The organism is Halorubrum vacuolatum, assembly GCF_900188065.1.
Taxonomy (GTDB): Archaea; Halobacteriota; Halobacteria; order Halobacteriales; family Haloferacaceae; genus Halorubrum; species Halorubrum vacuolatum.
The window spans coordinates 1-41366 of sequence record NZ_FZNQ01000020.1 but is presented as its reverse complement, the minus strand read 5'-3'; the positions used below and the strand labels follow the sequence as shown (position 1 = coordinate 41366).

At 61.8% G+C, this 41366-nt stretch carries 39 protein-coding genes; 26 read left to right on the top strand and 13 right to left on the bottom strand.

The window, feature by feature from the left end; translation table 11 throughout:
- From CHB65_RS14050 to CHB65_RS14040, 3 genes are all read left to right on the top strand, one after another.
- The coding region (locus CHB65_RS14050) for a sensor histidine kinase (RefSeq protein WP_143420431.1) at nt 1-413 on the top strand (413 nt) is incomplete at its 5' end.
- Between the two features lie 293 nt (nt 414-706).
- Nucleotides 707-1390, top strand: coding sequence for a nucleotidyltransferase domain-containing protein (locus tag CHB65_RS14045; RefSeq protein ID WP_089385684.1), 684 nt, complete (start codon nt 707-709; stop codon nt 1388-1390).
- Between the two features lie 3 nt (nt 1391-1393).
- Nucleotides 1394-1888: a hypothetical protein gene (locus CHB65_RS14040; protein ID WP_089385683.1), complete on the top strand. Its 495-nt coding sequence runs from the start codon at nt 1394-1396 to the stop codon at nt 1886-1888.
- 886 nt (nt 1889-2774) lie between these two features.
- Here CHB65_RS14040 and CHB65_RS14025 read toward each other — a convergent pair.
- On the bottom strand, nt 2775-4277 hold the full coding sequence (locus CHB65_RS14025) for a J domain-containing protein (RefSeq protein ID WP_089385681.1): 1503 nt from the start codon (nt 4275-4277) through the stop codon (nt 2775-2777).
- Nucleotides 4278-4629: 352 nt separating this feature from the next.
- Nucleotides 4630-5994: a serine--tRNA ligase gene (gene serS / locus CHB65_RS14020; protein WP_089385680.1), complete on the bottom strand. Its 1365-nt coding sequence runs from the start codon at nt 5992-5994 to the stop codon at nt 4630-4632.
- 132 nt (nt 5995-6126) lie between these two features.
- Here serS and CHB65_RS14015 point away from each other — a divergent pair, with 132 nt between their 5' ends.
- Nucleotides 6127-7452 (top strand): dihydroorotase, encoded by a 1326-nt coding sequence (locus CHB65_RS14015; RefSeq protein ID WP_089385679.1) that lies wholly within the window; start codon nt 6127-6129, stop codon nt 7450-7452.
- Nucleotides 7453-7638: 186 nt separating this feature from the next.
- Here the strand turns inward: CHB65_RS14015 and CHB65_RS14010 are convergent, their stop codons facing one another.
- A complete protein-coding gene (locus CHB65_RS14010; protein ID WP_089385678.1) occupies nt 7639-7917 on the bottom strand; it encodes an amphi-Trp domain-containing protein in 279 nt (92 codons plus the stop codon).
- A 171-nt stretch (nt 7918-8088) separates the two neighbouring features.
- Between CHB65_RS14010 and CHB65_RS14005 the strand changes: the two genes are divergently transcribed.
- The 3 genes from CHB65_RS14005 to CHB65_RS13995 all read left to right on the top strand — a co-directional run bounded on the left by CHB65_RS14005 (nt 8089) and on the right by CHB65_RS13995 (nt 10924).
- A complete protein-coding gene (locus CHB65_RS14005) occupies nt 8089-8364 on the top strand; it encodes a helix-turn-helix transcriptional regulator (RefSeq protein ID WP_089385677.1) in 276 nt (91 codons plus the stop codon).
- 192 nt (nt 8365-8556) lie between these two features.
- On the top strand, nt 8557-9897 hold the full coding sequence (locus CHB65_RS14000; protein WP_089385676.1) for an aminotransferase class III-fold pyridoxal phosphate-dependent enzyme: 1341 nt from the start codon (nt 8557-8559) through the stop codon (nt 9895-9897).
- Nucleotides 9898-9970: 73 nt separating this feature from the next.
- On the top strand, nt 9971-10924 hold the full coding sequence (locus CHB65_RS13995; protein ID WP_089385675.1) for an HhH-GPD family protein: 954 nt from the start codon (nt 9971-9973) through the stop codon (nt 10922-10924).
- A 43-nt stretch (nt 10925-10967) separates the two neighbouring features.
- Here CHB65_RS13995 and CHB65_RS13990 read toward each other — a convergent pair whose 3' ends face one another.
- The 4 genes from CHB65_RS13990 to CHB65_RS13975 all read right to left on the bottom strand — a co-directional run bounded on the left by CHB65_RS13990 (nt 10968) and on the right by CHB65_RS13975 (nt 13352).
- On the bottom strand, nt 10968-11813 hold the full coding sequence (locus CHB65_RS13990; RefSeq protein WP_089385674.1) for a translation initiation factor eIF-2B: 846 nt from the start codon (nt 11811-11813) through the stop codon (nt 10968-10970).
- Nucleotides 11814-11955: 142 nt separating this feature from the next.
- The gene (locus tag CHB65_RS13985) at nt 11956-12573 is read right to left on the bottom strand and encodes a DUF655 domain-containing protein (RefSeq protein ID WP_089385673.1); all 618 of its coding nucleotides are present in this window, start codon (nt 12571-12573) and stop codon (nt 11956-11958) included.
- Nucleotides 12574-12702: 129 nt separating this feature from the next.
- Nucleotides 12703-13059: an RNA polymerase Rpb4 family protein gene (locus CHB65_RS13980; RefSeq protein ID WP_089385672.1), complete on the bottom strand. Its 357-nt coding sequence runs from the start codon at nt 13057-13059 to the stop codon at nt 12703-12705.
- Nucleotides 13059-13352, bottom strand: coding sequence for a 50S ribosomal protein L21e (locus tag CHB65_RS13975; protein WP_089385671.1), 294 nt, complete (start codon nt 13350-13352; stop codon nt 13059-13061). The genes CHB65_RS13980 and CHB65_RS13975 overlap by 1 nt, the downstream gene beginning before the upstream one ends.
- Nucleotides 13353-13529: 177 nt before the next feature.
- Between CHB65_RS13975 and CHB65_RS13970 the strand changes: the two genes are divergently transcribed.
- A complete protein-coding gene (locus CHB65_RS13970; RefSeq protein ID WP_089385670.1) occupies nt 13530-14087 on the top strand; it encodes a hypothetical protein in 558 nt (185 codons plus the stop codon).
- A gap of 60 nt (nt 14088-14147) precedes the next feature.
- A complete protein-coding gene (mptA, locus tag CHB65_RS13965; RefSeq protein ID WP_089385669.1) occupies nt 14148-15074 on the top strand; it encodes a GTP cyclohydrolase MptA in 927 nt (308 codons plus the stop codon).
- A gap of 17 nt (nt 15075-15091) precedes the next feature.
- Here mptA and tgtA read toward each other — a convergent pair whose 3' ends face one another.
- On the bottom strand, nt 15092-16573 hold the full coding sequence (gene tgtA, locus CHB65_RS13960; RefSeq protein ID WP_089385668.1) for a tRNA guanosine(15) transglycosylase TgtA: 1482 nt from the start codon (nt 16571-16573) through the stop codon (nt 15092-15094).
- 108 nt (nt 16574-16681) lie between these two features.
- Between tgtA and CHB65_RS13955 the strand changes: the two genes are divergently transcribed.
- The 6 genes from CHB65_RS13955 to CHB65_RS13930 all read left to right on the top strand — a co-directional run bounded on the left by CHB65_RS13955 (nt 16682) and on the right by CHB65_RS13930 (nt 22093).
- Complete coding sequence (locus CHB65_RS13955) at nt 16682-17821, top strand: hypothetical protein (RefSeq protein WP_089385667.1); 1140 nt, start codon at nt 16682-16684, stop codon at nt 17819-17821.
- A gap of 139 nt (nt 17822-17960) precedes the next feature.
- Nucleotides 17961-19019, top strand: coding sequence for a beta-ribofuranosylaminobenzene 5'-phosphate synthase family protein (locus CHB65_RS13950; RefSeq protein ID WP_089385666.1), 1059 nt, complete (start codon nt 17961-17963; stop codon nt 19017-19019).
- Between the two features lie 18 nt (nt 19020-19037).
- A complete protein-coding gene (locus tag CHB65_RS13945; RefSeq protein WP_089385665.1) occupies nt 19038-19874 on the top strand; it encodes an RAD55 family ATPase in 837 nt (278 codons plus the stop codon).
- A 176-nt stretch (nt 19875-20050) separates the two neighbouring features.
- A complete protein-coding gene (locus CHB65_RS13940) occupies nt 20051-21097 on the top strand; it encodes a hypothetical protein (RefSeq protein WP_089385664.1) in 1047 nt (348 codons plus the stop codon).
- Nucleotides 21094-21714, top strand: a complete 621-nt coding sequence (locus tag CHB65_RS13935) for a hypothetical protein (protein ID WP_089385663.1) — start codon at nt 21094-21096, stop codon at nt 21712-21714. Before CHB65_RS13940 ends, CHB65_RS13935 begins: the two co-directional genes overlap by 4 nt.
- A 49-nt stretch (nt 21715-21763) precedes the next feature.
- The gene (locus CHB65_RS13930; RefSeq protein WP_089385662.1) at nt 21764-22093 is read left to right on the top strand and encodes a transcription factor S; all 330 of its coding nucleotides are present in this window, start codon (nt 21764-21766) and stop codon (nt 22091-22093) included.
- 53 nt (nt 22094-22146) lie between these two features.
- On the opposite strand, the gene CHB65_RS13925 is transcribed toward CHB65_RS13930, so the two are convergent.
- On the bottom strand, nt 22147-23148 hold the full coding sequence (locus CHB65_RS13925) for a D-2-hydroxyacid dehydrogenase (RefSeq protein ID WP_089385661.1): 1002 nt from the start codon (nt 23146-23148) through the stop codon (nt 22147-22149).
- A gap of 123 nt (nt 23149-23271) precedes the next feature.
- Between CHB65_RS13925 and CHB65_RS13920 the strand changes: the two genes are divergently transcribed.
- The 3 genes from CHB65_RS13920 to CHB65_RS13910 all read left to right on the top strand — a co-directional run bounded on the left by CHB65_RS13920 (nt 23272) and on the right by CHB65_RS13910 (nt 26518).
- On the top strand, nt 23272-24564 hold the full coding sequence (locus tag CHB65_RS13920) for an amidohydrolase (protein ID WP_089385688.1): 1293 nt from the start codon (nt 23272-23274) through the stop codon (nt 24562-24564).
- Nucleotides 24565-24669: 105 nt separating this feature from the next.
- Nucleotides 24670-25917: a hypothetical protein gene (locus CHB65_RS13915; protein ID WP_089385660.1), complete on the top strand. Its 1248-nt coding sequence runs from the start codon at nt 24670-24672 to the stop codon at nt 25915-25917.
- Between the two features lie 91 nt (nt 25918-26008).
- The gene (locus CHB65_RS13910) at nt 26009-26518 is read left to right on the top strand and encodes a macro domain-containing protein (protein WP_089385659.1); all 510 of its coding nucleotides are present in this window, start codon (nt 26009-26011) and stop codon (nt 26516-26518) included.
- A gap of 75 nt (nt 26519-26593) precedes the next feature.
- On the opposite strand, the gene CHB65_RS13905 is transcribed toward CHB65_RS13910, so the two are convergent.
- Nucleotides 26594-27385, bottom strand: a complete 792-nt coding sequence (locus CHB65_RS13905; protein ID WP_245809989.1) for an IclR family transcriptional regulator — start codon at nt 27383-27385, stop codon at nt 26594-26596.
- A 248-nt stretch (nt 27386-27633) separates the two neighbouring features.
- Between CHB65_RS13905 and CHB65_RS13900 the strand changes: the two genes are divergently transcribed.
- The 6 genes from CHB65_RS13900 to CHB65_RS13875 are packed head-to-tail and all read left to right on the top strand — an operon-like array spanning nt 27634 to nt 34011.
- Nucleotides 27634-28989, top strand: a complete 1356-nt coding sequence (locus CHB65_RS13900) for an ABC transporter substrate-binding protein (RefSeq protein WP_245809988.1) — start codon at nt 27634-27636, stop codon at nt 28987-28989.
- A 13-nt stretch (nt 28990-29002) separates the two neighbouring features.
- Entirely contained in the window at nt 29003-30013 is a 1011-nt protein-coding gene (locus tag CHB65_RS13895; protein WP_089385658.1) for a carbohydrate ABC transporter permease, read from the top strand.
- Nucleotides 30013-30849, top strand: coding sequence for a carbohydrate ABC transporter permease (locus CHB65_RS13890; protein WP_089385657.1), 837 nt, complete (start codon nt 30013-30015; stop codon nt 30847-30849). The genes CHB65_RS13895 and CHB65_RS13890 overlap by 1 nt, the downstream gene beginning before the upstream one ends.
- A gap of 4 nt (nt 30850-30853) precedes the next feature.
- On the top strand, nt 30854-31972 hold the full coding sequence (locus CHB65_RS13885) for an ABC transporter ATP-binding protein (RefSeq protein ID WP_089385656.1): 1119 nt from the start codon (nt 30854-30856) through the stop codon (nt 31970-31972).
- Nucleotides 31969-33120: a galactonate dehydratase gene (gene dgoD, locus CHB65_RS13880; RefSeq protein WP_089385655.1), complete on the top strand. Its 1152-nt coding sequence runs from the start codon at nt 31969-31971 to the stop codon at nt 33118-33120. Before CHB65_RS13885 ends, dgoD begins: the two co-directional genes overlap by 4 nt.
- 45 nt (nt 33121-33165) lie before the next feature.
- A complete protein-coding gene (locus CHB65_RS13875; protein ID WP_089385654.1) occupies nt 33166-34011 on the top strand; it encodes an SDR family NAD(P)-dependent oxidoreductase in 846 nt (281 codons plus the stop codon).
- 20 nt (nt 34012-34031) lie between these two features.
- On the opposite strand, the gene CHB65_RS13870 is transcribed toward CHB65_RS13875, so the two are convergent.
- Complete coding sequence (locus CHB65_RS13870) at nt 34032-36056, bottom strand: beta-galactosidase (protein ID WP_089385653.1); 2025 nt, start codon at nt 36054-36056, stop codon at nt 34032-34034.
- A 74-nt stretch (nt 36057-36130) separates the two neighbouring features.
- On the opposite strand from CHB65_RS13870, the gene CHB65_RS13865 reads away from it, so the two are divergent.
- Nucleotides 36131-38134 carry a glycoside hydrolase family 36 protein gene (locus tag CHB65_RS13865; RefSeq protein WP_089385652.1) on the top strand — a complete coding sequence of 668 codons (2004 nt, stop codon included), beginning with the start codon at nt 36131-36133 and terminating at the stop codon, nt 38132-38134.
- Nucleotides 38135-38448: 314 nt separating this feature from the next.
- Here CHB65_RS13865 and CHB65_RS13860 read toward each other — a convergent pair whose 3' ends face one another.
- Nucleotides 38449-39306 carry a Cdc6/Cdc18 family protein gene (locus CHB65_RS13860; RefSeq protein WP_245809987.1) on the bottom strand — a complete coding sequence of 286 codons (858 nt, stop codon included), beginning with the start codon at nt 39304-39306 and terminating at the stop codon, nt 38449-38451.
- Between the two features lie 125 nt (nt 39307-39431).
- On the opposite strand from CHB65_RS13860, the gene CHB65_RS13855 reads away from it, so the two are divergent.
- Nucleotides 39432-40457: a Cdc6/Cdc18 family protein gene (locus CHB65_RS13855; protein ID WP_089385650.1), complete on the top strand. Its 1026-nt coding sequence runs from the start codon at nt 39432-39434 to the stop codon at nt 40455-40457.
- Nucleotides 40458-40751: 294 nt separating this feature from the next.
- Here the strand turns inward: CHB65_RS13855 and CHB65_RS17510 are convergent.
- Nucleotides 40752-41366 (bottom strand): hypothetical protein (locus CHB65_RS17510; RefSeq protein WP_179213672.1); only part of this gene is annotated, 615 nt, incomplete at its 5' end.

Genomic DNA, 41366 nt, shown 5'->3' with positions numbered 1-41366 from the left:
GCGAAGATGTCTCGCTGAGCGAGGTAGTGGAGTCATCTTGGTCAAACGTCAGTACAAAAGACGCGACACTTGTCTCTGAGACAGACCGAACGCTCCGGGCTAATCGAAGTCAGTTACAACAGGTGCTTGAGAATCTATTCAGAAACGCGGTCGAAAACGCTGGTGAAGACGTGACTGTGATCGTTGGAGACCAGAATGACGGGTTTTTCATCGAAGATGATGGCCCCGGGATACCACCGGAGAAGCGTACTAAAGCCTTGGAACCGGGATATTCGACGCGGGAGGAAAGTACTGGATTTGGATTAGCCATCGTGGCTGAGATTGTCGATACCCATGGATGGGCTATTCGAGTAGCAGATGGCAGGACAGACGGGGCCCGATTTGAATTCACGGGTGTCGATCTCGCCGATTGAAAGATTCGCGCGTTGTATTCAGCATCGACCTCGTATCAGCTTTGAAGGATTTCAACAGAGCCAGAAATCCGAAATCTGGGGGGGGGGGTGTGATTGCTCTCGATCGCCTCGGTAAACAGTGATCAGAGTGGTTATGGAATTGGCCGAGTCCGACTATTAGAGCCTTTTACGCAAGAAGTGAAGGATATCTAGTTACTCCCAGAAAGCCTGAATGAATGGCCAGACTGCTGGAAGTAGGCGAACGATGTTGGCGAGCATAACACTTTTGCACATCCTGCAATAGTTTGTCTATTATGCAAGAACAGACGCGGGTTCTTCTCGACTTCCCCTTTCCGGAAGAACGGGTCTTTCGGTACCAGGCGATGCAAGATATCCTCCATCATTTGGTGAATAATCCGTTCGAGGAGTTCACGCAGAAAGAATTAGCGACGATCACTGACTCCGACGTGTCATCCGTCTCGCGCTCTGTCGAACTCCTCGAACGGATGGGTGTCCTCGATATCGTGAGTGGGAAACCAGCACAGATCAGGATCGATCAAGACCACATCATCGGGGCTGACCCACTGTTCAGCATCCCACAGCGGGAGTTTCGAAAGCCGATACAGGCCTTCCTTGATGAACTTGCCAGCGATGCCGAAGCCTTTGATGACGTGGACGAACTTGTAGGCATCATCCTCTTCGGGAGCGTTGCGCGTGGAAACGCCGATCGGAGCAGTGACATTGATCTCCTCGTCATCATCAAGGGAGGCCTTACGTACGGACGTCGTCTCGCAACTCAGCTGGCCAGGGACATGGAGGAGCGAACGTTTCGGGGTGAACGGTACCAGTTCGAGGTGCTCGTCGAAACGATCGAGTCTGCTGCATCTCACGGGGAACAGCTACAGGACATTTTCGATGAGGGAATCGTTTTGGAACGAACCGATGCACTCGCGGACGTTCGAGAGGCGGTGTATGAATCAGCACGAGGGGGCGAGTGAGCAATGCCGATCACGCTTGACGATATTGAGCCGGAACTTTCCGATGCCGAAGCGGCGTTCCGCCACGGTGGTCAAAACTCGGAGAGAGGGCTTGACGTCTCTGACGCGGGACTCGTTCAACTTCGTAAGGCCTGTCGGTCGCTTTCGGGGGCAGAGAAACTGCTGACTGATGGCTACTACACGCTGACGATCGAAGCAGCATTCACCTCCATTGAAAAGACGTTCCTGTTTTGGCTACTCTACGAGGGGCATCAGGATCCCGCGAACCCTCCACAGTCACATACGACTGCAATCAATCGCAGTTCCGAAGTCGGGTTCATCAGTGAGGAAGTTGCGTCCCGGCTTGACGATCTCTGGACGGAAAACCGCGCACAGACGTATTATCAGGACGCTATCGCTACTCGGGAGCGAGCGGAGACGATGGCGGCACTTTCAACTCGGATCCACCGGCAAATCGTCCATTTGGTTGGTCTGTCTCACGAGTGCATCTGCGGATAACGAATCCGACTTTGAGTGCACTTTCCGTTTTTGCATTGTTTGACAGTCGAACCGGAGCCTACAAAGTATATCAGAACTATGTCACGGTTCTCGAACCGAGATATATTCGCTGAGACTATATTTCGTCCAAATACATGTGTAATAATACCGGATAGGCCGATTTCGAGATCACTTATAAATGTGGCTGGAAACTAGATTAATATGGGTATTATTACGGTGAAAATAACTGGGTTGACTTAAAGAAATCCGAAATCGGGGGGAGGGTGTGATTGCCCTCGATTGCCTCGATGAACAGTGATCCGGGTGTTTATAAAATCGGCCGAGATCGGCTCACTGAACCGTATTGTCCTCCAGGGCAATGATCTGGGCCCCTTTTAGCTCTCCAGCCCGTAGATATGCTCACATGGCCGAATTCCGGCACCTCAGAACACGGGAGAAAACACCTATAAAAACGTTACTCCCGAGGCAGGGGCTGCTCTCTCGAGGCAATGACCGGGGTTCAAATCCCCGCCGGAGCATCCCAATCCCTCGCCTTCTGTTGATTTTCGACCGTCGCTAACCCGAGGTAAACACCTGTTCGAGGGCAATCAAACTCAACACGGCTAACCGTTCACGCACCGTCGTCGAGGACAGCTGGATTGACAACGCGTCTACGATCTCGCTCGTCCGCGCAGGACCCTCATCCGCTAGATACCACAGTATCTCGATGTCTCGTGACAGCAGCACCTGCTGATCCGCTTCTGAGCGTTGCACAGGGGCGTTCTTCCTGTAGTTCTGTGATCTCTGGCAAGATTATCAGTAGATCCACCGCGAAATAGAACTCGCTTCAGACACCGTGAACGGAGGACGCTCCGTGAGATGTCGATTCCGAGCGGGTGATGGTGACTCACCCCCGTGTACTCACCCGTCGGACAACTCGCTCACTAATTGCGTAGATCACAAATACAACCGGCGGCCACACACATGTCAACAGGACGAGGGCAGCACCGACCGTCGTTGTCGGGGGAGTGCCCCACAGTGCCCATAGAGCGTTTCCGCTCAACACCCACGTCGTCACTAAGATGTACGGAGCCGCCGCAACCAGTTCCCACCCGATCACGCGTGCCCCACCGCATTGGCCGTCCCGAAGTAAGTCCGAGAATCCGAGCAGGAAGAATGCGAGAGATCCAAGGAGGGCGTAAAAAAGCACGATCGCTAATCCGAAATTCACCGCCCATCCCGGCGTAAAGCCTGTTACTGGGCCGACCGATACCCACGGGGCGATAACGCTGGCAGGTTCGTTCTCGATGGCCCAGAACGGGATCCAAAACCGGTATGGTGAAAATTCAATCACAAACGCGGTCAGCGACGATAACGCGCCAGCGGTTACGGCGATCAGTGGACGCCCAGCGAGCGAAAAGACTGCCCAAGCGATAACGATCCCGCCAATCAAGAGTGGTCCGCCGACGACAATCCCTGCGAACCGGCTAAACGCCAGTCCACCGTTCAAGTTCCCTTGAACGACGGCGGCAAGCAGAATGATCGGTCCAATTCCGGTTATCAGCGCATATATTAGCGCATCAGCTGGATCAATCGCTGGAGCACTCCGGGTGGGTGCGCGTCGAATCGTTAAGACATCACGAACGATGAGCAGCCCAAATCCGGCGACAACTCCGATGATAACTGAGACTTGGGCTGAGAGTACGCCGAGGTGTCCCAGACCACTGGAGAGCACCAATGACAGGATGAGACCAGCGAATATCCGGGGATATCCCGTGTCGGTCTCACCTGTTGGCGCTGACGGGTAATGCCGATACCCACCTGTCCCCGTAGTGCTTGTGTTCGACCGCGTGTTCGTCCTCTCAGTCGACCGCGTGTTCGTCCTCTCAGCGTCTGAATAATCAGATTCGGTGGTGTATGCTCGGTCGCCGGTGTCTGTTTGTGACCGCTTTGATGTCGATCCCGAACTTGTCGAGGTCGATCCGGCATCCTGACCCCATGTATCGTAGCCCCTGTTGGTTGTCCGCTGTTGGCTTGTCTTACCAGTTTCAGCCCCAGACTGCGACTGGCTTGACCGTTCAGACGCTGTCCGATCGTCGGTCGATGACTCTTCATGTGAAGACGTCTTCTCTTTGTTCTCCTCACCGTCGTCCGATTCTACGTGATCCCAACCGCTGGGATTGACTGCGCGAACGTATGCATCGTGCCCTAATCGGTTATACCGACTCCGACTCGAGGCTGAGATCAGTGTCTCATAGGCCGATTTGAGCTTCTTGAATTCATCTTCCGATCCGCCCTGATCGGGGTGGTACGTCTTCACCAACTGTCGATACTGAGCTTGAATTTCCTCGGCAGAAGCGTCTGTCCCGACTTCGAGAAATGCATAAAACGGCGGTGCATCGTCACTCATGCTTGTGTTCCTCCCAGTGGAATGACAGCGTCTCTTTGTACACGTCCCTATGTCTGTGTTCTAATAATTCTGCGTACGTTACGCCGTGTGCATCTGCTACTGCCACGGTGAATGGCTATGTGCCGAGAGACATACGACAATTGCACTCTGGGCACGTCCAGCGACAAGTAGTGGAACTCGAGGACATTCGTGCCCGGAGATCCGGCATATAGCCTCGATCCCCATATCGGGACAGGAACTACGTGGGTCGACAAGATTTGTGCGCAGTTCACGCGAAAGCCTCGGGTCTTGAATCAGGGGCGGAACATCGTCGGTTCGCGGAACCGGATATTCCCTGGTTTCGGGCGTCGAGCTAGCCCAGTTTCGACTCGCCGACGGCGTCGTGTCCCTCGATACGCTCGGTGCCACCCATGTAGGGACGGAGCACCTCGGGAACGGTGATCGTCCCGTCGTCGTTCTGATAGTACTCCATGATCGCGACGACGACGCGCGGGATCGCGAGCCCGGATCCGTTGAGCGTGTGGAGGTATTCGGCCGACTCGTGATGCTCCTCGCGGTAGCGGATGCCGGCCCGTCGCGCCTGAAAGTCCTCGAAGTTCGAGACCGAGGAGACCTCCAGCCAGCGACCGCCCTCCTCGGGGCCGTCGGCCATGTCGTCGGCTGGCGCCCACACCTCGAGGTCGTACTTCTTCGATTGCGTGAAGCCGAGGTCCCCGGTACACATCTCCAGCACGCGGTAGGGCAGCTCCAAGCGTCGAAGCACCTCCTCGGCCTCGTCGACGAGCCCCTCGAAGCGCTCGTAGCTGTTTTCGGGCCGGACGAAGTTCACCATCTCTACTTTGTTAAACTGGTGCACCCGGACGATCCCGCGGGTCTCGGTGCCGTGTTCGCCCGCCTCCTGGCGGAAGTTCGGCGAATAGGCCTGGTATTTAAGGGGAAGATCCTCGCCGAGCAGGATCTCGTCGCGGTGGAGGTTCGTGACGGGAACCTCCGCGGTCGGAAGCAACCAGAGGTCGTCGTCGTCGTACGGCTCGTCGTTCGCCCCTTCGAGCCGATAGGCGTCCTCGGTGAACTTCGGGAACTGTCCGGTGCCCCGCATCGACGCGGAGTTCACCGGCAGCGGCGGAAAGACGTCGTGATAGCCCTGCTCACGGTGGATGTCGAGCATGAACTGGATGAGCGCGTGCTCGAGGCGCGCGCCGTCGCCCTTCGTGAAATAAAAGCCGCCGCCGGCGACCTTCGCGCCGCGCTCGAAATCGAGGATCTCCAGCTCCTCGCCGAGGTCGTAGTGCGGGACGAGATCCGCGGGAAGTTCGCGAAGGTCATCGAATCCCTCCCTGCGAACCTCGACGTTCTCGGACTCGTCCGCCCCGATCGGGACGGACTCGTGGGGGATCCCGGGGAGTTCGAGGAGGGAGGCCTCAAGCGTCGCCTCCAGTTCGTCTGCACGCTCCTCGACCGCTCCGAGCTCCGTTTTCAGCTCCTTGGAGCGCTCGATCGCCGCCTGCGCCTTCGCCTCCTCGCCGTCGGCTTTGAGCTGGCCGATCCGCGAGGAGACCTCGTTGCGTTCGTGACGCAGGTCGTCGCCGCGGCGTTTGAGCTCCCGCCACTCCTCGTCGACGTCGAGTATCCGGTCGAGATCCACGTCGACGCCCTTGTTCGCGAGCGCCTCGCGGACGGTATCGGGGTTCTCACGGACGAACTGTCGGGACAGCATTCGTCCGTGCTTCCAGCGGCGGCTAAAAAACCGTATCGGAGCCTCGGTGTGTTCCCAACAGCTGTTACACCAGCCCGTCACCGTTCCATCCCGAATCACCACGATTTATCCGACGCGCCGCGAGGGGTGACCATGCTCATCACCGGCGCGGAGTTGGCGGATGGACGCGTGCGCGATGTACGGATCCGGGACGGAACGATCGAGACGGTGGCGTCCGGGCTCGACCCGGTCGCCAAGGAACGCGTCATCGATGCACGCGGCCGACACCTCCTTCCGGGCGGTATCGACGTCCACGTCCACTTCCGTGAACCGGGCGGGAGCCACAAGGAGACCTGGGAGTCGGGCTCGCAAAGCGCCGCGGCCGGTGGCGTCACGACCGTCGTCGATCAACCGAACACCGCGCCACCGACGGTCGACGGCGACGCCTTCGATGAGAAGGCCGAACTGGCGGCCGACGCGTCGATCGTCGAGTATGGGATCAACGGCGGCGTGTCGCCGGAGTGGGACCCCGAGAGCCTCTTTGCACGACCCCTGTTCGCGCTCGGTGAGGTGTTTTTGGCCGACTCGACCGGCGAGATGGGGATCGAACTCGACCGGTTCGAATCGGCGCTCGCGGTGGCCGCCGAACACGACGTGCCGGTCACCGTCCACGCCGAGGACGCGACGCGCTTCGATCCGGACGCGCTCGATGGGGCCTCGAACGGTGCCGGCGTCACCGCGAGCGCGGAGCCCTGGTCGGCGTATCGGACCGCGGAGGCGGAGATCGCCGCCGTCGAACGAGCGCTCGAGGCCGCCGACCGCGCAGGCGCACAGGTACACATCGCACACACGTCGACGCCGGAGGCGGTGGACCTCGTCGCCGACACGGATGCGACCTGTGAGGTAACGCCGCATCACCTCTTCTTCTCCCGAGAGAACGCGGAGCGGCTCGGTACGTTCGGTCGAATGAACCCGCCGCTTCGCTCCGAGGAACGGCGGTCGGCGCTGTTCGAGCGGCTCCGTGACGGCGCCATCGATATCGTCGCAACCGATCACGCACCGCATACGGCGGCGGAGAAACGACAGGGGCTGCTCGATGCCCCGAGCGGTGTGCCGGGCGTCGAGACGTGCTATCCGCTGCTGCTCGAATCGGTCCGTACCGGAAACCTGGCGCTGGAGACGGTTCGAAACGCGGTCGCCACCACGCCCGCCGAGGTCTTCGGACTGGAGAGAAAGGGACGGATCGAGCCGGGTACGGACGCCGATCTCGTCCTCGTGGACCTCACCGATCCACGCGAGATCGAGGCCGCGGCGCTGCACAGCGCCTGTGGGTGGACGCCGTTCGAGGGGTGGCAGGGGGTCTTCCCCGAAGTGACGATCCTCCGCGGAAGCGTCGTGTACGAACGGGATCCGGTCACGGGTGCGGCATCCTTCGGCGATGTCGCGGGTGGAAACGTGCGCGCGAACGGACCCCGTTAGGTTTAAGCCGTGCCGTGTGGTACTGACATATGACGCTTCGTCTGGAGGGCCGAAGCGTCAGCGGGGACCAATTCGGATGCAGGCCTGACGCGGCTTTTTTCCGTGTCGGGCGTGCGTCCTTTTCGATGATAGACCGTCCAGCTGCCGCCTCGTTCTAACGTCCGTCTTAGTCCACCGAGCGATCGCTCACTCCACCGAGAGCGATCCGTCGTGGCCACCGCCTTCGACGTCGTCCCACTCGATCTCGAACTCGACGCTCAATTCGTCCGGACCCGAGCCGGTCTCCCGCTCGGCTTTGACCTCGAACGTCGGACGGGCCGGGATATCGAGGGTGATCGACTCCTCGCCGGCCGACAGCGTGACCGGTTCGCCGGCATCCAGTTTGTCCGCCACCGATCGCAACAGCGCGGCTATGGTCGCTCGGTCCTCCGTGCGCTCCGTTTCGAACAACACCTCTTCTGGCATACACGTCATACGCGTGTCGAACGAATAAAGCCGCTGTTTTCGAGGGAACATTCTTGAACTGACAGTACCGGCTTCACGACGCCGACCGGACGAGCGGTCCGAAAACGACGTTTGTCGATAGCTCGGAACGATATATTTATTCCTTTTCGACAAGAACCGCGAAACAGCATCATGTATGATCTTACCGGCTTTCAACGCGATCTCCTCTACGTGATCGCGGGATTGGACGAACCGCACGGCCTCGCGATCAAAGAGGAACTCGAGGACTACTACGAAAAGGAGATCCACCACGGTCGGCTCTACCCGAACCTCGATACGCTCGTCGAGAAGGGGCTCGTCGAGAAGGGTCAGCGGGACCGACGAACCAACTACTACACCCTGACCCGTCGAGGCAGTCGGGAGATCGACGCCAGAACTGACTGGGAGGCCGCCTACGTCGAACACTGATTTACCGCCACCGGTGGCGCGGTCGCTCCCGATCCTCAGGCGGAGCAGCCGTTCGCCCCCTCCCGCGGATCGTCGATCCGTGCAAACTATCGAGGGGAACGTTCGTCGACGGATAGCAGTGAATCTTGGAGAAAAATCCAATTGTTGCGGCTCACGCTCGTATTTATCTCGCCACGTTCGTTACACGCGGGCATGGATCGCGACACAGCCCGTCCGGAGGTGACCGAGTTCCCCGGTCCGCGCGCCCGAAGATGGGTGGACCACCACCACGACTCCGCGGCGCCGAGCACGTACGTCTATGATTTCGTCTGGGATCGGACGGCACCGGCCGAAGGTCCGTTCTGTACCGACGTGGACGGTAACGTGTTATTGGACTTCACGAGCCACGTCGCGGCCGCGCCGCTCGGGTACAACAACCCGCTTATCATGGAGCCGCTCGCGGAGTTCGACCTCGTCGATCCGCTCAAGATCGCGGGCCAAGACTTCTACGTCGCCGGCGACGGGCTCCCGGGCGAGACGCTCCCCGGCCCGGCCGGGCTGATGGACCGGCTCACGGATCTCACCGCCCACTACGACATGGACATGGTGTTTCTGTCGAATTCGGGCGCGGAAGCGATCGAGAACGCGATCAAGATCGCCTACGACGACGCCGACGGCGGCAAGTACGCGATCACCTTCGACGGGGCGTTTCACGGTCGGACCCTCGGCGCGCTCTCGCTCAATCGCTCGAAGGAGGTCTACCGTCGGCGGTTCCCCGAGATCAGCTCCGTCCACGATGCGCCGTTCTGTGCGGACCGGACCTGTGATCCGAGCACCTGTTCGTGTGGCTTCTTCGTCGACGGCGTCTCTCGACTTCGACGGAAACTCGACCCGGAGCGCGGCCACATCAACTCCGAGGAGGTCGCCTATCTGATATTGGAGCCGATCCAAGGTGAGGGCGGCTATCGGTTCCCGAGCGACGCGTTCATGGACGAGATCGCGACGCTGACGGACGAACACGACATCACGCTCATCGCCGACGAGATCCAGACCGGGCTCGGCCGGACGGGCGAAATGTGGGGCGCGGACAACTACGCCATCGAACCCGACGTGATCACGAGCGCGAAGGGACTCCGCGTCGGCGCGACGATCTCCCGTTCGGACGTTTTCCCGGAGGAAAAGAGCCGGATCTCCTCGACATGGGGTGCCGGCGACATCATCGCCTCGTTGCAGGGGGCGCTCACCATCGACGCCATCGAGGAGGCGGACTTGCTGGAGAACGCGGTCGTCCGGGGTCGACAGTTCAAAGAGACGATTGGCGATGCCGACCTCGATGGCGTCACCGACATCCGCGGCAAGGGGTTGATGCTCGCGCTCCAGTTCGAGACGAAAGCGCTCCGTGATGACGTCATGGCCGCCGCCTTCGACCGCGGGCTGTTGACGCTCTCGTGCGGATACGACGTCCTCCGCATCCTCCCGCCGCTCGACGTCACCGAACGCGAGATCGAACTCGGCTGTGAGCTGTTGACGGCCGCGATCGAGGACGCGAACTGAACGCGCCACCCTTCAGTTCCACCCCCCACCCGGAAGCGCCATTCCTAAGCGACGTGCTCCCAGAGGGTTGAATATGACCGAGCCGGACCCGACGACGTCGATCGCGGCGGGCGACGCGCCGGCACTCCCCGCGAATCCGGATTCTCTCGATGCCGTCCGTGCGGCGCTCATCGACTGGTACGAGGCGGATCACCGCGACTTCCCGTGGCGGCGAACCGAGGACCCCTACGAGATCCTGGTGAGCGAGGTGATGAGCCAGCAGACCCAACTCGATCGGGTCGTCCCCGCATGGGAGGCGTTCCTCGAACGCTGGCCGACGGCGGCGGATCTCGCCGCGGCCGACCGAAGCGACGTCGTCGCGTTCTGGTCGAGCCATTCGCTCGGCTACAACAACCGGGCGAAATATCTCCACGAGGCGGCCACACAGGTCGAAACGGAATTCGACGGGGCATTTCCGACCGACCCCGAGGGGCTTCAGGAGCTGATGGGCGTCGGCCCATACACCGCGAACGCGGTCGCGTCGTTCGCGTTCAACGCCGGCGACGCCGTCGTCGATACGAACGTGAAACGCGTGCTGTATCGCGCATTTGGGGTCCCGGACGACGACGAGGCGTTCGAGCGTGTCGCCTCGCTCGTCATGCCCGACGGAGAATCCCGCGTCTGGAACAACGCGATCATGGAGCTCGGCGGCGTCGCCTGCGGGACACGGCCGCGGTGTGACGAGGCGGGCTGTCCGTGGCGCGAGTGGTGTCACGCGTACGAGACTGGCGATTTCACCGCCCCGGACGTACCGACCCAACCGAGCTTCGAGGGCAGTCGGCGGCAGTTCCGCGGGCGGATCGTGCGGACGCTCGGGGAGTACGATGAGTTGAGCCTCGACGAACTCGGGCCCCGGGTACGGGTCGACTATTCGCCGGACGGCCAGCACGGCCGGGAGTGGCTTCGGGACCTGCTGACCGACCTCGACGACGACGGGTTGGTAGCGGTGGAAAAACGGGATGACAGAACCTTCGCCCGGCTCCGGTAGCACGGGAACGTCGCAGCGGTCACCTTCGCGGCCGACGCCCGACCTACAGCTCCTCGACGCCGTTGTCGGTGATCACCACGTCGATCATGCCGACGGGCGTCGCGTCGTAGGACGGGTTCTCGATGGTAACGTTCTCGACGGGCTCGCGCATCACCTCGACGGCGTCACGGAACTCGTTCTCGAAGCGGAACTCCTCGATCCGCTTCGCGCCGGAGCCGACGGCGGTCACCGGGATCCCCAGCTCGCGAGCGGTCACGACGAGCGGGAAGGTCCCGACGCGGTTGTAGTAGGTACCGCCGGTGATACAGGTGATCCCAAGGAGGACGCGGTCACAGTCGCGTAACGCGTAGCCCATCGCGCCGTCGACGACCATATGGGCGTCGACGCGGTCCATCGCGGCGAGCGCCCGGGCGGTCTTTCGACCGAGCGTTCGCGGCCGTGCCTCGGTGACGTAGACGGTCAGGTGCTTGCCGCTCATCGCGGCGGTTTCGATGGACTCCAACACGGTCGTCGAGTAGTCGTGTACGAGCAGGGTTTCGCCGTCGGCGATGCGCTCGGCCGCGTTGGACGCCGCCGCCGCCTTCGACGTCTCGACGTCCTCGACGACCCGCTCGATGGTGTCTGTAAGCCGTTGTTTGGCACCCTCGACCGTCGTCGCCTCGCCGACGACCGAGCGTTCGACCTCACGGATCGCGTTGTGTAGGGCGGCGTGGGAGGGGTTCGACCGGCGCAACACGCCGGCGTTGTGTTCGAGGTCCCGTTCGAACTCGTCGACGGTGATGTAGTCGCGGTCGAGCAACTCCGCGAGCGACCGCGTGGCCTTGATAGCCACGACCGACGTGCTGTGTGTCTGCATCGCACGGATCTCGGCGACGGTCTCATCGATCATACCTGTCCTCCGTCGGGACCGCTCAAATGGGTTCCGGGCGGCCCTCACGGTGCCGGGATGCGACGGGAGCCATCGGTGGTCCACACCACTGTCCACCAACCCTCATGTGTCGGGGGCCGCCCCGTAGACGGCGACCGGACCGTCACTCCCTTCGACGCGCGAAGATCCGGTATTTAAGCTCGTCCTCGCGGATCTCCGCAAGGATCCGCTCGATGAGCACCTCGCGCGGACGATGCAGTCCGGACACCCGGTCGGTTACGTCCTCGAAGCTCTCGAACGGGCCACGTTTACGGGCATCGAGGACCTTGTTACGCAGCGTCTCGCCGATCCCCGGGAGGAGGTCGAGCTGATGTAATCGGAGGGTCAACGGACCCGCCTCGTTGAAGAAATCGACGAAGCGACGCTCGTCCTCCGCAACGATCGCCTCGACGGCGTACTCGATCTCCGCCGCCGCGTTCCGTGTGAGATCGTCGACGTCGACGTCGCGATACCGGGTGACCGATCCGTCATCCAGCGGGAAGCGGTCGCCCACCGAGACCTCGGTGAGTTCGCTCAGTGCGATCTCGAACGGGCGAAACGACTCGACGCCGATCCCGTATGCGACCGGCGACTTCTGATACCCCGGGCGCCCGTCGTCGGGACGGCCGTTCGGCAGTACGTCGAGCACCACGACGTACGGGCCGGAGGGCCCGGCCCCCTCGGCGTCGCCCGGATCAGCGTTCGACGCGTCCGTCTCCGTGTCGGGGTCGGGGTCGCTCATGTCATCCGTTAGGCACGCGAGAACTTAAAAGGCCCCAACGGGTTTTCACGCGATGCCGGACGTGAGCGATGTCGGTCCCCGGAGACATCCGTCTCGGCGGGTCGGGGGATCGAAACGAAAAACGGGCCCTCAGGAGTACTTCGCGACGATGTCGAGCACGGCGTCGAGTTCGTCGCCGTCGAGCGAGTAGCGCTCCTGTGCGAAGACCGACCGAAGCTCCGTGCGGTCGGCCGGCAGAAGGTCCGCGATCTTGATCGCCGTGGGAACGTCGATCCGTTCGAGTTCCGCGAGCTCCTCGACCAGTTCGCGGGACTCCTCGGCATCGAGGTGGGCGAATCGGTTGACGTGCTCGATGGCGCGCGCCAGCTCGTATCGCAGGTCGCGCTCCTCGTCGGCCGCGCGCTCGGCTTCGATCTCGGCGAGGATGTCCTTCGCTTCCGCGGTGGTGACGTACTCCTCGTCGACCTTCTCTTTAAATATCGTCATCAGTTCGTCTGTGCGCGCATGTGGGCCGCACGGACGATCAGGGTCTTGGTCTTCCCGCCGTCCGTGATCTCGACTTTAAACGCCGCGCCCTGCTTGCCGACGACCGTACCGGTCCGTCCATCGAAGCGAGGGTGGAACCGACCTTTCTGCACGCTCGGGTCGATCTTGAGGTGGACCTGTGTCCCCTCATCGAACTCCTGGATCGCTCGCTGTGGCGGCGAAATGCCGCGATCTCTCGGTTTGTTCGATAGCTTGTTTCGGGTCGCCTTCTGAGGGCCATTGGAACTCGGCATATTCGTGTGCCACCTTTCCGCTGCCGCATTGATAAATGGTGCGTTACGGGTTCGAGGGCGTACACGGGTGTCACACCGCCCACACCGCGGTGTTCGGCGGGAGTGTACTCCGGCGCGACGCGGCGATGGCCGGAAACCAGCAAAGCGGCTATCCGTCCCGCCCGCGAATGGCCCGATATGGATCGACTGCTCCCGCTCGCCGGCAGCTTCCTCGTCGCCGTCTGTGTCTTCGCGTGGCTCGCCGGGCCGGTGTTGGAGACGCGCTTCGGTGCAGAGGCGCTGTTGACCATGTACGCGGCCGTCGCCGTCGGGGCCGGCGCGGTGACGTATGCGGTGTTTCGCCGGGTCGATGCCCGTCTATCGGGACAAACGGGATCGGACGGTGTGGACGCAACGGAAACATCGCATGAGTCGGCCACCGACGGGACGGCGCCGTCCGTGACGACGAGCGACGCCGAGTCGACGACCGACGATAACGCTTCGACACCCGGCTCCGGAGGTTCGGCCGACGACGGCACCGCCGCTGGCCGATCCGGCGGTCGAGCCGACGACGGACAACCCGCGGCAGATGGAGCCAGTTCCACGTCCGACACGACGGCCGATACCGGCGCTTCCGGTCGCCGCGTCGGATCCCTCGACGAACTCGAGTCGCTTGCCATCGACGCCGAAGTGGAACGGCTCAAGCGGGCTCATGGGAGCCCGTCGGATGCGGCCCGGCGGGACCAGTCGGAGTGAGTGTCACCGCATGTCATCCGTATCGAAAGCCCTAATCACGCGCTTCCCCTTGAGTAATCAATGAGTCATCAGCTGCCGGACGTGCAGGCGTCAGCCCCTGACGTCGCCGTCGGACTCTCCCAAGTCGGTGTGACCGGCGTCGAAAAACTCGTGAAGTTGGCCCGTGCGGACAAACGCCCGATCGTCTTGATGGCCGAATTCGAGGTGTTCGTCGACCTGCCGGGCGGCCGCAAGGGGATCGACATGTCGCGGAACCTCGCGACGGTCGATGAGATCTTGGAGGACATCACCCGCGAGGAGGCCTATCGCGTCGAGGACGTCTGTGGCGACGCCGCCGAACGGCTGCTCGCGAAACACGACTACACGACCACGGCGGAGGTCTCGATGACCGCCGATCTCGTCACCCGCGAACGCACGCCCGCGTCGGGCATCGAAACCCAAAGCACCGCAACGATCATCGCCAGCGCGACGGCGACGGAGCGGGGAACGCGCGAGGAGATCGGCGCGGAGGTCACGGGGATGACCGTCTGTCCCTGCTCGCAGGGGATGAGCGAGTCACGTGCCCGCGACAAGCTGCATGAACTCGGCGTCGATGCGGAGACGACCGAGGCGTTCCTCGATGCCGTCCCGCAGCCGGGTCACTCCCAGCGCGGTCACGCCACCCTCACGATCACGACCGACGGCCACCCGGACGTGGACCTCGGCGACGTGATCGACATCGCCCGCGACTCGATGAGCGCGCGGATTTATAATATGGCGAAACGCCCCGACGAGGACCACATGACCTACGAGGCGCATGCGGACGCGAAGTTCGTCGAGGACTGTGTGCGGGCGCTCGCGGAGGGCACCGTCGAGGAGTTCGATCACCTCCCCGACAACGCCGTGATCCGCATGAAACAGTCGAACGACGAATCGATCCACCAGCACAACGCCCACGCCGAACGTGAGGTTACGATGGGCGACCTCCGTGACGAATTGAACGTCTGAACGAGACGCCTGATCGACTAGCGACCCAATTCCTGCAGATTCTCGGCGACGACGGCATCGGGCAACCGCGCGAGCGCCGATCGATCCCAGCCGTCGTGACCGACGGTCACCTCGGCGTGGGGGTGCTCCTCGATCAGCCGGCGCACGCCCGCCGCCGCGGCCTCCTGGGCGGCACGATCCGTTCGCTCCGGGACCTCCGCCGTGAGCGGATAGGTTTCAGAGAGCGCCCGCGGGAACGGCCCGAACGGGGGTTTTAAGCGCCACACCTCGTCGTATTCGTGCGTCGAGGGCGGCTTCGACTCCGTGAGAAGGAGCCGGTCGGGGACGGCGAGCCGGGCGAGTCGCTCGTGGTGACGCCTAACCTCGGGGCGGCGGGCGGACTCGTGTGAGGTATAAAAGAAGGCGTCCTTCGAGACCGGGTCGCTCGCTTCGAGCTGGTCGGCGTGATCGAGTAAGGCCCGATAGCCGTCGAGCATCGCGGGATGACCACGGGCGCGCCGATCGACGAGTTCGAGGAGATTCCCGTCACGGATCGCCGCTTTGATCCGACGGATCTCGGCGACGGTGACGTGGAGGTTGTGCTCGGCGAGCAATCGCTCGCGCTCGCGGTCGTCCTCGGCACGGACGTCCTCTGGAGTGTGTTCGAGACAGATCGGACACGAACAGGGGAAGTAGTCCATCGCCTCCAGATGCTCGGTCCCAGAAACGGTAAGGTAGCGCCCATCACGGGCCATGAGGGCGTACGCGGCGGAGTCGAAAAGGTCACAGCCCGCCGCGACCGCGAGCGCGAGCATCATCGGATGGCCGGCCCCGAAGAGGTGGACCGGACAGTCCGGGTCGAGCCCGCGTTTCGCCGCCATCACCGCCTCGATGGCGTCGGCGTAGCGGTAGCCGTTTAAAAGCGGGACCATCGCGCCGACCGGAAAGACGTCGAGGTCGGTCCCGGCGGCGTGTCGGCCCGCCGCCTCACGGAGGTCGGGATACGTCGACCCCTGCACCGGCGCATTTATGAGCATCTCGCCGGTGTCGGCATGCTCGGCGTCGGCGAGCGCCTCGCGGGTGACCGCCAGCTCGCGTTCGGCGCGCTCGCGGGGGACGTCCGGCGGCGTGGGCACGTCCACGGGCGTGGCGACGTCGCTGCCGATCCGCCGCTGAAAGTCGATGATCTCCGCCGTGGTGACGTCGATGTCGCCGTACTCGGCGAGCTGAAAGGAACCGGAGTCAGTCATGATCGCGCCGTCGAAACCGAGAAACTCGTGCAGCCCGACATCGAGCACCCGGTCGCGGATGCGGTCGGTTTGGGTGATGATGTAGGCGTTCGTGATGAGCATCTCGACGCCGAACTCCTCACGAAGCCGCGCGGGCTCGATGGTGACGACGTTCGGGTTGACGACCGGCAACAATGCGGGCGTCTCCACCGTCACACCCGCCCGGGGGACCTGTAGCCGTCCGATCCGGCCGGCGGCGTCGTGGTCCCGGATCTCGAAGTGGTCGCGCATGTTCGCGAGTGTGGCGAGGCGGGCGGTAAGGGTTCCGTTCCGCTCGTGTGACCCGTCATCGCAGTGATCACAGCGAAGTATATATGACCAGCAGGCATCATGACGACAATGGACCGACGTGCGTATTTGGGAGTGGTCGCGGCTGGCGTCCTCGCCGGCTGTGGCGACATCGACCCTCCCGCGGAGGATACAGATGACGGTGCGGACCCAGCCGACGACGAGGATACACCGCCCGAGGAGCCGGCCGACGACGAGGCCACACCGGACGATGAGGAGGAGCCGGCCGATGACGAAGCCGAACACGACGACGCCGACGAGCCGGAGCTTACGGAGGACGAGCGGGTCGCCCTCGAACGGCTCGAGGAGGGCGATAGCTTGCTCGGAGAAGCGTTGGAACTGTACGCCGAGAGCGGGAACGCCGACTCCTTCCTCGACGTTCGCGCGTCGGCGACGCGGTTCCGCTGGGTGCCGATCGCGCGGAGCGTCCGTGAGGCGAACGACCGGTTTGATCGAGCGGCGGAACCGGCAAACAGCGACCAACGCGCACGGATCGACGACCTACGCGACGTCGGCGAATTCATTCGGGAGAGCGCCCGAACGCAGGCCAAAGTGGGCCCGGCGTTCGAGGCGTTTCGCGAGGTGCTCATCGCCCATCAGGGCGACTCGATAAGCACGGTCACGTGGAACCGCTTTCAGGACCGGGTCGAGGCCGCGGACGAACGGATGGAGTCGCTCTCGTCGGTGAGCGATCCGGAGGTGGCAGACGCCTCCGAACAACTGACCGTCGAGGAGTACGCCGGGAAGGTCGATCAGCTCGCTGCCGAGCGCGATGCGCTGGTCGCGGTCGCGGATGAGCGTCGTCCATTCACCGAGGGCCATCGGGCATGGATCGACGCCGAGCGGGCCTATCGATCGCGTTCGTGGTCGCGGGCGGCTCGGGAGTTCGAACGCGCAACCGATCGGTTTGAATCGGTCGCAGAACGACTTGAGCGGGATCCGGTCGACCACGAACCGTTCGACCGTGTGTATCAAACCTTCCGTACCATCGCCGGCACCCTCGCGGATGCGGCGATCGAGTACGAGGCGAGCGCCCGCGCATACGAGCAGTGGGCCCGTGGCCGAAACCGAGCTGAGAACCGTGAGGAGGGTGACGAACGTCGGCGCGCCGGTCGGCGGATACTCCGCGATGAGGACGTGGTCACGGATATCCCCAGCGTCCGGCGGTTGGAAAACTACGAGGGGCCGTGATCGACGGGGCGATCGCGTCGCTCGGGGCGCTCAGACAGCTTTGGTCTCGGCTCGGTATGTCGACAGCGGTCGGACTGTCCGGCAAGCACGGCCGTCGACACGGTGGTTTTACCCGCCGCGCACGTAGCTGATCCAACCGATGGTCCGTGTCAGCGCCGGCGCCCGGCTGCACTTCGGGTTTTGCAACCTCAGCCTCTCACACGAGCGGCTCTACGGGGCGCTTGGGATCACGCTTGCCGAGCCGCGGGTGTCCGTCGAGGCAGCTCCATCCGGGGCGATAACCGTCGAGGTGGCCGACGACGCCGTCGATGGCGCGGCTGGCGGATCGATGGACGCGCTCGTCGCGGATGTGCGGACATATGCCGAGCGGGCCACGTCGCTGCTCGAGGTCGAGGGCGCGGCGCTCACGGTCGAGTCCGCACTCCCGCGGCATACCGGCTTGGGGAGCGGGACGCAGGTCGCGCTGACGACGCTCGCCGCTATTTCGCACGCACACGCGCGGGACCCGGAGGTTCGCAGGCGCGCACCGGCGCTCGGCCGAGGCGGTCGGTCGGGGGTTGGGGTCGCCGCCTTCGAGGGAGGGGGATTCATCCTGGATGCCGGCCATCCGACGACGCGATTCACGACGGAGCGGCCGGCCGATGGCAGCTGGTCGGTACCCGCGGTCGCGGTTCGGCACCCGATCCCCGACGGCTGGCGGTTCCTCATCGTCCGTCCGGACGCGAAGCCGGGACGAAACGGTGCCATCGAGGACGCCGCCATGCGCGACGCCGTCGAGCGGGCCTCCCCGGAGCTCGCCGATCGGATCTCTGGGATCGTGACGCGTCGCGTGCTGCCCGCGGTCGCGGAGGGCCGTGCGGAGACCTTCGGCGCCGCGGTTGCGGAGATCGGTCGACTCAACGGGGCGTGGTATGCCGACGAGCAGGGTGGCGTCTATCGCCCCCCCGTCGGGGACGTCGTTGCCGCCTTGGAGTCGTCGCCGGCGGTCTTCGGTGCCGGGCAGTCCTCGTGGGGGCCGACGGTCTACGGCGTCACCGACGTCGATCACGCGGATGCAGCACGCGAGGCGGGGGCGGCGGCGTTGTCGGCGGCGGGAGTCGACGGCGAGGTGACGGTGGTAGGTGGCGCCAACGAGGGTGCACGGGTGCAGGACCCGGATCGGAAAACACGCGTTCCGAGCAACAACACTAAGCGATGAGCCCTCGGGATACGTAGTATGTCGAGTGTACCGTTCGGGATCGCACGGCTGGATTCGATCATCGGCGGCGGTTCGCCGCCGGGCAGCGTCGTGCTTCTCGCCGGCGAATCGGGCGCCGGTGCCCGCGAGTTCCTTTACACGAGTGCGGCGATGAGTGCGTTGGCACGAACTGATACGGATCTGTTCGACCTCTACTACGGCGAGGTCGCCGACGGAGCGCGGGTGTCCTCCGAGGTGCATTACCTCTCGTTTACCGCGGATCCGGGCGACATCATTCGCGAGATGCGTTACACCATGGCCGAAGAGATCGTCGAGAGCGCCGCCGACGGGATCACGTTCCGGGACCTCTCCCCGGAGTTCTTCCAGCTCAGCCCGCTTCCACGTGAGTGGTATGAAGACCAGACGACCTCGCTCGCCGAACTCGGTCAGCGCGACCGTCCAGACGACGTGCTGACCGCGCTCGGCGAATACCTCACCGCCCACGCGACAGAGAGCCTGATCTGCATCGATTCGGTGACCGACCTCGTCTCCTCCGTCTCCGATGATCTGGCATGGAGCGACATCACGATGGTCATGCGCGGATTGAAGAAGGCAGCGTATCACTGGGGCGGGCTCATTCTCGTGTTGGTCAACGAGGACGCGTTAACGGACAGGGAGTTCGGCACGCTGATGGACGCCGCGAGCGGGACGTTTCGGTTCACCTGGGAAAGCGGCGGATCACAACGGGCCCGGACGATGGTCGTGCGGGAGTTCCGCGGCGTGCTCGCACGGATCGAAGAGGAAGACATCGTCCGCTTCGAGACGGAGATCCACGACGGTGGATTCGACATCAGCGACGTCAGAAAGATCCGGTGAGGTGGCGACGTGGAGGCATTGTTCACTGGCATCGTCGCCCGGAACGGTCGGCCGAACCCGTCCGCGACACGGACGACATCGTCGTTCCCGTCGTGGCGCTATCGATCGAGAGAACTACGCGGGAGGATACTTAAGTGAGCCGCTCGAACGGAAGGCAGAATGGTTGGTGAGTCGGGATGAGCGATATCGACGCATTCGACGAGGTGATCGACGAAGCCGCGGCGGCCGCCGGCATCGAGCGAACCGAGGTGCTCATGCGTGCGCTCATCGCCATCGCGGAGGCCGAGGGCGTCGACGTGCCGTCGATGGAGGAACTCGAAACGATAGAGGACCGTCTCGTCGAACTCGAGACCGCGGCTGACGGCTCGACGGATGGTGAGGAACTGACCGACGACCGGACGGACCTGCATGCGGACATCTCCGAGCTCCACGAGGATGTCGCCGATCTCTCCGCGCAGGTGTCGGAGCTCGCCGAGGACCTCGACGAACTGTCCGATGATCTGTCGGAGGTACGGAACGATACCGAAGAGAAGATCGAGGACGTACGGACACGTCTCGTGCGGATCTACCGCGAGGCGGAGCAGAAGGCCCCCGCGGACCACGACCATCCTGAACTCGCGTCGACGGTGGAGACGCTTCGCGAAACCGTCGCGGAACTGGAAGACCGGACGACGGACGGCAGCCCAGCGGACGCGTTCGACGCCGGCGAGGACAACGCCACATCGGACGCGGTAGGGGAGCTGCGTGGGACGGTCGCCGACCTCGCCGACCGGATCGAATCGATGGAGTCGACGGTCGAAGGTGGTGAAGTCGATACCGACGTCTCCGAAAAGCTCTCCAGGATCGCGAACGCGGTCGTGAGCGTCCAACGACGGCTTCGGGTCGTCGAGCGGCGAACCACGGATGCCGAGACGCTGACGCGCCTGACGGCGCTCGCGAACACCCACGGGATCCGGAAGGCGGCGTGTACACACTGTGAGGAGACGGTGCGATTGACGTTGCTCACGGCGCCACGCTGCCCACACTGTGACCGGGAGTTCAGCGACCTGACGCCCAAATCGGGCTTTTTCGGCACGTCTCGGCTGATCGCTGGCGACCCACCCGCGTTGGAGGGGGAGGTGGCCGGCTCGGGGGATGCGGCCGGTTCGAGGGGATCCGGTACCGACGACACCGGGAGCGTACCGACGGAGGGCCCTGGGGGAACCCGGGATGATCGCCGATGAGCGGGGACGACCGGAAGTCGGACGAGGATCCGTTCGCCGCGCTTGAGGCGAACGGTGACGATCAGTCCGCGGACGACGATCCGTTTACCGCCTTGGAGACGGACGATGACGGCGATCAACCCGCGGACGAGGATCCGTTCGCCGCGCTCGAGGACGATGTGGACGGTCCTCCCGCGGACGATCCGCCTGCAGATGAGGATCCGTTCGCGGCCATACAGGAGGGGGATACGTCATCGCCGACGGGATCGGCTGGGGACCATGCGGTCGGTACCGACGAGGATCCGTTCGCCGCGCTGACCGAGGGGGACGGCGTCGACATCGATGACCCCTTCGAGCGGATGGAGGTGGACGAGCTACACGACGACGAGGTCTGGGAGGCGCTGGCGGCGGATGAGGAGTATGACACGGTCGGGCCGGGAGCGATGACCGACGGGGTCGATCACGTCGTGAACAAACGGCTCTACTGTCAGCGCTGCCCACATCTCTCGGAACCACCCGAAACGGCGTGTACCCACGAGGACGGCGAGATACTCGAGGTGCTCGAGGGCAACGAGTTCCGGGTTCGAAACTGCCCGATGGTCGGCGAGGACGGGCCACAGTTCGATACGCACTCGTGAACCCGCCCGGGATGGGGGTCTTTTGTGGTGCGGGCACGTAGGCAGCGATATGCAGTTCTGTGAGGAGTGCGGCACGATGATGGTCTCGCGGGACGACGCCATGGTCTGTCGCAACGAGGACTGTGGCGCGAGAACGGATCGTGACGCGGAGTTGGCGGCGCGCTTCGAGTCCACCGAGGAACAGACGGACGCCGAGGTGATCGAGACCGAGGAAGGCGCGAACTTCGAGGGAAAACCGACCGCGACCGACGTTCACTGCGATCGCTGTGGACACGAGGAGGCATGGTATACGATCAAACAGACCGCCTCGGCGGACGAGCCGCCGACGCGCTTTTTTAAATGCAAGGAGTGTGGAAGACGGTGGCGCGGATATAATTAAGGGATACAAGCCGGCAAAAAGCGGAACCCCCGCCGTTCACTGTGGGCAGGATTTCATTCGGGCGCCGCCACGAGGTTTCTGAGTTCGCCGTCGCCGTCCAACGCGGCGACGTTGTCGGCGACGATGTCCGCGAGACGGTCCCAGTGTTTCGGCGTGTGTCCGCCGGTGTGCGGGGTGATGAGGCAGTTCTCCAGATCCCACAGCGGGTGATCGGCGGGCAGCGGCTCGGGGTCGGTCACATCGAGCGCGGCGCCGCGAAGCCCGCTCGATCGAAGCGCGGAGACGAGCGCGTCGGTGTCGACGATGCCGCCGCGGGCGGCGTTGACGAGGACGGCGTGCGGCGGCAGCGTCGCCAACTCGGCCTCGCCGATCAGCCCACGGGTGAGGTCGTTCAAGGGGCACGCGATGACGACGTAGTCGCTGCGTGCGAGCGCATCGTGGATCGCGTCCGTCTCGAACCCGATCACCTCGTCGGCTGGCCCGCCCTTCGAGGGGGTGTATCTGACCCCGATGGTGTCGACCTCGAAGCCCGCCAGCCGTTGGAGGATCTCCTGGCCGATCGATCCGAGACCGATCACGGTGACGGTGCTGCCGGTGAACTCGAACGACTGAAAGTGGCGCCACTCGGCGTTCGATTTGCGGCGCCATCCCTCATGCAGTCGCCGGGCGAAGACGAGCATGTTGGCGATCGACTGCTCGGCGATACCGGGTGCGTGGATCCCGCCCGCGTTCGTCACGGCGACACCGTGGTCGACGAGCCGCTCGACCGGAACGTGGTCGGTACCCGCGAAGGTGCAGGCGAACAGCTCCAACCGATCCGCATCCGCGATCAGATCCGCCTCGACGGTGATCCCGGTCACGACGCGGGCGTTCGGGACGAGTTCCCGCTCCTCGCGTGGGGTTCGTGCGAGGACGACCGTCCGGTCGGGCAGCCGCTCGCGAAGCGTCTCCGCGTACGACGCCATCGAAAGCCCTTCCGTCCCCTCACGGAGGACGACGATGTCGGGATGGTCGGCTGCTGTGCGATCGTCGTCGACGGACTCATGCTCGCTCATGCTGGGGTCTTCCGCGGTGAAGCGGTGATGTCCGCCCTTCGTCGGTCGGTTACTTACCCTTTTTTGTATTCAAAATACACGATGATCGTGTACGTTAAGCCCGTGCATGTGTCACGCATGGACATGACGGAATCCGGTTCGGACCGGCTTGTCGAACTGCGCCGTGGGTTTCACCGTCACCCGGAGCCCGGCTGGCGGGAGTTCTACACGACCCACCGCCTCGTCGAGGAGATCGAACGGATCGGCGTCGACGAGTTGGCGGTCGGTCGTGAGGCGTACGATCCCGGGGATCGGATGGCCGTTCTCGACGACGACGCCTCCGAGCCGTGGCTAACGCGTGCCCGTGAGCGTGGGGCCCGCGAGGACCTCCTCGAATCGATGGCTGGCGGCAGCACGGGATGTGTGGCGGTGCTGGACCGCGGTGCAGGTCCCTCAATCGGCCTTCGGGTCGATATCGACGGGCTGTTCATCGAGGAGTCGGACGCATCGACTCACCAGCCGGCGCGTGAGGGGTTCCGCTCGGAGGTCGAGGGGACGATGCACGCCTGCGGCCACGACGTGCATATGACGTGGGGGCTTGCCGTCCTCGAACGCGTGAAAGCGAGCGACTTCAGCGGGCGGCTAACCGTCTTTTTTCAGCCGGCCGAGGAGATCAGCGGCGGCGGGTTTCCGATGGCGAAGAGCCGTTTCATCGAGGATATTGAGTATCTCTTTGCGGCACACGTCGGGCTCGATCACCCCACCGGTCGAGTCGTCGCCGGCATCGAGCGCGCCTTGGCGATGTGTCACGTCGACGCGACGTTCGAAGGGATCTCCGCACACGCCGGAAAAGCCCCACACGAGGGCGAAAACGCCATGCAGGCGCTCGGAACCGCCATCTCGAACGCATACGGGATCCCGCGACACGGCGAGGGGATGACCCGCGTCAACCTCGGTTACTGTGAGGCCGGTTCCGCGAGCAACGTCATCGCGGACCACGCGCACGTGGAAGCGGAAGCGCGCGGGGAGACGACCGAACTGATGGAGTATATGAAACGTCGGCTCCGGCGTGCCTTCGACGGGGCGGCACACGCTCACGGCTGTGATCTCTCCTTCGAGGTCATCAGCGAATCACCCCGTGCCGATAGCGACCCGGCACTCATCGACCACGTCGCGACGGTTGCGGCCGACGTCGATGCCGTCGACGACGTCGTTCCGGTCGCCGACTTCGGCGCGAGCGAGGACGCCACCTTCCTCATGGAGCGCGTACAGGACGACGGCGGACTGGCGACGTACCTCATCATCGGAACCGATCACCCGAGCGCCCATCACACGTCGACGTTCGACATCGATGAACGAAGCCTCCGAATCGGTGCGGAGGTCCTAGCCGAGGCGGTGTGTCGCGTGGGGGAACATTCGGAGCCGACCGCCTCATAGAGGGGTGATACCCTTCGTGAGAGCACATCGCGTGAGGATCGCTTCCGATCTACGGCACGCCGTCCGCCACCGAAGTTTGATTAGATCACCTGTTTATGTCGAATTATGGCCTCCGCGGCGTCGCTTTCGGAACCACAGGTCCTCGCACACACCAAACGTCGCCTCTTTCCGGAGCCTGACGAGCCGAACACGTACGCCGTGACGGACACGCAGTTCGCGATGGATGAGTGGCTCGCCGGGGAGCCGATCGCTGCGGACGTGCGATCACAACTCGCGCCGTTCAATCACGTCCGGATCGGCGGTGGCTATCCGGATCTCGTCGGGGTCGCTCCGCTCGACTCCGAGTTTCTCGCGGTCGACCGACTCGGCGATCACCCACCGCTCATCGCGATCGAGGCAAAAGGATACACAGCGAACGCACCGGTCGATGTCGAGCGTGGCGTTATCCAAGCCTACGATCGCCTGCACGAGGCGAACGTCGCGTACGTGACTGCACCGCTCGATGCGATCTCCCAATCGAGCCGCACGCTCGCCCGCGAACTCAACGTCGGTGTTCTCGGCGTCGATTCGCGGGGAGCCGTCACATCCCTCGAGGTTCCCCGGGTCGTGGGGAATCGAACGTCGGAGGAAGCGACGGCAATACGGTTTCAGGCTACCGCCCAGGGTGTCGCGAACAAGTCGTTCGGACTGAACCATCCGAAGAACTACCTCGCGTATCCGCTCGCGCTCTACCACGAGCGGCCCACCGATGAGGTGCTCTCGGCGTACGTCGTCGCGGCGACCGATAGCGCCCGTGACGGAGCGGCCTTTCTCGGTCTCATTGAAAAACGGCCCGATCGACTCGTGCTCTCCCCGTTGGGCCGGGAGGTCGTCCGGTTTGCATTGCATCGCTACGGATCCGTGGATGCAGCGCTCGCGACCTTCGAGCGGTGGAAACGCGCTCGGAAACGCTTCGTCGATCTCGCTCCCGAGTGGGGGATGCTCGTCCGTCGCGTCGTCTGGTCGTACCCGGCGACGCGGTTGCTCGTCGCGGAACTCCAGACGATGCACGAGGAGGGCATTACGGACCCATCGCTTATCGATCTGGTCGAATGGCTTCACGTCCAGCACCCAACGTTCACGGTTGAGCTGTTCGTCCGTGGAACCGAGGACGCCCGAAGCCGAGTGCTCGATGAGGACGGTCACCTGCAGGCGAACGCGCTCACCGACGGGGCCGTCTATCATTCCCCGGCCGTGTTCCAGCTGAAAGCCATGCTGTTTCACAGCGGCATCCTCACGGAGCGTGGTGCGGAGCCGCATCGGCTCGATCCGGCGACGGATACGTGGTCGCTTCGGGAACCGCTTGATCAGTAAAGACGACCGCCCCGACGACCGTTCACTGAGGGCTCCACAGGGGATCTCAACCGGACGAACGTTTACCAGTTCTCCCTGTGTCGATCGGAACATGCGATTCAGCGTGGTTCAAGGGGACATCACCGAACAGGAAGCGGACGCGCTGGTCAACGCGGCGAACACCGACCTTCAGATGACCGGTGGGGTTGCCGGTGTCATCCGTGATGCGGCGGGTGAGGCGATCCAGCGCGAGGCGACCCGGAGAGCGCCGATCGGTTTGGGTGCGGCCGTCGAGACGGCGGGATACGAACTCAACGCGACGTACGTCATCCACGCCGCCACGATGGAACTCGGTGGCGGAGCGGACGAATCGAGCATCCGAATCGCGACGCGCAACGCGCTTTCGAAAGCTGAGGAGCTCGGGTGCGAGTCCATCGTCCTTCCGGCGCTCGGTTGTGGGATCGCTGGTGTCGCACTCGAGGAGGGGAGCGGCTACATCTTCGAGGAGATCATCGCGTTCGACCCGACGACGCTGGGTAACGTGCGGGTGATCGCCTACGATGAGGACTCGTTCGAAACGATGCAACGGGTTGCCGAGGAGGTTCGCGGGAGGATGTCGTGACGGAGGCGGACTAGCCATCGGTGACCGGAAACGGGGAAACAACGAGCCCGAGCGTTCGCGATGCCGTACCGGCGCTCACACGGTGTTCGTGCGTCCATCGGACTCGAGGAGCGATATCTCGATCGATTTGGCCGTGCTCACGACGAGTCCCGTCGTGTCCTCTTCGAGCCGCTTGCCACGCATACGGTCGGCGGGACCGGAAACACTGACCGCGCCGATCGGGTCGCCCTCGACGACGACGGGGCTGGCGACACACTGCCAGTCCGGGATCTGTTCGCCACGATCGAACGCCACGCGCCGGTCGCGGATCGATCGCAGCTGATCTCGAAGCGCCGCCGGATCGGTGACGGTTCCGTCCGTCAGCGCGGGGAGGCCCCGCTCTTCGATGAACTCCTTTACGCGGGTGGCATCCCAAAAGGCGAGGATCGCCTTGCCGGCAGCGGAGGCGTGGAGCGCCAGCTGGCCGCCTTCGGGGATCGGGTGCTCGTCGCCGCCGACACGGTAGAGATAGACGCCGTGGGTCCCTTCGGGGACGACCAAGTTGACCGTCTCGTTTGTCGTCCGTGCGAGCGTCTGCAGCGCGGACTTGGAGGCAGTATATAAGGGACTCCGTTCACGGATCGCCAGTCCTAGCTGAAGGAACCCGTAGGTGAGCCGATATCGTCCGTTTTCCTGCGTGACGTATCCGAGCGCCGACAGGGTCGACAAGTGGTTGTAGACGGCGCTTTTCGACACGCCGACTTCCGTTGCCAGCTCGGTTACGCCGGCCCCATCCCGGTCGCGAAGCGTTTCCAGTATCTCGAAGGTCGTCGCGATGGCCTGAACGGAAACACCCTCGTCATCCCCCATCGTTCTCTTGTAGTACATATGAGTGGAGTCACTAAAGTTTGTTCTCTATGGCTAAACGCGGTGGTGGTTAGCTTAAATTATTCTGCCATTTTGGGGTAGGATTAAACACTGCTGAGGCAACAATTTCCTGCTAATGGCCGAAATGGCACCACATGGAGTATATAAATGCACGTCGTTTCCTTGTAGAGAACGCCGAAAGAAGCCTTCGTAAGTAATTTTTCATCAAACGATACAAACATTTATATAGTAGTGGTTGATTAATCCTGATGGATACGATGTCAAACGATCACACCGGAGGATACAACCGACGACGACTTCTTCAGGGCAGCGCCGCGCTCGGGCTCGCGGCGTTCGCCGGCTGTGTCGGGACCGAACCCGACGACGATAACGGTGCGGACGACGCCGATGACGGGGCGGATGCCGACGGGATGGCCGACGAGATCGACGTCTGGGGATGGGACATCGCCGCCCGGGCGATGATGCTGACCGCGGAGGAATACGAAGCCGAGCACGGCGGGACCATCAACGTCGAGGAGTTCGGTCGGGAGGCGATGAAAGAGGACCTTCGCAGCCGACTGACCGCCGGTTCGGGGGCACCTGACGTGGCGATGTTGGAGATGATCGACGGCCCGGCGGAGATCGATACGGGTGCCATTCTCGAGATCTCCGATCGACTGGACGAGGCGGGTATCGAGGACGATTTCGTCGAGGGTGCATGGGCGTCGTTGACGGATGACGATGGGGCCTACGCGATCCCATGGGACATCGGACCGACGGCGGTCTACTATCGTCGGGACGTGTACGACGAACACGGGCTTGAAGCCGACGCGATCGAGACGTGGGACGACTTCATCGAGGAAGGTCAGAAGCTCCCCGACGACGTCTATATGACCGAGATTCCCGAGAACGATCTCGACGGAGTCTGGCGCTACCAGTTCCGCCAACTCGGAAACCGGCCGTTCACCGAGGACGGCGAGGTCAACATCTACAACGACGACTCCATCCAGATCGCCGAGACGATCAAACGGCTCTACGACGAGGACGTCGGCCGCCTGATCGAGGGCTGGTCGCCGGCGTGGTTCGACGCATACGGCGCGGGCGACATCGCCTCCTTACCCTCCGCGGCCTGGATGGAGGGCACGCTTCGGGACGAGCTGCCGGAGACGGACGGTCTTTGGGGGGTGTATCGGATCCCCGCACACGAGGAGGGCGGCCCGCGTGCATCGAACTGGGGCGGATCGAGCCTGATGATCCCCTCACAGATCGACGGGGCCGAGCGGGACCGTGCCTGGGATTTCATCACGTGGACGCTCGCGACCGACGAGATGCAGCTGCTCATGTACGATGAGTACGGGCTCTTTCCGGCACTGGAGACGACCTACGAAAACGAGGAGGTCTTCGATGAGGAACTCGATTTCTACGACGGGCAGCCCGCTCGACGGCTGTTCGCCGATGTCGCGGAGGAGATGCCCGAGTATGAATACTCGGTCAACACGCCTGAGGTCTCCGATGCGATCAACAACCACTTCTTCGCGATGCTCCGTGACGACCTCGACCCCGAGGAGGCGGTTGAAAACGCCGCCGAGGAGGTCGCCGATCGAACCGACCGCGAGTTAGCCTGATGGGCCGGCGCTGATGGCGACGAACAGCGAATCCCGGGGATGGACCCGTTCCGAACTCTGGGACCGATTTCGCACCATTCGTAGACGCATCACCGCGACCCTTCCGGCACTCTCCCGTGAACAGGTCGCGTATGTGCTTATCTCGCCGTTTTTCATCATCTTCGGCATCTTCCTGTTGTTCCCCGTCGTCTACACGGTCTACCTCTCGTTTTTCGAGTACCAGGGGATCGGTGACGGGACGCTCTTTTTCATCGATCTCGGGCCGATCTTCGTTCAGGTCCCGGAGATCGCCGACCTCCAGTTCATCGGGTTCGGAAACTACAGCCGGATGCTCGGCGACGGCCTGTTCTGGCAGGCGATGTTCAACACGACGTACATCCTCGTGATCCAGGTCCCGATCATGATCGGGTTGGCGCTGGCGCTCGCGATCGCGTTGAACGCGGCGTTCCTCCGCGCGAAGGGCGTCTTTCGGACGGCGATCGCGTTGCCGGTCTCGGCGAACATCGTCGCCTACTCGACGATATTCGTGATCCTCTTCAACGAAACCGGATTTATCAATTATCTCTTGGCGACGATCGGGGTCGAACCCATCGAGTGGCTTCGCAGCGAGTTCTGGGCACGCAAAACGATCGTGACTGCGGTCACTTGGCGGTGGACCGGCTACAATATGATCATCCTGCTTGCGGGGTTACAGACGATACCCCAACAGCTCTATGAAGCCGCCGAGATCGACGGCGCGAATCGCTGGCAGAAGTTCCGATATGTGACGCTGCCGCAGCTTCGGCCGGTGCTTCTGTTCGTCGTCGTGCTGTCGACGATCGGGACGTTCAAACTGTTCGCGGAGCCATACGTTATCACCGGCGGTGGGCCGACGAACGCGACGATTACGATCGTCCAGTACATCTATCGGGAGGCGTTCGTGGGGAGTCCGAACCTCGGTTATGCAAGCGCGCTTACGGTGGTCTTCGTGGCCATCGTCAGCGTGATCTCGATCGCACAGATCAAACTCGGAGGTGATGAGTGATGCGTAAACAGCGCCAACGGGACGCCGTCTGGAAGTTCCTCACCTACTCGTTCGTCATCGTGATGACGCTCGGGATGATGGTGCCGCTCTACTGGATGATGGTCGCGGCGACGCTGCCACAGGAGGAGTTCCTGCAGTTCCCGCCGCGGCTGTATCCCGGCACCGCGTTCTTCGATAACCTCGCCGTGTTACACGAGGAGACCGATTTCCTGATCTCGATCTGGAACAGCGTCTTCATCGCGGTCGTCTACACGGTCCTCTCGGTGCTTCTGTGTTCGATGGCCGGATTCGCGTTCGCGAAGTACGAGTTCCGGTTCAAAGAGCCGATCTTCTATACGATCTTGGCGACGCTTATCCTGCCGATCCAGCTGCTCGTTATCCCGCTGTTCCTGATGATGAGCCAGATCGGCTGGACGGACACGTTCCGGGCGATCATCATCCCGTGGCTGGCGAACCCGATCGGGATCTTTCTGATGCGACAGAACATGAAGTCGATCCCCGACGCCCTGCTCGAATCCGCACGCATGGACGGGGCGACGGAGTTCCAGATCTTCTACCGGATCGCGTTGCCAGCGATGCGATCGTCGGTTGCCGCGCTCGCCATCATCCTCTTTTTGTTCCAGTGGGACCTCTTTCTGTACCCGCTGGTCATTTTGGAGGACTCGGCGAACTACACGATCCCGGTCGCACTGTCCGGTCTCGAGGAGAGTCGACGCGTGAACTTCGATCAGATAATGGTCGCGAGTTCGCTCGCGATCATTCCGATGGCCATCCTGTTTTTGATCCTTCAAAAACAGTTCGTCAGCGGCATCCTCGCGGGATCGCTCAAGGAGTGATATCATGGCACGAATCAACCTATCGGATCTCACCAAGGTGTACGGTACCGGCGGCGACTCGGTCGTCGCGGTCGAAGAGGTCTCCCTCTCCGTTACGGACGGGGAGTTCCTCGTCCTCGTCGGCCCGTCCGGGTGTGGCAAGTCGACGACGCTTCGCTGCATCGCGGGATTAGAGGACGTCACTGAGGGTCGGATCCAATTCGGCGAACGGGACGTAACGGAGTATCAAGCAAGCGAGCGGGACGTCGCGATGGTGTTTCAAAACTACGCGCTTTACCCGCATATGACCGTCCGGGAGAACATCGGCTTCGGGCTCAAGCTCTCGACGTCGCTGTCGTCCGCTGAGATCCACGAGCGCGTCGATGACGTCGCGGGGACGCTGGGGATCAGCGAGTTGTTGTCGGACAAACCGAAGGAGCTATCGGGCGGTCAGCAACAGCGCGTCGCGCTCGGTCGGGCGATCGTTCGTGAGCCCGAGGTGTTCTTGATGGACGAACCGCTGTCGAACCTGGACGCGAAGCTCCGATCCGATATGCGGACGGAGCTCCAGGAGCTCCAGGAGCACCTCGGCGTAACGACGGTGTACGTCACTCACGATCAGACCGAGGCGATGGCGATGGGCGACCGGATCGCGGTGATGGACGGCGGGATCTTACAGCAGGTCGGCCCGCCGGAGGAGGTCTATCTGGATCCGGCCAACGAGTTCGTCGCCGACTTCATCGGCTCGCCGAGCATCAACCTCTTTACGGCCGACGTCGAGGGAGCGACGATCACAGGGCCGGGCGGATTCGCCTACGAACTGGACGATTCGACCCCACTCCGGGATCGAAAGCGGGTTCGGGTCGGCATCAGGCCGGAGGATATCCGATTGGTTGCGGACGGAACGAACCACGCCGACGTGGCGGTCGTCGAGCCGATGGGCAACGAGAACTTCTGTTACATGCGGCTCGACGACCACGAACTCACGGCACGGATCGCTCCCGAACAACGTCCTGAAGCCGGCGACCGGGTCGCCTTCTCGTTCGAGGAGGGCTCGCTGTACCTGTTCGATGTCGACGACGGGGAGGCGTTGAAGACGAAAACGAGCGAGCCGACCGAAAGCGCGGTGGAGGGCGTCCGATGAGCAGACTCACCGACTACGAGCTGTTCGAGGTTCCGCCTCGGTGGCTGTTTTTGAAACTCACGACGAGTGATGGCACCGTCGGGTGGGGCGAGCCGATCGTCGAGGGCCGGGCCAGAACGGTTCGGACGGCCGTCGAGGAGTTGCTCGACAACTATCTGCTCGGCGAGGACCCGAGCCGGATCGAGGACCACTGGCAGGCGATGTACCGCGGCGGGTTCTATCGCGGGGGTCCGGTCCTGATGAGTGCCATCGCCGGCGTCGACCAGGCGCTGTGGGACATCAAGGGAAGGACGCTCGATGCGCCGGTGTATGAACTGCTCGGTGGCAAGGCGCGCAATCGCGTCCGCGTTTATCAATGGATCGGCGGCGATCGTCCCCGGGACGCTGGGGACGCGGCACGCGAGAAGGTTACCGACGGATTCACCGCCCTCAAGATGAACGCCACCTCCGAACTTCGCCCCGTCGACAACCCACGGGCGGTCGAGGACGCTGTCGATCGGTTAGCGGCAGTTCGGGACGCCGTCGGAAACGAGGTCGATATCGGCGTCGACTTCCATGGACGTGTCGCCAAGCCGATGGTCCGTCGACTCGCGCGCGCGCTCGAACCCTACGAGCCGATGTTCATCGAGGAGCCCGTCCTGTCCGAGCACAACGATGCGCTCGCGGATATCCGGGCGTCGACGACGATCCCGATCGCGACCGGCGAGCGGATGTACTCCCGCTGGGATTTCAAGCGGGTCTTCGAGGAGAACGCCGTCGACGTGATCCAGCCCGATCTCTCACATGCGGGTGGGATCACCGAGGTCAAAAAGATCGCGGCGATGGCCGAGGCCTACGACGTTTCGATCGCGCCACACTGTCCGCTCGGCCCGATCGCGTTGGCGTCGTGTATTCAGGTCGACGCGTGTTCGCCGAACACGCTGATCCAGGAACAGAGCCTCGATATCCACTACAACGAGACGAGCGACGTGCTCGATTATCTCGCGGACCCGTCGGTCTTCGAGTACCGCGACGGCTACGTCGATATCCCCGACGGCCCGGGACTCGGCATCGAGATCGACGAGGCGTACGTGCGAAACCAGACCGGCGGCGTCGACTGGCACAACCCGATCTGGCGACACGACGATGGAAGCGTCGCGGAGTGGTAAGATGCAGGCACGGACGAGCCGATCACGTCGCCTGCGGGTGAGACGATGACCCACCGACCCGACTCGCCGGTCGAACACGCCGTCGACGGTCGCTTCGCGGATCGGACCGTCATCGTCACCGGCTCGACCCGCGGGATCGGTGCGGCGATCGCTGAACGGTTCGTCGCCGAGGGGGCCAACGTCGTCGTGTCGGGACGCGACACGGGTCGCGGCGAGGCCGTCGTCGAACAGATCACCGACGCGTCGACGGCGGACACAGCGGGTGCGGCGACGTTCGTCCGAGCGGATATGCGGAAACCCGATGACATCGCCGCGCTTGCGGAGGCGGCGGCTGAATCCTATGGCGGCGTCGATGTCCTCGTGAACAACGCGGCCGTCCAGACCGAAACCGCCGTCGACGGGGCGACTCTGGACGACTGGGAGTTCGTCCTCGAAACCGACTTCCGGGGGTACTGGCTCGCGGCACGGGCCGCGCTCTCGCATATGGATCGAGGAGCGATAATCAACGTCTCCTCGAATCACGCCACCGCGACGATGCCCGCACACTTCCCGTATAACGCGGTGAAAGCCGGCGTCAACGGCATGACTCGGGCGATGGCGCTCGATCTGGGACCGGCGGTTCGTGTCAACACCGTTACACCCGGATGGATCGAAGTCGACCGAACCCGTGAGGAGCTTGCCGAGGGGCAGTTCGCGGCCGTCGAATCCATTCATCCGACGGGGCGGATCGGCGTCCCGGCGGACGTCGCGGGGGCCGTCGCCTTTCTTGCGAGCCCGGACGCCGCGTTCATCACCGGGAGTTCGGTGCTCGTCGACGGTGGCCGTGGCGCGGTGATGCAGGACGATACGCTGCCGGATTATCGGGCGCTTGCGGAACGGGAGGACGAATAAGCATCCGCTCAGGCGATCACCTAGACCGGTTCGATCGACAGGCCATCGACCAGATTCCCTTCCGCGACCGCGACATCGAAGGCTTCCAGCGTGTCGTCTCCGACGACCCACGAAGCGTCCGTCCGCGCAACGATCCGGTATCGCTCGCTCGAAAAGTTGGTTATCCACGTGTGGCCGGCTCGCGCTCCGATCCGGACACCTTGGGGGAGCTGTTCGCTGTACGGGAGGGAGGCGTCCGCGAGGAGTGGGCGAACGAGTTCATCGGCGAGGTCCGGACCCGGCCAGACGCCACAGTAGACGACCGTTCCGTCGCCGACCGTGTTCTCGACGACGGCGGGGCGTCCGAATTCGATCCCCTCGGACTGGTAGGTAAATCGTAACTCGGCGTCGTCCGGATCGAGCCACTCGGCCCACGTCCGGGCGGCATACTGCTCATCGTCCTCGGCCACCGGTGTGACGGTCCGCTCCATCCGTGACGGGAACGACCCGTGTTGGTCGACGGTCGCGCCGACCAGATCCGAAAGCGGGCCGGGTTGCAGGGTCGGCCGAAGCTTGTTATACTCGTCTTTGACTCCCGTCCGCGGACCGAAGAGGATCCGGCCGCCTTCTTCGACGTATGCGGTCAGCCGCTTCGCGAGGTCGTCGGTGACGAGATGGAGGGCCGGGGCGAGGAGGAGTTCGTAGTCATCGAGCGCGAAGCTCGGATGGATGACGTCGACCTGTACGCCGCGGGATCGGGCCGCGCCGTAGAAGGCCTCAAGCAGTTCCCAGTAGTCGAACTCCGGGGCGTGTGGTTGCGCTGACAGCGCCCAGAGGGCGTCATAGTCGAACAGGAGCGCGACGGAGGCGTCGACGTTCTCGATCGGTCCGTCGCCGATCGCCTGCAGTTCCGTGCCGGCTCTGACGGCATCGTGATAGCCACGATCCGGTGACCCGTCCTGTTTTCTGAGTCCGGCGTGATACTGCTCTTGTCCCTCAAGACATCGCCGCCAGCGGAAATAACAGACCGCGTCGGCGCCGTGGGCGGTCGCGTGATGGGCCCACAGCCGCATCGCCCCCTCGCCGGGCTGGGGACAGTGTGGCGGCCAGTTGACGTCGCCCGGTTGCTGTTCCATCACCCAAAAGGGCCGGTCGAGTGTGCTCCGGTAGAGGTCGTGATCCATGCCGATCTGATCGGGATTACCGGCCCGCAGTTGATCGGGAGTCGCTTCGTCGTGCTGGCGATCCTGAACGAAGCCGGTGGGATAGGAATCCCACGAGACGAGGTCGAGATCCTCGCTCACGGCGTACGCGTCGAGCGTCGGGAACCGACCCATGAAGTTGTGGGTCACGAACCACTCCGGGTTCGCCTCGGTGAGCAACTCGACGTGGAGTCGATTGTACTCGACGACCGAGTCGCTCGCGAATCGGGCATACTCGAGCAGCCGCGATGGATGGTGTTCGGCGGGGGTTGGCCCCGGCGGATCGATCGCCTCGAAGGAATCGTACTGTTGGCTCCAGAATCGGTTGCCCCACGCCGTATTTAACTCGGCTATCGTGTCATACTTTTCTTTCAGCCACGACCGGAACGCCGCCGCACAGTCGTCACAGTAACACCGAACGGTGAAATGACAGCCGTACTCGTTGTCGGTCTGAAAGCCGGCGACGTGTGGATTCTCGGCGTACCGCTCCGCAACCCTTCTGACGATCCGTTCGGTCTCCTCGCGATACCGCTCGGAATTGAAGCAGTAGTGTCGACGGCTGCCGTGTTCACGAACGGTGCCGTCGGGATCCTCCTGTAAGATTTCGGGGTGTTCATCGACGAGCCACTTCGGTGGCGTCGCGGTCGGCGTGCATAACACTGCTTGCATGCCATACTCACCGATCAGCGACACCGCCTCATCGAGCCACTCGAACGCGAACTCGTCGCGTTCGGGTTCGAGGACGCCCCAGGAGAACTCCGCCATCCGGACGTACTCCAGTCCCGCCTCGGCCATCTGCTCGACGTCGGTTTCCCAGCGTTCGCGGGGCCAGTGTTCCGGAAAATAACACACACCAGTCTGCATACGAACAGGCCCGAGCGACCCTACCTAAGCGTTGTCATACCAGCCTATATGTGGGTCCGTTTTGAAGCCGATGTATGCAGGAAATCACGGCGATGAAAAGCACCGTCTGCTCCGATCCGGCGGCTGGGGTATTTTCAGTTTCTGACGGAACGGGGACACTTCTTTCGGGCGGAATTAATGTTGACACGTCACATGCGTCCTCGGAGGTCCAGATCACCGTCCGGTCCGCAGCGAAGGAGGCGGGTGGAATCGCCATCGGGTTCGATCTCGAAAACGTCGGGGATGATCCCGTTCGGCTCGACCGACTGGTGCTATCTGGCGAGACCGGATTCGGATCCGATGCCCGAATCTATCGCCATGGCTATCAGTCATGGTCGCCATCGGGCACCCTTCCGGTCGGCGAACGATTTCCTGCGGAAAATCCCGACAACGCCCCGATGATGCGTGATCTCGCCGCTCCGACCGATCGGCGAACGAGCAGCTACTTGATCGGCCTCATTGAGGCGGAACGCACGTTGACGATGGGCTTTCTCACCCACGATCGGTTCTGTACGCGGTTCGACATCGTCGACGACGAACGCGGTGTCGAGGAGGTCGCCGCCGTCTGTCCGCTCGAAGGCCGTCGATTGGAACCGGGTGGGACGCTCGAACTCCCCACGCTCTGGATCGACGCGACCCGCGATATCGAGGACGGACTCGCCGTGCTCGCGGATCTGATCGGCGATCGGATGGATGCCCGTGTTCCGGGTAGCGTCCCCACCGGGTGGTGTTCGTGGTATCACTACTTCACCGACGTCACCGAAGCCGATGTGCGGGAGAACCTGACCAAGCTACAGGAGTGGGGAGTCCCGGTCGAAGTCGTTCAGATCGACGACGGCTACATGGAGGCGTTCGGCGACTGGCGGTCGATCGCCGACGGGTTCTCCGAGATGGGGGAACTCGCACGCGATATCGAGACGGCCGGCTACCGGCCGGGGCTCTGGCTCGCCCCCTTTTATGTCGAGGAGGAAGCGGCGCTGTATCGGGACCACCCGGAGTGGTTTATTAGGAAACCAAGCGCGGCGGGGACGGATCAGGAACCGGTCGATGGAGGTTACCGTGCCGGATCGAACCTCTATGGGCTGGATACGACCCACCCGGAGGTGCAAGAGTGGTTACGTGACACCTTCGAGACGGTCGTTCACGACTGGGGGTTCAGCTATCTCAAACTCGATTTCCTGTTCGCCGCGGCGCTCCCGGGTGAGCGGTACGACCCCGAGGCGACGCGCGTGGAGGCCTACCGAAAAGGTCTCGATATCATCGCCGAGACGGTCGGCGACGACGTCTTCCTGTTGGGCTGTGGCGCGCCGCTTGCGCCAAGCGTCGGATTCTTCGATGCGATGCGGATCGGCCCCGACACCGATCCCGTCTGGGAGACGCCCGGCGAGTCGGCGAGTCAACCGGCGTTAAAAAACGCGGTCAGAAACACCCTGACACGGCAGTTCCTCCACCGGCGATGGTGGCTGAACGATCCGGACTGTCAACTCGTCCGGGAGACGAGCGACCTCACCGCGGCTGAACGGGAAGCCTTCGCCGTGCTCGTCGCCGTCACGGGGGGCGTGAACATCCTCTCGGATCGCCTCGCCGAGATCGACCTCGCCGGCCGGCGACTGATCGAGCGCTCGCTGTCGCCCACTGAAACCGGCGTCGTCGAGGACCTCACGACGAACGAGTTTCCCTCGCGAGTCGTCTGTGAGCGTCCGGGTGACCGTGCAACGACGGTCGCCATCTTCAACTGGGAGGACCAGCCCCGGCGGATCGTCTTCGATGCACATGCCTACAGCGACGATGACATCGACGCTCACGTTCTCTGGGACGGGGTGGCCGGTGACGTCGTCGATGGGCCGGTTATCGAGCGGGAACTTCCCGCTCACGGCGCAGCCGTCTTCGCTATCGTGCCCGCCGGCCCGGGTGATCTGCTGGGGGATGCGGGCACACTCACCGGCGGGACCGGACGTGTCGACGGCACCTCGATGGCGGCGGGACGGCTTCGAGCGACTGTCGCTGATAACGACCTGGTCTTCCGGACCGAACACTGAGTTATGAGTTCAGCGACGAAGAACAAGCCTAGGCCGGGATTTGAACCCGGGCTCTCGTCCTTACCAAGACAAATACTTTTTTCGAGGCCTGAAACCCGGTTTTTCGAGGGTTTCAGATCAGGCCTCAAGTGTTTTGGCGTGTTGATCTTGGCGCTGTCCCTTGATTTTGGGGGTATAGGGCCTTTCCGTGTATTTGTAGTATAACGTGGCTTTTGGTATAAAATACCGGGGTCGCGTCCTTGTAGAATGCTTCGTTAATGGTATTCTGACTGGGCTGGGGAATTGGTGTATAGGCCTTCTCCGTGAATCTGTGTTTATTGGATGTCGTTGATTGTGACTTTGTTTTTCCCTTCTTGATCTGCTTTTCTTCCTGCATTCAGTAATAGTGTTAGGGCCTTTCTGCAGTCGCCGCTGTTTTCGGCTACGGTTTCAGCTATTTGTTCGACTACTTTTTTGGGTACGGTGCCTGGCCTGAACGCTTTGTCTACTCGGTCTTGGAGGATGTTTTCTAGTTGGGGTGCGTTGTAGGAGTGGAATTCAAGTGTTTTACAGCTTAAGCGGGACTGGCTTCTGGGATCGAGAGTGATACGGGTTGGATGCTGGTTTGAGACCATTAAGAGGCCTATCGGGTTTTCGGCTTCTTCGTTAATCATTTGGAGGTCGTAGATGATTTTGGTTTGATCATCTAGTTGGTCGAACTCGTCTAATGCGACTGCTACACCTCTATTCTTATCCAACCATTCTCTGACCTTGGACAGAAGTGCGTCGATTGATTTGCCTTTCCGGGGCGCTGGATAACCGAGTTGAATCAGTAGTTCGGTTAAGAGGCTTGAACGGGTGTTGTATTGCCAGCAGTTGATATACACTGATTTAACGGAGGCCTGGTTCTCCAATTCAGTTATGACATACTTTGTGCAGGTTGTCTTCCCGATTCCCGCAGGCCCGAATATTATCAAGTTATTTGGGTCATGTCTGTGGGTTAAAGGCCTGACGGCCTCTGCGATTTCACCGATTTCTGTTTCTCTGCCTACCGGCTTTTCAGGTGTGTAATGTGTGGTTAGATAGGCTTCAGATCTTAGTACTCCCTTTTTCCGTGATGATGTAGAATTATCGAACAATGTTTTTCTTTTCCCCTCCCAGTATGAATTATGTGTAGTAACCAACTGTTTCAAAACTATTTATTACACCGCGTTTCGCTTGAGTACTTAGTCTATTATATTTAATATTCCAGAATTGTGTTCATGCGAAACCTGCCTTTCTCAAACTGGGGTAAAACAATGCGCCGAACTATGTTTGTATGAGCACTATCAACGACCTAGAACCATTGAAGAACGAATATATCCCAGAAGAGGTCTTAGACAGAGAGACTGAATCAGAACAACTGAGACAGGCCTTAGAAAACAGGCAGAACGTTCACGTCCACGGTCCTAGAGGGACTGGGAAGACGCTTATTGTTAAGAAGCAGTTGGAAAGCTTGGGGACTAATGTATGCTACATCTCCTGTCAAAGACAAGATACACAGTATAAGGTTTTGAGGAAAACGGTTAACGAGCTAACCTCGAAGACAGTTGGGTCAGGCCACCACACTTCAGAGCTTCAACGACTGCTGAAGAATCAAGTCGAAGCTGTAGAAACCACGATAGTACTTGATGATCTCGACTTTCTTCTCCTGAATGACGGAGACGACCTGCTCTACTTTCTCTCACGAATAGAAGCCGATCTAGGCCTAGTACTGATTACCGCGAATCACAGAGAGCTCCGCGACCAGTTAGAGGAGCGCACATTCAGCACGTTACAACCCCAAAGAATAGGGTTTGAACCGTTTACCGGGGAAGAGATATACAAAGTGCTCGCAGATCGAGCGAAAAACTCGATGAAGCCTCGATCCCTTCGCCGAGAAGCATTAACGTACATTGCGTCATCAACCCAGAACCTAGCAGCGGCCCTAACATGGCTCCGCATTTCAGCCCAACAAGCAGACAACGTCGTTACTGAGGCACATACTAAACGCTTGATTAGCGAGGCCTTACAGCAATACACGGCCACCCAATTGAGAGACTTCACGCAGCACCACCGACTCCTCTACCAAGCCATAGAAAAGCTTGAATCCGATCAAAAAAGCAGTGTGAGGACCGGAGACGTCCACCTCAAGTACCGAGAACTCTGCCAAACCTACGGTCAAAAACCATTGACCGAACGCAGAACCAGCGACTACCTCAAACAACTTGAACAACTCAAGCTAATCACCTCAGAATACCACTACGGCGGGCGAAAAGGAAAGACACGCGAAATAAACAGAGTAAACCCATACAGCAACACTTGAATAGGCCTAATTCATCAAGTTTGCTTTGTATACCGTATTTCGAAATAATGTAAGATACAGACACTTTTGCATAATTTATGGAGTGTTTCTGATACAGTTGACACAAGTGGTTACTCGGGTTATGCTTGTGAGTGGTGGTATGATGTAACTGATTTCAATGAGAAGGCTCGTGGTGAAGAAGGAGATGTAGCGCATGTCCATAGAGACAACGATCTAAAGGATATGATAGAGTCAAACTACGCGAGCTTTGAGGAAGATAGCTTTCCTTAAAAAACTCATGTTATTCTTGATCCTTTATTGTCCGGCCTTTGAACGAAGCATGTCGAAGTATTCTTCCTCACTTTTAAAGTACTCTATACTATTCTCTAGTTCCATAACGTAATCTGTGAACTGTTGCCTGTCAATTTGTTCGTCAAGGTATACTTGTTCCTCATCTTCATCGAATTTGCCAATTAAAGGTCCTTCAAACTCTGGAATTTCATCAATTGGTAAGGTTAGTAAGGCAATATCGCTTTCTTCCAACAAATCTCTCTTTGAAGCATGTCTTAATGCAAGAATAGCAGGCCTTGCCCTATTCCAGTAAAGTTTACTATCATTTCCCTCTAGTATATCTTGATTATAGGTGTCTGCTACATCAGGGTGTACAGCTAGTCTTGGATTGTTACCTGAATCTAAATCTCCAACTCGTGTTCCTTTAGTAGGTAAGTCGCTTCTTATTGCCATTCCTCTGAAGTCAAGATTATCAGCTGAAGCAACATAATTTCCATTGTCATCTACGAATTTTCTTCCTATTATATCGAATGATCGGCTGTTGGGTCTGTCTCTTAGGACTCTGTCTTCTACTGGTCCTTTTACCGGCCAGTTTGAATCTGTTAGCCATAAACTATCGTTTTTATTGTCTTTATAGTT

What these genes read in the sequence shown, in the direction of transcription:
- CHB65_RS14045 (WP_089385684.1), top strand. Translation starts at nt 707, where the DNA reads ATGCAAGAACAGACGCGGGTTCTTCTCGACTTCCCCTTTCCGGAAGAA.
- CHB65_RS14040 (WP_089385683.1), top strand. Translation starts at nt 1,394, where the DNA reads ATGCCGATCACGCTTGACGATATTGAGCCGGAACTTTCCGATGCCGAA.
- CHB65_RS14025 (WP_089385681.1), bottom strand. Translation starts at nt 4,277, where the DNA reads ATGAGTGACGATGCACCGCCGTTTTATGCATTTCTCGAAGTCGGGACA.
- serS (WP_089385680.1), bottom strand. Translation starts at nt 5,994, where the DNA reads ATGCTGTCCCGACAGTTCGTCCGTGAGAACCCCGATACCGTCCGCGAG.
- CHB65_RS14015 (WP_089385679.1), top strand. Translation starts at nt 6,127, where the DNA reads ATGCTCATCACCGGCGCGGAGTTGGCGGATGGACGCGTGCGCGATGTA.
- CHB65_RS14010 (WP_089385678.1), bottom strand. Translation starts at nt 7,917, where the DNA reads ATGCCAGAAGAGGTGTTGTTCGAAACGGAGCGCACGGAGGACCGAGCG.
- CHB65_RS14005 (WP_089385677.1), top strand. Translation starts at nt 8,089, where the DNA reads ATGTATGATCTTACCGGCTTTCAACGCGATCTCCTCTACGTGATCGCG.
- CHB65_RS14000 (WP_089385676.1), top strand. Translation starts at nt 8,557, where the DNA reads ATGGATCGCGACACAGCCCGTCCGGAGGTGACCGAGTTCCCCGGTCCG.
- CHB65_RS13995 (WP_089385675.1), top strand. Translation starts at nt 9,971, where the DNA reads ATGACCGAGCCGGACCCGACGACGTCGATCGCGGCGGGCGACGCGCCG.
- CHB65_RS13990 (WP_089385674.1), bottom strand. Translation starts at nt 11,813, where the DNA reads ATGATCGATGAGACCGTCGCCGAGATCCGTGCGATGCAGACACACAGC.
- CHB65_RS13985 (WP_089385673.1), bottom strand. Translation starts at nt 12,573, where the DNA reads ATGAGCGACCCCGACCCCGACACGGAGACGGACGCGTCGAACGCTGAT.
- CHB65_RS13980 (WP_089385672.1), bottom strand. Translation starts at nt 13,059, where the DNA reads ATGACGATATTTAAAGAGAAGGTCGACGAGGAGTACGTCACCACCGCG.
- CHB65_RS13975 (WP_089385671.1), bottom strand. Translation starts at nt 13,352, where the DNA reads ATGCCGAGTTCCAATGGCCCTCAGAAGGCGACCCGAAACAAGCTATCG.
- CHB65_RS13970 (WP_089385670.1), top strand. Translation starts at nt 13,530, where the DNA reads ATGGATCGACTGCTCCCGCTCGCCGGCAGCTTCCTCGTCGCCGTCTGT.
- mptA (WP_089385669.1), top strand. Translation starts at nt 14,148, where the DNA reads ATGAGTCATCAGCTGCCGGACGTGCAGGCGTCAGCCCCTGACGTCGCC.
- tgtA (WP_089385668.1), bottom strand. Translation starts at nt 16,573, where the DNA reads ATGCGCGACCACTTCGAGATCCGGGACCACGACGCCGCCGGCCGGATC.
- CHB65_RS13955 (WP_089385667.1), top strand. Translation starts at nt 16,682, where the DNA reads ATGGACCGACGTGCGTATTTGGGAGTGGTCGCGGCTGGCGTCCTCGCC.
- CHB65_RS13950 (WP_089385666.1), top strand. Translation starts at nt 17,961, where the DNA reads ATGGTCCGTGTCAGCGCCGGCGCCCGGCTGCACTTCGGGTTTTGCAAC.
- CHB65_RS13945 (WP_089385665.1), top strand. Translation starts at nt 19,038, where the DNA reads ATGTCGAGTGTACCGTTCGGGATCGCACGGCTGGATTCGATCATCGGC.
- CHB65_RS13940 (WP_089385664.1), top strand. Translation starts at nt 20,051, where the DNA reads ATGAGCGATATCGACGCATTCGACGAGGTGATCGACGAAGCCGCGGCG.
- CHB65_RS13935 (WP_089385663.1), top strand. Translation starts at nt 21,094, where the DNA reads ATGAGCGGGGACGACCGGAAGTCGGACGAGGATCCGTTCGCCGCGCTT.
- CHB65_RS13930 (WP_089385662.1), top strand. Translation starts at nt 21,764, where the DNA reads ATGCAGTTCTGTGAGGAGTGCGGCACGATGATGGTCTCGCGGGACGAC.
- CHB65_RS13925 (WP_089385661.1), bottom strand. Translation starts at nt 23,148, where the DNA reads ATGAGCGAGCATGAGTCCGTCGACGACGATCGCACAGCAGCCGACCAT.
- CHB65_RS13920 (WP_089385688.1), top strand. Translation starts at nt 23,272, where the DNA reads ATGACGGAATCCGGTTCGGACCGGCTTGTCGAACTGCGCCGTGGGTTT.
- CHB65_RS13915 (WP_089385660.1), top strand. Translation starts at nt 24,670, where the DNA reads ATGGCCTCCGCGGCGTCGCTTTCGGAACCACAGGTCCTCGCACACACC.
- CHB65_RS13910 (WP_089385659.1), top strand. Translation starts at nt 26,009, where the DNA reads ATGCGATTCAGCGTGGTTCAAGGGGACATCACCGAACAGGAAGCGGAC.
- CHB65_RS13905 (WP_245809989.1), bottom strand. Translation starts at nt 27,385, where the DNA reads ATGTACTACAAGAGAACGATGGGGGATGACGAGGGTGTTTCCGTTCAG.
- CHB65_RS13900 (WP_245809988.1), top strand. Translation starts at nt 27,634, where the DNA reads ATGGATACGATGTCAAACGATCACACCGGAGGATACAACCGACGACGA.
- CHB65_RS13895 (WP_089385658.1), top strand. Translation starts at nt 29,003, where the DNA reads ATGGCGACGAACAGCGAATCCCGGGGATGGACCCGTTCCGAACTCTGG.
- CHB65_RS13890 (WP_089385657.1), top strand. Translation starts at nt 30,013, where the DNA reads ATGCGTAAACAGCGCCAACGGGACGCCGTCTGGAAGTTCCTCACCTAC.
- CHB65_RS13885 (WP_089385656.1), top strand. Translation starts at nt 30,854, where the DNA reads ATGGCACGAATCAACCTATCGGATCTCACCAAGGTGTACGGTACCGGC.
- dgoD (WP_089385655.1), top strand. Translation starts at nt 31,969, where the DNA reads ATGAGCAGACTCACCGACTACGAGCTGTTCGAGGTTCCGCCTCGGTGG.
- CHB65_RS13875 (WP_089385654.1), top strand. Translation starts at nt 33,166, where the DNA reads ATGACCCACCGACCCGACTCGCCGGTCGAACACGCCGTCGACGGTCGC.
- CHB65_RS13870 (WP_089385653.1), bottom strand. Translation starts at nt 36,056, where the DNA reads ATGCAGACTGGTGTGTGTTATTTTCCGGAACACTGGCCCCGCGAACGC.
- CHB65_RS13865 (WP_089385652.1), top strand. Translation starts at nt 36,131, where the DNA reads ATGCAGGAAATCACGGCGATGAAAAGCACCGTCTGCTCCGATCCGGCG.
- CHB65_RS13855 (WP_089385650.1), top strand. Translation starts at nt 39,432, where the DNA reads ATGAGCACTATCAACGACCTAGAACCATTGAAGAACGAATATATCCCA.